The organism is Pseudomonas folii (assembly GCF_014357575.1).
Lineage (GTDB): Bacteria > Pseudomonadota > Gammaproteobacteria > Pseudomonadales > Pseudomonadaceae > Aquipseudomonas > Aquipseudomonas folii.
Window position 1 is genome coordinate 1 of record NZ_JACONW010000002.1, and the last position, 50149, is coordinate 50149.

General features: G+C 56.3%; 78 protein-coding genes and 1 tRNA gene (1 of these 79 cut by a window edge). 46 read left to right on the forward strand and 33 right to left on the reverse strand.

Going from position 1 to position 50149, the window contains the following annotated elements; all coding sequences use genetic code 11:
* Window positions 1–84: 84 nt before the first annotated feature.
* Window positions 85–1122 (reverse strand): FecR family protein, encoded by a 1038-nt coding sequence (locus H8S59_RS00595; protein WP_187520091.1) that lies wholly within the window; start codon window positions 1120–1122, stop codon window positions 85–87.
* A 195-nt stretch (window positions 1123–1317) separates the two neighbouring features.
* On the opposite strand from H8S59_RS00595, the gene H8S59_RS00600 reads away from it, so the two are divergent.
* The 3 genes from H8S59_RS00600 (at window position 1318) to H8S59_RS00610 (ending at window position 3165) form a co-directional block, all read left to right on the forward strand.
* The gene (locus H8S59_RS00600; protein WP_187520092.1) at window positions 1318–1761 is read left to right on the forward strand and encodes a GNAT family N-acetyltransferase; all 444 of its coding nucleotides are present in this window, start codon (window positions 1318–1320) and stop codon (window positions 1759–1761) included.
* Between the two features lie 80 nt (window positions 1762–1841).
* A complete protein-coding gene (locus tag H8S59_RS00605; RefSeq protein WP_187520093.1) occupies window positions 1842–2879 on the forward strand; it encodes an Ldh family oxidoreductase in 1038 nt (345 codons plus the stop codon).
* An 88-nt stretch (window positions 2880–2967) separates the two neighbouring features.
* Window positions 2968–3165: a hypothetical protein gene (locus H8S59_RS00610; RefSeq protein ID WP_095095756.1), complete on the forward strand. Its 198-nt coding sequence runs from the start codon at window positions 2968–2970 to the stop codon at window positions 3163–3165.
* On the opposite strand, the gene H8S59_RS00615 is transcribed toward H8S59_RS00610, so the two are convergent.
* Entirely contained in the window at window positions 3116–3310 is a 195-nt protein-coding gene (locus tag H8S59_RS00615; RefSeq protein ID WP_187520094.1) for a hypothetical protein, read from the reverse strand. The two genes, H8S59_RS00610 and H8S59_RS00615, sit on opposite strands and share 50 nt — an antisense overlap.
* Window positions 3311–3454: 144 nt before the next feature.
* Between H8S59_RS00615 and H8S59_RS00620 the strand changes: the two genes are divergently transcribed.
* Both H8S59_RS00620 and map read left to right on the forward strand, forming a co-directional pair.
* Window positions 3455–3709: a ParD-like family protein gene (locus tag H8S59_RS00620; protein WP_095095762.1), complete on the forward strand. Its 255-nt coding sequence runs from the start codon at window positions 3455–3457 to the stop codon at window positions 3707–3709.
* Window positions 3706–4497, forward strand: a complete 792-nt coding sequence (gene map / locus H8S59_RS00625; RefSeq protein WP_187520095.1) for a type I methionyl aminopeptidase — start codon at window positions 3706–3708, stop codon at window positions 4495–4497. The genes H8S59_RS00620 and map overlap by 4 nt, the downstream gene beginning before the upstream one ends.
* Before the next feature lie 49 nt (window positions 4498–4546).
* Here the strand turns inward: map and H8S59_RS00630 are convergent, their stop codons facing one another.
* From H8S59_RS00630 to H8S59_RS00645, 4 genes are all read right to left on the reverse strand, one after another.
* Window positions 4547–4801 (reverse strand): hypothetical protein, encoded by a 255-nt coding sequence (locus H8S59_RS00630; protein ID WP_095095768.1) that lies wholly within the window; start codon window positions 4799–4801, stop codon window positions 4547–4549.
* A gap of 66 nt (window positions 4802–4867) precedes the next feature.
* Complete coding sequence (locus tag H8S59_RS00635; protein ID WP_095096080.1) at window positions 4868–5110, reverse strand: DUF6555 family protein; 243 nt, start codon at window positions 5108–5110, stop codon at window positions 4868–4870.
* Between the two features lie 354 nt (window positions 5111–5464).
* Complete coding sequence (locus H8S59_RS00640) at window positions 5465–6187, reverse strand: endonuclease (RefSeq protein ID WP_187520096.1); 723 nt, start codon at window positions 6185–6187, stop codon at window positions 5465–5467.
* A gap of 4 nt (window positions 6188–6191) precedes the next feature.
* Entirely contained in the window at window positions 6192–6443 is a 252-nt protein-coding gene (locus H8S59_RS00645) for a DUF1654 domain-containing protein (RefSeq protein WP_027898675.1), read from the reverse strand.
* Window positions 6444–6621: 178 nt separating this feature from the next.
* Here H8S59_RS00645 and H8S59_RS00650 point away from each other — a divergent pair, with 178 nt between their 5' ends.
* From H8S59_RS00650 to H8S59_RS00685, 8 genes are all read left to right on the forward strand, one after another.
* Entirely contained in the window at window positions 6622–7008 is a 387-nt protein-coding gene (locus H8S59_RS00650; RefSeq protein ID WP_095095774.1) for a hypothetical protein, read from the forward strand.
* A gap of 158 nt (window positions 7009–7166) precedes the next feature.
* Entirely contained in the window at window positions 7167–8129 is a 963-nt protein-coding gene (locus H8S59_RS00655) for a sugar ABC transporter substrate-binding protein (RefSeq protein ID WP_095095778.1), read from the forward strand.
* Window positions 8130–8184: 55 nt separating this feature from the next.
* Complete coding sequence (locus tag H8S59_RS00660; RefSeq protein WP_187520097.1) at window positions 8185–9735, forward strand: sugar ABC transporter ATP-binding protein; 1551 nt, start codon at window positions 8185–8187, stop codon at window positions 9733–9735.
* The gene (locus tag H8S59_RS00665) at window positions 9735–10730 is read left to right on the forward strand and encodes an ABC transporter permease (protein ID WP_095095784.1); all 996 of its coding nucleotides are present in this window, start codon (window positions 9735–9737) and stop codon (window positions 10728–10730) included. Before H8S59_RS00660 ends, H8S59_RS00665 begins: the two co-directional genes overlap by 1 nt.
* 1 nt (window position 10731) lies before the next feature.
* The gene (locus H8S59_RS00670; RefSeq protein ID WP_095095788.1) at window positions 10732–11736 is read left to right on the forward strand and encodes a LacI family DNA-binding transcriptional regulator; all 1005 of its coding nucleotides are present in this window, start codon (window positions 10732–10734) and stop codon (window positions 11734–11736) included.
* A 35-nt stretch (window positions 11737–11771) separates the two neighbouring features.
* Window positions 11772–12719 (forward strand): ribokinase, encoded by a 948-nt coding sequence (rbsK, locus tag H8S59_RS00675; RefSeq protein ID WP_187520098.1) that lies wholly within the window; start codon window positions 11772–11774, stop codon window positions 12717–12719.
* Entirely contained in the window at window positions 12716–13120 is a 405-nt protein-coding gene (gene rbsD / locus H8S59_RS00680; protein WP_095095793.1) for a D-ribose pyranase, read from the forward strand. The genes rbsK and rbsD overlap by 4 nt, the downstream gene beginning before the upstream one ends.
* Before the next feature lie 40 nt (window positions 13121–13160).
* A complete protein-coding gene (locus H8S59_RS00685; protein ID WP_095095796.1) occupies window positions 13161–14186 on the forward strand; it encodes a nucleoside hydrolase in 1026 nt (341 codons plus the stop codon).
* Window positions 14187–14217: 31 nt separating this feature from the next.
* On the opposite strand, the gene H8S59_RS00690 is transcribed toward H8S59_RS00685, so the two are convergent.
* The gene (locus H8S59_RS00690) at window positions 14218–14412 is read right to left on the reverse strand and encodes a hypothetical protein (protein ID WP_095095798.1); all 195 of its coding nucleotides are present in this window, start codon (window positions 14410–14412) and stop codon (window positions 14218–14220) included.
* A gap of 311 nt (window positions 14413–14723) precedes the next feature.
* On the opposite strand from H8S59_RS00690, the gene H8S59_RS00695 reads away from it, so the two are divergent.
* Window positions 14724–15038, forward strand: a complete 315-nt coding sequence (locus H8S59_RS00695) for an I78 family peptidase inhibitor (protein WP_027898684.1) — start codon at window positions 14724–14726, stop codon at window positions 15036–15038.
* 65 nt (window positions 15039–15103) lie between these two features.
* Here H8S59_RS00695 and H8S59_RS00700 read toward each other — a convergent pair whose 3' ends face one another.
* Both H8S59_RS00700 and H8S59_RS00705 read right to left on the reverse strand, forming a co-directional pair.
* Window positions 15104–15316: a cold-shock protein gene (locus H8S59_RS00700; protein ID WP_166596873.1), complete on the reverse strand. Its 213-nt coding sequence runs from the start codon at window positions 15314–15316 to the stop codon at window positions 15104–15106.
* Between the two features lie 295 nt (window positions 15317–15611).
* Window positions 15612–15917 carry a hypothetical protein gene (locus H8S59_RS00705; RefSeq protein WP_187520099.1) on the reverse strand — a complete coding sequence of 102 codons (306 nt, stop codon included), beginning with the start codon at window positions 15915–15917 and terminating at the stop codon, window positions 15612–15614.
* A gap of 364 nt (window positions 15918–16281) precedes the next feature.
* Here H8S59_RS00705 and thrS point away from each other — a divergent pair, with 364 nt between their 5' ends.
* From thrS to H8S59_RS00750, 9 genes are all read left to right on the forward strand, one after another.
* Window positions 16282–18204 (forward strand): threonine--tRNA ligase, encoded by a 1923-nt coding sequence (gene thrS / locus H8S59_RS00710; protein WP_187520100.1) that lies wholly within the window; start codon window positions 16282–16284, stop codon window positions 18202–18204.
* Complete coding sequence (gene infC, locus H8S59_RS00715) at window positions 18204–18755, forward strand: translation initiation factor IF-3 (protein ID WP_176469887.1); 552 nt, start codon at window positions 18204–18206, stop codon at window positions 18753–18755. Before thrS ends, infC begins: the two co-directional genes overlap by 1 nt.
* Window positions 18756–18815: 60 nt before the next feature.
* Window positions 18816–19010, forward strand: a complete 195-nt coding sequence (rpmI, locus tag H8S59_RS00720; protein WP_002553160.1) for a 50S ribosomal protein L35 — start codon at window positions 18816–18818, stop codon at window positions 19008–19010.
* 28 nt (window positions 19011–19038) lie between these two features.
* Window positions 19039–19395 (forward strand): 50S ribosomal protein L20, encoded by a 357-nt coding sequence (gene rplT / locus H8S59_RS00725; protein ID WP_007905879.1) that lies wholly within the window; start codon window positions 19039–19041, stop codon window positions 19393–19395.
* A 106-nt stretch (window positions 19396–19501) separates the two neighbouring features.
* Entirely contained in the window at window positions 19502–20518 is a 1017-nt protein-coding gene (gene pheS, locus H8S59_RS00730) for a phenylalanine--tRNA ligase subunit alpha (RefSeq protein ID WP_027898688.1), read from the forward strand.
* 79 nt (window positions 20519–20597) lie between these two features.
* Complete coding sequence (pheT, locus tag H8S59_RS00735; RefSeq protein ID WP_187520101.1) at window positions 20598–22976, forward strand: phenylalanine--tRNA ligase subunit beta; 2379 nt, start codon at window positions 20598–20600, stop codon at window positions 22974–22976.
* A 3-nt stretch (window positions 22977–22979) separates the two neighbouring features.
* Complete coding sequence (ihfA, locus tag H8S59_RS00740; protein WP_002553164.1) at window positions 22980–23282, forward strand: integration host factor subunit alpha; 303 nt, start codon at window positions 22980–22982, stop codon at window positions 23280–23282.
* Window positions 23263–23619: a MerR family transcriptional regulator gene (locus H8S59_RS00745; protein WP_027898690.1), complete on the forward strand. Its 357-nt coding sequence runs from the start codon at window positions 23263–23265 to the stop codon at window positions 23617–23619. Before ihfA ends, H8S59_RS00745 begins: the two co-directional genes overlap by 20 nt.
* Before the next feature lie 86 nt (window positions 23620–23705).
* Window positions 23706–23782 (forward strand) — tRNA-Pro (locus H8S59_RS00750).
* A gap of 79 nt (window positions 23783–23861) precedes the next feature.
* Here the strand turns inward: H8S59_RS00750 and H8S59_RS00755 are convergent.
* From H8S59_RS00755 to H8S59_RS00860, 23 genes are all read right to left on the reverse strand, one after another.
* The gene (locus H8S59_RS00755) at window positions 23862–25025 is read right to left on the reverse strand and encodes a tyrosine-type recombinase/integrase (RefSeq protein ID WP_343073025.1); all 1164 of its coding nucleotides are present in this window, start codon (window positions 25023–25025) and stop codon (window positions 23862–23864) included.
* Window positions 24911–25315, reverse strand: a complete 405-nt coding sequence (locus tag H8S59_RS27125; RefSeq protein WP_343073024.1) for a hypothetical protein — start codon at window positions 25313–25315, stop codon at window positions 24911–24913. Before H8S59_RS27125 ends, H8S59_RS00755 begins: the two co-directional genes overlap by 115 nt.
* A gap of 342 nt (window positions 25316–25657) precedes the next feature.
* Window positions 25658–25876: a hypothetical protein gene (locus H8S59_RS00760; RefSeq protein ID WP_187520103.1), complete on the reverse strand. Its 219-nt coding sequence runs from the start codon at window positions 25874–25876 to the stop codon at window positions 25658–25660.
* Window positions 25873–26025: a hypothetical protein gene (locus H8S59_RS00765; protein ID WP_187520104.1), complete on the reverse strand. Its 153-nt coding sequence runs from the start codon at window positions 26023–26025 to the stop codon at window positions 25873–25875. Before H8S59_RS00765 ends, H8S59_RS00760 begins: the two co-directional genes overlap by 4 nt.
* Entirely contained in the window at window positions 26022–26420 is a 399-nt protein-coding gene (locus H8S59_RS00770; protein WP_187520105.1) for an HNH endonuclease, read from the reverse strand. Before H8S59_RS00770 ends, H8S59_RS00765 begins: the two co-directional genes overlap by 4 nt.
* 44 nt (window positions 26421–26464) lie before the next feature.
* The gene (locus tag H8S59_RS00775; RefSeq protein ID WP_187520106.1) at window positions 26465–26728 is read right to left on the reverse strand and encodes a hypothetical protein; all 264 of its coding nucleotides are present in this window, start codon (window positions 26726–26728) and stop codon (window positions 26465–26467) included.
* Window positions 26725–27519, reverse strand: coding sequence for a hypothetical protein (locus H8S59_RS00780; RefSeq protein WP_187520107.1), 795 nt, complete (start codon window positions 27517–27519; stop codon window positions 26725–26727). The genes H8S59_RS00775 and H8S59_RS00780 overlap by 4 nt, the downstream gene beginning before the upstream one ends.
* Window positions 27516–28226, reverse strand: a complete 711-nt coding sequence (locus H8S59_RS00785) for a hypothetical protein (RefSeq protein WP_187520108.1) — start codon at window positions 28224–28226, stop codon at window positions 27516–27518. The genes H8S59_RS00780 and H8S59_RS00785 overlap by 4 nt, the downstream gene beginning before the upstream one ends.
* 72 nt (window positions 28227–28298) lie before the next feature.
* Window positions 28299–28904, reverse strand: a complete 606-nt coding sequence (locus H8S59_RS00790) for an HNH endonuclease signature motif containing protein (protein ID WP_187520109.1) — start codon at window positions 28902–28904, stop codon at window positions 28299–28301.
* Between the two features lie 87 nt (window positions 28905–28991).
* Window positions 28992–29195, reverse strand: coding sequence for a hypothetical protein (locus tag H8S59_RS00795; RefSeq protein ID WP_187520110.1), 204 nt, complete (start codon window positions 29193–29195; stop codon window positions 28992–28994).
* Window positions 29196–29471: 276 nt separating this feature from the next.
* On the reverse strand, window positions 29472–29813 hold the full coding sequence (locus H8S59_RS00800; protein ID WP_187520111.1) for a hypothetical protein: 342 nt from the start codon (window positions 29811–29813) through the stop codon (window positions 29472–29474).
* An 84-nt stretch (window positions 29814–29897) separates the two neighbouring features.
* A complete protein-coding gene (locus tag H8S59_RS00805; protein ID WP_187520112.1) occupies window positions 29898–30578 on the reverse strand; it encodes a hypothetical protein in 681 nt (226 codons plus the stop codon).
* Window positions 30579–30604: 26 nt separating this feature from the next.
* On the reverse strand, window positions 30605–31099 hold the full coding sequence (locus H8S59_RS00810; RefSeq protein WP_187520113.1) for a single-stranded DNA-binding protein: 495 nt from the start codon (window positions 31097–31099) through the stop codon (window positions 30605–30607).
* Between the two features lie 8 nt (window positions 31100–31107).
* A complete protein-coding gene (locus tag H8S59_RS00815; protein ID WP_187520114.1) occupies window positions 31108–31779 on the reverse strand; it encodes a 3'-5' exonuclease family protein in 672 nt (223 codons plus the stop codon).
* Window positions 31776–32642, reverse strand: a complete 867-nt coding sequence (locus tag H8S59_RS00820) for an ATP-binding protein (RefSeq protein ID WP_187520115.1) — start codon at window positions 32640–32642, stop codon at window positions 31776–31778. Before H8S59_RS00820 ends, H8S59_RS00815 begins: the two co-directional genes overlap by 4 nt.
* A 6-nt stretch (window positions 32643–32648) precedes the next feature.
* Window positions 32649–32792 (reverse strand): hypothetical protein, encoded by a 144-nt coding sequence (locus tag H8S59_RS00825; RefSeq protein WP_187520187.1) that lies wholly within the window; start codon window positions 32790–32792, stop codon window positions 32649–32651.
* 218 nt (window positions 32793–33010) lie between these two features.
* Window positions 33011–33190, reverse strand: coding sequence for a hypothetical protein (locus H8S59_RS00830; RefSeq protein ID WP_187520116.1), 180 nt, complete (start codon window positions 33188–33190; stop codon window positions 33011–33013).
* Window positions 33187–33414, reverse strand: coding sequence for a hypothetical protein (locus tag H8S59_RS00835; protein ID WP_187520117.1), 228 nt, complete (start codon window positions 33412–33414; stop codon window positions 33187–33189). Before H8S59_RS00835 ends, H8S59_RS00830 begins: the two co-directional genes overlap by 4 nt.
* Entirely contained in the window at window positions 33411–33656 is a 246-nt protein-coding gene (locus H8S59_RS00840) for a hypothetical protein (protein ID WP_187520118.1), read from the reverse strand. The genes H8S59_RS00835 and H8S59_RS00840 overlap by 4 nt, the downstream gene beginning before the upstream one ends.
* Window positions 33657–33675: 19 nt before the next feature.
* Entirely contained in the window at window positions 33676–33864 is a 189-nt protein-coding gene (locus H8S59_RS27200; protein WP_187520119.1) for a DUF551 domain-containing protein, read from the reverse strand.
* A gap of 36 nt (window positions 33865–33900) precedes the next feature.
* On the reverse strand, window positions 33901–34323 hold the full coding sequence (locus H8S59_RS00850) for a hypothetical protein (protein ID WP_187520120.1): 423 nt from the start codon (window positions 34321–34323) through the stop codon (window positions 33901–33903).
* 773 nt (window positions 34324–35096) lie between these two features.
* Complete coding sequence (locus H8S59_RS00855; RefSeq protein WP_187520121.1) at window positions 35097–35624, reverse strand: DUF4410 domain-containing protein; 528 nt, start codon at window positions 35622–35624, stop codon at window positions 35097–35099.
* 30 nt (window positions 35625–35654) lie between these two features.
* Complete coding sequence (locus tag H8S59_RS00860; RefSeq protein WP_187520181.1) at window positions 35655–36305, reverse strand: LexA family protein; 651 nt, start codon at window positions 36303–36305, stop codon at window positions 35655–35657.
* 107 nt (window positions 36306–36412) lie between these two features.
* On the opposite strand from H8S59_RS00860, the gene H8S59_RS00865 reads away from it, so the two are divergent.
* The 18 genes from H8S59_RS00865 (at window position 36413) to H8S59_RS00945 (ending at window position 44512) form a co-directional block, all read left to right on the forward strand.
* Window positions 36413–36616: a transcriptional regulator gene (locus H8S59_RS00865; protein WP_187520122.1), complete on the forward strand. Its 204-nt coding sequence runs from the start codon at window positions 36413–36415 to the stop codon at window positions 36614–36616.
* Between the two features lie 33 nt (window positions 36617–36649).
* The gene (locus H8S59_RS00870; protein WP_039012569.1) at window positions 36650–36850 is read left to right on the forward strand and encodes a hypothetical protein; all 201 of its coding nucleotides are present in this window, start codon (window positions 36650–36652) and stop codon (window positions 36848–36850) included.
* A gap of 19 nt (window positions 36851–36869) precedes the next feature.
* The gene (locus tag H8S59_RS00875) at window positions 36870–37076 is read left to right on the forward strand and encodes a hypothetical protein (RefSeq protein WP_187520123.1); all 207 of its coding nucleotides are present in this window, start codon (window positions 36870–36872) and stop codon (window positions 37074–37076) included.
* A gap of 91 nt (window positions 37077–37167) precedes the next feature.
* Entirely contained in the window at window positions 37168–37380 is a 213-nt protein-coding gene (locus H8S59_RS00880; protein ID WP_187520124.1) for a hypothetical protein, read from the forward strand.
* Window positions 37377–38198 carry a replication protein gene (locus tag H8S59_RS00885; protein WP_187520125.1) on the forward strand — a complete coding sequence of 274 codons (822 nt, stop codon included), beginning with the start codon at window positions 37377–37379 and terminating at the stop codon, window positions 38196–38198. Before H8S59_RS00880 ends, H8S59_RS00885 begins: the two co-directional genes overlap by 4 nt.
* Window positions 38191–39570 carry a replicative DNA helicase gene (dnaB, locus tag H8S59_RS00890; protein WP_187520126.1) on the forward strand — a complete coding sequence of 460 codons (1380 nt, stop codon included), beginning with the start codon at window positions 38191–38193 and terminating at the stop codon, window positions 39568–39570. The genes H8S59_RS00885 and dnaB overlap by 8 nt, the downstream gene beginning before the upstream one ends.
* A complete protein-coding gene (locus tag H8S59_RS00895; RefSeq protein ID WP_187520127.1) occupies window positions 39570–39854 on the forward strand; it encodes a hypothetical protein in 285 nt (94 codons plus the stop codon). Before dnaB ends, H8S59_RS00895 begins: the two co-directional genes overlap by 1 nt.
* On the forward strand, window positions 39851–40246 hold the full coding sequence (locus H8S59_RS00900; RefSeq protein WP_187520128.1) for a phage protein NinX family protein: 396 nt from the start codon (window positions 39851–39853) through the stop codon (window positions 40244–40246). Before H8S59_RS00895 ends, H8S59_RS00900 begins: the two co-directional genes overlap by 4 nt.
* On the forward strand, window positions 40239–40637 hold the full coding sequence (locus tag H8S59_RS00905) for an ead/Ea22-like family protein (RefSeq protein ID WP_187520129.1): 399 nt from the start codon (window positions 40239–40241) through the stop codon (window positions 40635–40637). Before H8S59_RS00900 ends, H8S59_RS00905 begins: the two co-directional genes overlap by 8 nt.
* Window positions 40634–41050 (forward strand): recombination protein NinB, encoded by a 417-nt coding sequence (locus H8S59_RS00910; protein ID WP_187520130.1) that lies wholly within the window; start codon window positions 40634–40636, stop codon window positions 41048–41050. The genes H8S59_RS00905 and H8S59_RS00910 overlap by 4 nt, the downstream gene beginning before the upstream one ends.
* Complete coding sequence (locus tag H8S59_RS00915) at window positions 41050–41217, forward strand: hypothetical protein (protein ID WP_187520131.1); 168 nt, start codon at window positions 41050–41052, stop codon at window positions 41215–41217. Before H8S59_RS00910 ends, H8S59_RS00915 begins: the two co-directional genes overlap by 1 nt.
* A complete protein-coding gene (locus tag H8S59_RS00920) occupies window positions 41214–41798 on the forward strand; it encodes a recombination protein NinG (protein ID WP_187520132.1) in 585 nt (194 codons plus the stop codon). The genes H8S59_RS00915 and H8S59_RS00920 overlap by 4 nt, the downstream gene beginning before the upstream one ends.
* Complete coding sequence (locus H8S59_RS00925) at window positions 41795–42376, forward strand: hypothetical protein (RefSeq protein WP_187520133.1); 582 nt, start codon at window positions 41795–41797, stop codon at window positions 42374–42376. Before H8S59_RS00920 ends, H8S59_RS00925 begins: the two co-directional genes overlap by 4 nt.
* Entirely contained in the window at window positions 42376–42897 is a 522-nt protein-coding gene (locus H8S59_RS00930; RefSeq protein ID WP_187520134.1) for an HNH endonuclease, read from the forward strand. Before H8S59_RS00925 ends, H8S59_RS00930 begins: the two co-directional genes overlap by 1 nt.
* Window positions 42898–43211: 314 nt before the next feature.
* The gene (locus tag H8S59_RS00935; protein ID WP_187520135.1) at window positions 43212–43538 is read left to right on the forward strand and encodes an MFS transporter; all 327 of its coding nucleotides are present in this window, start codon (window positions 43212–43214) and stop codon (window positions 43536–43538) included.
* Entirely contained in the window at window positions 43535–43879 is a 345-nt protein-coding gene (locus H8S59_RS00940) for a hypothetical protein (protein WP_187520136.1), read from the forward strand. The genes H8S59_RS00935 and H8S59_RS00940 overlap by 4 nt, the downstream gene beginning before the upstream one ends.
* Before the next feature lie 48 nt (window positions 43880–43927).
* A complete protein-coding gene (locus H8S59_RS27050) occupies window positions 43928–44062 on the forward strand; it encodes a hypothetical protein (protein ID WP_263272025.1) in 135 nt (44 codons plus the stop codon).
* Between the two features lie 3 nt (window positions 44063–44065).
* A complete protein-coding gene (locus tag H8S59_RS00945; RefSeq protein ID WP_187520137.1) occupies window positions 44066–44512 on the forward strand; it encodes an Ntn hydrolase family protein in 447 nt (148 codons plus the stop codon).
* A gap of 15 nt (window positions 44513–44527) precedes the next feature.
* Here the strand turns inward: H8S59_RS00945 and H8S59_RS00950 are convergent, their stop codons facing one another.
* A complete protein-coding gene (locus tag H8S59_RS00950) occupies window positions 44528–44728 on the reverse strand; it encodes a hypothetical protein (protein ID WP_187520138.1) in 201 nt (66 codons plus the stop codon).
* A gap of 86 nt (window positions 44729–44814) precedes the next feature.
* Here H8S59_RS00950 and H8S59_RS00955 point away from each other — a divergent pair, with 86 nt between their 5' ends.
* The 5 genes in view from H8S59_RS00955 to H8S59_RS00975 are tightly spaced (at most 40 nt apart) and all read left to right on the forward strand, a layout consistent with a single transcriptional unit that may run on beyond the window.
* Window positions 44815–45432, forward strand: a complete 618-nt coding sequence (locus H8S59_RS00955) for a hypothetical protein (protein ID WP_187520139.1) — start codon at window positions 44815–44817, stop codon at window positions 45430–45432.
* Between the two features lies 1 nt (window position 45433).
* Complete coding sequence (locus tag H8S59_RS00960) at window positions 45434–46921, forward strand: terminase large subunit (RefSeq protein WP_187520140.1); 1488 nt, start codon at window positions 45434–45436, stop codon at window positions 46919–46921.
* Window positions 46921–48375, forward strand: coding sequence for a DUF4055 domain-containing protein (locus H8S59_RS00965; RefSeq protein WP_187520141.1), 1455 nt, complete (start codon window positions 46921–46923; stop codon window positions 48373–48375). The genes H8S59_RS00960 and H8S59_RS00965 overlap by 1 nt, the downstream gene beginning before the upstream one ends.
* On the forward strand, window positions 48350–49417 hold the full coding sequence (locus H8S59_RS00970) for a minor capsid protein (RefSeq protein WP_187520142.1): 1068 nt from the start codon (window positions 48350–48352) through the stop codon (window positions 49415–49417). Before H8S59_RS00965 ends, H8S59_RS00970 begins: the two co-directional genes overlap by 26 nt.
* Window positions 49418–49457: 40 nt before the next feature.
* On the forward strand, window positions 49458–50149 hold the 5' portion of the coding sequence (locus H8S59_RS00975) for a hypothetical protein (protein WP_187520143.1). 25 nt of this gene lie beyond the right edge of the window; 692 of the gene's 717 nt are visible here — the first part of the coding sequence; it begins with the start codon at window positions 49458–49460; its stop codon lies off the right edge, out of view.

Below are 50149 nucleotides of genomic sequence, written 5' to 3' on the forward strand. Positions count from 1 at the left end.
AGCCGGTCCCACGTCGTCAATCAGCTTGCAGGTCAACATAAAATCTCCCACAGGGAGCGCTCCTGCTTCAGGGGAGGCGTCAACCTACCCCTTCGGCGCGGCAGCAGTCGGTCGTCTATTGATGACCTGATTGCCTTCATTGTTTCGGGTCACCGTCACCGGCAGGACCTTGGGCAGAGACGCTACGAGACTCGCCATGTCCTGAGTGTTGTAACTGCCTCCGATGCGGATTGCGCCAGTGGCGTTGTCGGCCAGCAGGATGGGTTGCGGCAGGTAGCGATTGATCAGCGGTAATGCCTGCGCCAGCGGCAGGTTGTTGATCACCAGCTTGCCATTGCGCCACGCAAGGCTGTTGTCGTTGGCGTAGGTCTCGCTGATTTGCGGTTGGAAGTCGCCTTTTTTGTAACTGGCCTGCATGCCCGGCTCAAGGCGATAACCGCTACCGGGTTGAGACGTGTCACTGACCACTTGGACCGAGCCTTCGAGCAACATCACCCGGACCTGATCCTGATACATCCAGACGTTGAATTTTGTACCGGTGACCTTGACGCTGCCTTGGCCGGCTTTCACCACAAACGGGTGTTGAACATCGTGGCTGACCTCAAAGAAAGCTTCACCTTTGTCCAGCACCACGCTGCGCCGATCCTTGTAGTTGGCGAAGGTCAGGCGGGTTCCCAGATTCAGTTCCACCCGACTGCCGTCAGCCATGGTGACCAACCGGGTGCTACCGTCGGCTTCATAAGAGTCGTAGGCATTGGGCAGCCAACCCTGATTCCAGCCGATATAGCCTGCAACCGGTAACGCGAGGGCGATGACTGCAGCCGCCACGGCATAACTGCGCCAATTTCTGCCAGGCGCTTCAGGTGCAGCGTGAGTGCGAAATTTCGCGACATTCTCGTGATTGGCGGGCGAAGGATTGACCGGTACAACCTGTTCGGAAATTTCCCAGATTTCCAGCATCGCCTGGTATTCCACGGTATGCAGCGGATGAGCATCAAGCCACTGCTCGAATGCCCGGCGTTCTTCAGCGGTGCAATCGCTGGCGTGCATGCGCATGCACCAATGTGCTGTGGCATCGGTGACGGCGTCGTATTCGGTTTCGCTGAGAATTGGGTCGGTCATTGGTACTCCGGCTGTAGGAGCATTCTACATCTGCGCAGGAGTAGGGGAGAACAGCTATGGCTATTGAATATCAATGCAGCAGGCCATTTTTTGGGTAATAGCAGTCAATTCGCGTTAACGCATTTTTTTAACACCCTATTGAGTGCGGAGCAGTATTAGACTGCCATTCATCCAAACAAACCCGCGGAGCCATGGATGAATGTGCGTATCGAACAAACCTCAAATCCCACCGAAGAACAAGTATCGGCAATCCTTACGCCATTGCGTGCCTATAACGTCGCTCAGGCGGGTGAGTCCGGAGCGGAGAAATTAGCATTGCTCGTCCGGGATGAAAAAAGTGATGAAGTGTTGGGCGGATTGAGCGGCAGCATCTTTTATCGATGGATGTTCATCGAGTTGCTAGCCGTGCCTGAACAGGCTCGTGGTCAAGGGCTTGGCTCGCGCTTGATGACCATGGCGGAAGATCTTGCACGGGAAAAAAACTGCGTTGGCATATGGCTCGATACATTCGATTTTCAGGCACCGGATTTCTATCGCGGCCTTGGTTATAGCGAGTGCGGGCAGATCAACGATTATCCGCCGGGCCATACCCGTTACTTTTTCCAGAAGCGCCTCGATGCGGTCGATTTACCCGCGTGATGTTGCGCAGTAGTCTGCGAAGGCCGTGACGCAACACTCAATCGCTGCATAACGTGTTCAACCTGACGCCGGAGTTTCAAGTGTCTGCACCCCGAGATATCGAGACGCATACCCTCAGTTTCACTGAGCTGGCCCAGGTACTGCGGCAGATATTTATACGCCACGGAACGTCGGAGGAAGTCGCCGAAGTCCTCTCGCAAAACTGTGCGAGCGCCCAACGCGACGGTTCGCACAGTCATGGGATTTTTCGTATTCCCGGCTATTTGTCGTCGTTGGCCAGCGGCTGGGTCAACGGGCAAGCCGTGCCGGTAGTCGAGGATGTAAGCGCGGCGTTTATTCGGGTCGATGCGGCTAATGGCTTCGCGCAGCCTGCGTTGGCCGCGGCAACGCCTTTGCTGATAGAGAAAGTAAAAAGTGCGGGTATCGCGATTCTTGCAATTCGCAGTTCCCATCACTTTGCAGCCTTGTGGCCAGATGTCGAGCCATTCGCCGAACAGGGCCTTGTGGCGTTGAGCGTGGTCAATAGCATGACGTGCGTGGTGCCCCACGGCGCGCAAAAGCCTCTATTTGGTACCAATCCCATTGCGTTCGCCGCGCCTCGCTCTGGTGGACAGCCGATTGTGTTTGACCTCGCCACCAGTGCCATTGCCAATGGTGACGTGCAAATCGCCGCCCGTGCCGGACGCACCTTGCCCGCGGGCATGGGCGTTGATAGCGGCGGGCAGCCGACGCAGGACCCCAAAGCCATTCTCGATGGAGGGGCGCTGCTGCCGTTTGGCGGCTACAAGGGGTCTGCGCTGTCGATGATGGTCGAGCTGCTGGCTGCCGGTCTCACCGGGGGCAATTTCTCGTTTGAATTCGACTGGTCCAGGCACCCTGGCGCCCAGACGCCCTGGACCGGGCAATTGCTGATTGTCATTGATCCGGACAAAGGCAGCGGTCAGCACTTCGCAGAGCGCAGCGAAGAGTTGGTCAGGCAGATGCACGGCGTAGGGCAGGAGCGCATGCCGGGTGATCGTCGTTATCAGGAACGGGCGAAATCACTCGTGAAGGGGATCGAAATTTCCCAGGTTGAATGGGCCAACCTGCAAGCACTTGCGGCTGCAGCTGATCACTGACAGAGCCGTTCGTCGTTCGCTGGCTTGCGTTATCCGTCTTATACAAATACTGTATGTTTAAACAGTAAATTGAAAAGAGGCGGTCGCCATGTCCCTTGAACACGTTGCAAACACTTCCACTGATCACGCATCCATCATCGCTGGCATGAATGAAATGCAGCGCGAAGATTTTCTGGCGCTGGCGGCAGCGCTTCGTCAGTTCAATGCCTACGAACCTCTGGTGTCGATGGCCATCGTCAATGCCCGGCACGCGGGTGAATACCAGGGTCGTCCGGCGGCAGAATGACGTTGTTGCCAGGGTCTGCATTGACCACGGTTTCAGTCTTGGTAGTTTTGCGTGCAGGACGGTGTCTGCCATTGCGTATCAAACGAAGCGCCAGCAGTGTGCCGAACACCGAGACCACCAACCAGCCCAGCAGAAAATTTACCACGCTTGATTCTCCAGATGCGGCTGCCGGGATTTATACCACTGACAGCCACTGATAATCATGTACCCACATCGAATCGGTTCATGCCTGGCTTGATAGGTAGTATATGAAACGTATATGCTTCGTATATTCTATACGAGGTGAACCATGGGTCTGGTCAAGATTTCTGAACATATGCACGCCAATATCCGTGCAGCGAGTGCGGCCCTCAGTCGCTCTATAAATGCGCAAGCAGAGCACTGGATGCGTGTCGGCATGCTCAGCGAGTTGCACCCTGCGCTCAATTACAGCGATATCTGCCAGATGCTGATTCGTACGGAAAACGCCGATGGTGTGGTGCTGAGTGCTCAGAACTATGACATCTCGCCTGTCGAGCCTCAGGCGAAGGTGGCTTCTCGATGAGCGGCCCAGTCAGCATCAAAAGTGAAGCGGATCTGGTTCAACTGCGGATTGCCGGCAGGTTGGCTGCTGATGTGCTGGCCATGATCACACCCCATGTGAAGGCGGGCATCAGTACCGAGGCGCTGGACGACATCTGCAATGAGTACATCGTCAAAGAGCTGAAAGTAACACCGGCCAATGTCGGTTATCATGGTTTTACCAAGACCACCTGCATTTCACCCAATGCGGTGGTGTGTCATGGCATACCGTCAGCGTCCGACATCCTGAAGGATGGCGACATCATCAATATCGACGTGGCCGTCATCAAGGATGGATGGTACGGAGATACCAGTCGCATGTACTTCGTCGGTGAAGTCAGTCCGTTGGCGAAGCGTCTGGTGTACACGACCTACGAAGCGACTCGTGCCGGTATTCACGCAGTACGTCCTGGCGCGACGCTGGGGGACATTGGCCATGCGATCCAGACGGTGGCGCATCGCGAAGGGTTCAGCGTTGTTCGTGAATATTGTGGCCACGGGATCGGTCGTAACTATCATGAAGATCCGCAGGTGCTGCATTACGGGGCGCAAGGGAAGGGTATGCGTCTCAAGCCAGGCATGGTGTTTACCATTGAACCGATGATCAATGCGGGCAAGCCGGGCACTAAAGTTTTGCCTGATGGCTGGACAGTTCTGACCAGAGACTTGTCGTTGTCTGCCCAGTGGGAGCACATGGTCGCGGTCACCGAGACGGGCTTTGAGCTACTCACCCCATGGCCGGATGGCACAGGGGAATACCCGGCGATCTGACATGAAAAAGCCCGACCTGAAAACAGATCGGGCTTTTTACGCTGCAGCCCTAAACTTCGTAGGCTTTTGCAGCGACAACGCCAGCAGAACTAAGCTTGATCGGATAGTTGAGCGAACGACCCGGTTCGCCTGGTGACTCGACGCTGCCGTGGTGGATCAGCCCGCCTTGCTGCAAGTACTCCAGGGTATCCGCGACTGCGTTCTCCCCCCGATAGTTGTCGAGTACTTCTTTACCCAATCCTGCCGGATGAGCTTTCAGGAGTCGGGTGAGGACTTCTTTTTCAAGGTCTTTATCGATGGTCATGCTTACCTCGCGTTGCTGGTTGATGAGCGCTGCTTGGTAATTGGGACCGCCTCAAAACGGGTTCGTTTAGAGTTTCTCTTTCCTGGGTGTCTTTTTCCAGTGCACCTGAGTGACGCCCCGTCCCTCTGCCTGCTGAAGTGCCATGCGGATCGGCCCTGTTGCAATACTGTCGCCTACCTGCCAGACCCCCGCGTGCAGTGTGGCAATGTGCAGCGCGTCGCTTTCGCACAGTTGCAATGCCTGATGGCAGAATTGCCGAGGTTCGCCGCGAAACTGATAATGAATTTCAAAATCCGTCTGATCGCTCATCATTCCCCTGCCTGTAGTGTGTCGGGATGCATCTCTGAAAATGTCTACTTCCTTGGTACCCGAGAGCTTGAGTAGGGAAAGTATCCGGCGTACTACCAGTTCATTTAGAGATCGATACAGGCTTGCAAAAGACTTCAAGCGGCCGTGAATCGTACTGCTGCTCCAGCGGTGGTTTTGCTGATGTTCTGCCTTGAAAAGGAATCAGGAGATTTACACTGAATTGAACATATTTGTACACAACTCCGATGAGTGGCGCTGTGCTTTTTTGGAGGGAGTACAAAGAAGCGGAATCTGGCAGAAAAAGCGTTGCGAGCCGGGCAGCCTTTTCGAAGGTTGCCCGGTTTAAGGAAGCTGCTAACGATTGCTTGAAACGGTTTTTTCGCAGCTTTTCAGGTCTACCGGGCCGACGAACTCATTGGCTCGTCCCATCACGCAGGCAATCTTCTGATTACGCTGGCGTTCCCAGCTTTCCACGGGGTACGTCTTGCTCCATGCCTGATAAAGCTGCTGGTCCTGGCGCGACAGGCGCAAGTTGTACTGCTTGCTCATATAGAAATACGTGCGTGCAATCATGCCTCGGATGGAAGGCCGGGGCATGACCTTTTTGGCCTTGAAATCAACCTGAGTCAGGCACGACCCGTATTGGCCCGTCTGGGGCGGAAGCCAACCAAAACTGAAGTTGTTTCGATCGCCGTTGACCTCGCCAATGCTGGGTACAAGGTTGTGAAGGTCGGCTTCGGCCTGCTGGAAAATCTTGTCGTTCTTTGTACAGTTTTTGCGCCCCCCGTTTTGCCAGCACTGACGCAGATGGCCGATTTGCCATGCCGGGACGATGTGTTCCCATTCAATGCGCTTGGCACGCGTGGCGTTCTTGCGTGGGACATAGCCGCAGCCAGCGATATCGACCTTGTTGCCACTGTATTTACAGCCGCAATAAAACTCCGTTGACTGGGCGGAGTACAGGCCCCAGGCAATTTTTTTCGCCTGGCTGAAGGTATGGGGCGCTTCTGCGTGAACATTGACTGGAGCGGTGAGGAACAGGGTTGTACAAAACAGGGTAAGAATTCGCACCATCATGCCGTCAATCTTCCTTCGGCACTGTCCAGAAAATGTGTATGCCGCCATCGTCTCGATAGGCGAGGGTTACATTGTCATTTTCAGCAATCTCTTCAAGCAATTGGTTCCACTCGTCTTCGATTTCATCTGGCAGACGGAATATCAGCGCAGCCTTGGCTTTCTGTGCCGTAGGTGAATTGATGATCTTTTGTACCCTTACGCCTAAACGTTCGTAGGAGCTGGGTAGGGACTGAGTTGCTGCGCTTGATTTCGCCACGGAGAGGGTTCCTGGATTGCTGTACGGGCATACAGTATTTCACTGTGGGCCTTTTCGCAACTTCTCTGTAGGAAAACAAAACAGACCTGTAGGCATCACCGTCGGGCATTCAGCGTTAAAGAAAAAAACGGCGTAGCCGATTGCTGGTTCAGGACTCCATTATTTCAGGATGACAGTAATGACGATTTCTACAGTCGGTTTTTCAGCGCCTGCATTCAGTATCAATGCGGCCGCGACCGCCAGCGCGGACGCCGTTGATGGAGAGGAGAAGAAGCTCGACACCGCCTCGGAAGAGAAAAAGATCAGCGGCGACATCTCCGATCATCTGAGTGTTTCGGCCAAACGGTTGCTCAAGCGTCTGGCCGAATTGCAGGAGCAGTTGCGTGACCTGCGAGCGAGGATGCAATCTGCTGAAAACGCTGCCTATTCAAACCTTGCTGCCAAAAACTCAGTCGTGGCCAGCTTTCAAAGTCAGATCACCGCCGTTACAGGGTCGATCATGTTGATGTCTGCATCCTTGTTCAAAGAGCTCGACAGAAGCGGCGGCATGGATATCACGGTTTAGAGGTCACTCGACTTTTTTAGCTCACCACTCCGTTCCAGGCGTTGACAATCGTCGCGCCGTTTCTCATAGTTCGTTTCTCGCAAACGTTTGCGCCATGATCATCGATCAGGGTTACGATGCTTTGCCCGACACAATAATCATAAGATCGGAGTGTACCCATGAAGCTGCCATTTGCTGGACGCGTTCTTGCCGTCGCTATGCTCGCTGCTGTTGCCGCAACAACCTCTCTTCCTGCTTTATCCGCTGAGTCTTCTGAAAAGCCCAAAGTCGCGCTGGTGATGAAATCCCTCGCCAACGAATTCTTCCGAACCATGGAAGACGGTGCCAAGGTTTACCAGAAAGAAAACGCTGACAAGTTCGATCTGATCTCCAACGGCATCAAGGACGAATCAGACACCTCCAGCCAAATCCGCATTGTTGAGCAGATGATCGTTTCCAAAGTCAACGCGCTGGTTATCGCACCTGCAGATTCCAAGGCGTTGGTACCGGTGATCAAGAAGGCTATGGATGCCGGGATCACAGTCGTGAACATCGACAATCAACTGGATCCCGAAGTGCTGAAAAGCAAAGGCATCAGCGTGCCTTTCGTAGGGCCTGACAACCGTAAGGGAGCCAGGCTGGTGGGTGAGTACCTGGCTCGCGACCTGAATCCGGGAGATGAAGTCGGCATTATCGAAGGCGTTTCCACGACCACCAACGCTCAACAGCGTACGGCGGGGTTCAAGGACGCCATGGAAGCCAAGCAGATGAAGATTGTCTCGGTTCAGTCCGGTAACTGGGAAATCGACAAAGGTAATGCCGTTGCTTCACAAATGCTCAATGCTCACCCGAACCTGAAAGCGCTGCTAGCCGGTAACGACAGCATGGCGCTGGGCGCTGTTTCCGCGGTACGCGCGGCAGGCAAAAAGGATCAGGTCAAAGTAGTAGGCTACGACAACATCAAGGCTATTCAGCCGATGATCAATGACGGTCGAGTGCTGGCGACGGCTGATCAGTTCGCCGCCAGGCAAGCCATGTTCGGTATCGACGCGGCCTTGAAGATTCTCAAGGGCGAAAAAGTCGAGACAGTGAATGGCATCATCGAAACACCGGTCACTCTGATCACTCAATCCAAACTGTAACTCCTTTGTCGAATGACTGCATCTGCCCGTCCTGGGCAGGTGCACGGAGATTCTTATGTCGGCTTCAGCTCAAACTGCTGTGCTTTCTGTCAGCGGTATAGGCAAAACCTACGCGCAACCCGTACTTGGCGATATCGACCTGACGTTGATACGCGGCGAAGTGTTGGCCCTTACGGGGGAAAACGGCGCAGGAAAAAGCACTCTTTCGAAAATTATCGGCGGTCTGGAAGCGCCCACCACCGGGCAGATGCAGTTCCAGGGCGAAAGCTATCAGCCGGCCAACCGAACCCAGGCAGAAAAAATGGGGGTGCGTATGGTGATGCAGGAACTGAACCTGCTGCCCACGCTGTCCGTTGCCGAAAACCTGTTTCTCGACAACTTGCCGCGACGTGCCGGCTGGATCAACCGCAAGCGTCTGCGTGAAGATGCGACTCAGGCCATGGCCCAAGTAGGGCTGGATGCTATCGACCCGGATACATTGGTCGGTGAGTTGGGCATTGGCCATCAGCAGATGGTTGAGATCGCTCGCAACCTGATCGGTGATTGCCGCGTGTTGATTCTCGATGAGCCGACTGCCATGTTGACGGCGCGGGAAGTCGAGATGTTGTTCGAGCAGATCACCCGCCTGCAGGCACGCGGCGTGTCGATCATCTACATCTCTCACCGCCTTGAGGAGTTGCAGCGTGTCGCGCAGCGTATTGCTGTGCTGCGCGACGGCAAGCTGGTGTGCGTCGACGCCATTGCCAATTACAGCAGCGAGCAGTTAGTGACGTTGATGGTCGGTCGCGAACTGGGTGACAAGATCGATCTGGGGACGCGCCAGATTGGCGAAGTAGCACTGAACGTCAAAGGCCTGAGTCGTGGTGACAAGGTCAGGGATGTCTCATTTCAGGTGCGTAAAGGCGAAATTTTCGGTATCTCCGGATTGATCGGAGCGGGTCGTACCGAGCTGATGCGTCTGATCTATGGGGCTGATCTGGCCGACAGTGGCACCATCGAGTTGGGCAGCCCGCTGCGCAGCGTTTCGATTCGTTCACCCTCCGATGCCGTTCGCCAGGGTATCGCGTTGATTACTGAAGACCGCAAGGGTGAGGGGCTTTTGCTGACTCAGTCCATCAGCGCCAATATCGCCTTGGGCAACATGGATGCGGTGTCGGCTGGCGGAATGGTCAAGGCTCAAGATGAAATGAGCCTGGCGCAGCGGCAGATCGATGCCATGCGCATCCGCAGTTCCGGTCCGGCGCAGCTGGTTTCCGAACTTTCCGGTGGCAATCAGCAGAAGGTGGTGATCGGTCGTTGGCTGGAGCGTGACTGCCCGATCATGCTGTTCGATGAGCCAACCCGGGGCATCGATGTCGGTGCCAAATTCGATATCTATGGGTTGTTCGGTGAGCTGACCCGTCAGGGCAGGGCGTTGGTCGTGGTCTCCAGTGATCTGCGTGAGCTGATGCTGATCTGTGATCGCATCGGCGTGCTGTCTGCCGGACGCCTGATCGATACCTTCGAGCGCGACAGCTGGACCCAGGATGAATTGCTTGCCGCCGCATTTGCCGGCTATCAAAAACGCGACGCGCTGCTCAGTGAAGCCGCGCCGAGGACTGCTTGATGAAAACCTCAACCCCTTCAACGGCTTTGCCTTCAACCGCCAAACGTAGCGGCACCTATTTCGGCCTGGGGACTTATCTGGGGCTGGCGGGTGCTTTGCTGGCGATGATCGTGCTGTTCTCGCTGCTCAGTGACCACTTCCTTTCTTACAACACCTTCAGCACCATCGCCAACCAGATCCCTGACTTGATGGTATTGGCGGTGGGCATGACCTTTGTGCTGATCATCGGCGGCATTGACCTGTCGGTAGGCTCGGTGCTGGCGCTGGCGGCCTCAGCCGTCAGCGTGGCGATTCTCGGCTGGGGCTGGAGCATTTTCCCGGCTGCATTGTTTGGCATGGCATGCGCCGCACTCGCCGGGACCATCACCGGATCGATCACGGTTGCCTGGCGGATTCCGTCATTCATCGTGTCGCTGGGCGTGCTGGAAATGGCTCGCGGTGTCGCGTACCAGATGACCGACTCGCGCACGGCCTACATTGGCGACTCGTATGCCTGGTTATCGAACCCGTTTGCCTTCGGCATCTCACCTTCATTTGTGATTGCCCTGTTGGTCATTATCGCTGCTCAGGCGTTGCTTACCCGCACCGTGTTCGGACGCTACCTGATTGGCATTGGCACTAACGAAGAGGCCGTGCGGCTGGCAGGTATCAATCCCAAGCCTTACAAGATTCTGGTGTTCTCGTTGATGGGCCTGTTGGCGGGCGTGGCTGCGCTGTTCCAGATTTCCCGTCTGGAGGCCGCTGACCCCAACGCAGGCTCGGGCCTGGAGTTGCAAGTCATCGCTGCAGTGGTCATCGGCGGGACCAGTCTGATGGGCGGACGTGGTTCTATCGTCAGTACCTTCTTTGGCGTCCTGATCATCTCCGTGCTGGCGGCCGGGCTGGCGCAAATTGGTGCCACAGAGCCGACCAAACGGATTATCACCGGCGCAGTGATTGTCATCGCGGTAGTGCTCGACACCTATCGCAGCCATCGCGCGAAGCGCCAGGTCTGATATGGCAACGATTAAGGATGTAGCGGCGTTGGCCGGGATTTCCTACACCACGGTTTCTCATGTCCTGAACAAATCCAGGCCCGTGAGCGATCAGGTCAGGATCAAGGTCGAAGCTGCCATTCAGCAGCTGGATTATGTGCCCAGTGCGGTGGCGCGTTCTCTTAAAGCCAAGTCCACATCGACAATCGGGCTGCTGATTCCCAATGGCGTGAATCCCTATTTCGCTGAGTTGGCTCGAGGCATTGAAGACTACTGCGAGCGCAACGGTTTTTGCGTGATCCTGTGTAATTGCGATGACAATGCGGATAAGCAGCGGGGCTATTTGCGGGTGCTGCTGGAGAAGCGTGTCGATGGGCTGATCGTGTCCTCGGTGGGCGGCGATCCCGGTCTGGATGGTGGCCTCGCAGGGGTGCGTACGCCCATGGTGGTGGTCGACAGAGAGCTGGAAGGTATAGACGCCGATCTGGTGCGTATCGATCATGAACTCGGCGGCTATCTGGCAACCCGGCACTTGCTGGAATTGGGGCATCGGCATATCGCCTGCATTCATGGCCCGGCGCTGACCAGTGTGGCGCGATTACGGCTGAATGGTTACGAACGAGCCATGGCGCAAGCTGGTATCAAGGTTGAGCCACATTGGGTGATCGAAAGCGACTACACCAGTCCGGGCGGTTACCAGGCGGCTGTCAGCCTGTTGTCAGGCAAGCCGCCAACCGCCATTTTTGCGGGCAATGACATGATCGGCATCGGCGTATTGCGCGCGGCTGCCGAACGCAATATTCGTGTGCCAAAGGACTTGTCCGTGGTGGGTTTCGATGACATCGAAATGAGCCGCTATGTCTATCCTGCGCTGACGACCGTCGGCCAGTCGATTGTCGAACTGGGCGAGCATGCCGCGCAGATGCTGTTACGACGCATCACCGGGCCATTCGACGGCGTGACCGAACAGCGTGTCGTGCCCCCAAGCATTGTGTTGCGTGAGTCCACGGCGCCTCCAGTCACATGAATGACGTTGAGCAAAAACTACCTCGAGTAAGAACGATGAATGTGAAAAAGAATGCAGAGACGTCGCACGCCCAGGTAGTGGTGGTCGGCAGTTTGAATATGGATCTGGTGACGCGCGCCCAGCGCTTGCCGGGGCCGGGGGAAACCTTGAGCGGGGATTCGTTTGCCACGGTATCCGGCGGCAAAGGTGCTAATCAGGCGGTCGCCGCGGCGCGGCTGGGGGCGCGGGTGGCGATGATCGGTTGCGTGGGTGATGACGCCTATGGTGAGCAACTGCGTGCCGCGTTACTGGCCGAGGATATCGATTGTCAGGGCCTGACTACCGTGGCGGGGGTATCCACGGGAATCGCTTCGATTGTGGTGGATGCCAATGGCCAGAATTCGATCATCATCGTCGCCGGGGGCAACGGCCAGCTGACGCCGGATGTCATCGACCGCTTTGACGCGCTGCTCGATGCTGCGCAGGTGGTCATTTGTCAGCTTGAGGTGCCGGTGCCAACCGTTGCTCACGTATTGCGTCGAGCGCGGGAACTGGGCAAGACGGTCATTCTCAACCCGGCTCCGGCATCGGCTGCATTGCCCGAGCATTGGTATTCGTTGATCGATTATCTGATCCCCAATGAAACCGAAGCGGCAATCCTGAGCGGTATAGCAGTGGACTCTCCGGCGTCTGCAGAGCACGCGGCCCGGTCCCTGCTGGCTGCGGGCGCAGGCAAAGTGATCATTACGTTAGGTGAGCACGGCGCGTTATTGGCATCGGGGCAGGGCGTCGAGCAGTTTCCCGCGCCGCGCGTCACTGCGGTCGACAGCACGGCTGCGGGTGATACATTTGTCGGCGGTTTCGCTGCGGCGCTGGCTGAAGGTCGCACTGAAGCCGAGGCGATTCGTTTCGCACAAAAGGCTGCGGCATTGTCGGTAACCCGAGAGGGTGCGCAGCCTTCCATCCCTGATCGTGCTGAAGTACAAAGGTTTGACCCTACATGAAAAAAACACCGTTGCTCAATATCGCCCTTTCCCGCGTCATTGCTTCCCTGGGGCACGGCGATATCGTCATGATCGTTGATGCTGGCATGCCGATTCCGGCAGGCGTGGAGTTGATTGATCTGGCGTTGACCCGTGGTATGGCCGACTTCGCCAGTGTGCTGGATACCGTGCTGAGTGAAATGCAGGTTGAAAGCCATGTGCTGGCCGAAGAAATCATGTTCAAGAAGCCGCCGGCCCTGAGCGTGATTGAAGGGTTGAATCTGGACGGCGATCTGGGAGAGCAACGGCTGCTCAGTCACGAGGCTCTCAAAGTGCTGAGCAAAAGTGCCAAAGCAATCGTGCGTACCGGTGAGTGCGAGCCATACAGCAACATTGCGCTGGTCGCCGGTGTGGTTTTCTGATTCCTCGCAACAGTCATTTAATCTGAACAGGGAGTTCGCTATGCAAGCGTTGCCTATCTTCAAACAGCTATTCCGGAGCCTGCTGCTTTTGTCCATTCTCAGTGCAAGCGTGACCCAGGCCGCGGAAAAACGCGACTTGATCATCGATACCGATCCGGGGGCTGATGACGTGGTGGCTTTGCTGCTCGCGCTGGCATCGCCTGAGGAGTTGAATGTCCTGGCGATTACGACTGTGGCGGGCAACGTGCGTCTGGACAAAACCTCTCGCAATGCAAGACTGGCCCGAGAGTGGGCCGGGCGCGAAGAAGTGCCGGTATATGCCGGTGCGTCCAAGCCTTTGGTGCGTACACCGATCTATGCGGAAAACGTTCATGGTCAGGAAGGGTTGCCCGGTGTACCCGTGCATGAGCCTAAACAGGGGCTGGCTCAGGGCAATGCGGTGCAGTACTTGATTGACACCTTGCGCAAGGCCAAACCGCACAGCATCACCCTCGCCATGCTGGGGCCGCAAACCAACCTGGCTCTGGCACTGGTACAGGATCCGGAAATCACTCAGGGCATCAAGGAAGTCGTCGTGATGGGCGGGGCGCACTTCAACGGCGGAAATATCACGCCGGTCGCCGAGTTCAACCTCTTCGCTGACCCTCATGCCGCTCAAGTGGTTCTGGCCAGTGGCGTCAAGCTGACCTACCTGCCACTGGACGTAACCCACAAAATACTCACCAGCGAGCAGCGTCTGGCGCAGATCGCCGCGTTGAATAATCAGGCGGGCAAACTGGTCGGCAGTATTCTCAATGAATACGTGAAGCTGGACATGGCTCACTATGGCTTGCCCGGCGGGCCGGTACATGACGCCAGTGTCATTGCCTGGCTGCTCAAGCCCGAGCTGTTTAGTGGCAGGCAAATCAACGTTGCCGTTGATAGTCGTGAAGGAATAGGTTTCGGTCAGACCGTTGCTGACTGGTATGACACGCTTGGTCGCGACAAGAACGTGTTCTGGGTCGAGAGTGGTGACGCACAAGGCTTCTTCGATCTGCTGACCAGTCGCCTGGCACGCCTGAAATAAACTCCTGCCAGCGAAACCGGTTTGGCGTTCGTCAAGCCTTGCCGGTTTCGTTCGGGTAACGAGCGAGCACTTGCGTGATGAATGCCAGCGCGCCCTCGGTGCCCAACTCTTTTACCAGCAAGTCCACAGCAATGATCGCCAGCTCCTCCGGGTTGCCCGGGCTGTGTGATGAATGCCCCTGGGGCCATTTCGCCTTGATGTCTGCATCGATGGATACGACTGCCATTGCTGCCTCGTCTCGTCGTCTGAAAGGGAGATCCTTTACAGGGTGCGGCCTGGGCGGCCGAACGCTTGCTCCAGTAAAGCATTTCAGCCGCTGTTTGACACTGCGACCTAAGACGGTAACGCAGCGACAAGTCAAAATCCGGCGCATGCGTACTCATGTTTTGTGACGATTTGCTGAGACGTGGCGCATTAAGCTCGGGCAGACTGCGCAGCGGTCTGTACTGATGGCCTGGAACTGGCCATATGTTGCAACGAATGGGTTGCGGTGCTGTCGCAAAGGTTCAGCTTATGTTTATCGGTCAAGGAGTCTGTATGCCGTGGAAAATCTCTTCAGTCGGGTTTGCTGTTGCGTTGTCGTTGCTGGCAGGGTGCAGCAGCACGTCTGAGTCAACAGCTCAAGAGCCGAATGCTCCGGTTGCCAGTGGACGCTGCGACGCAGCAGGTGCTCAGTTCGCCGTAGGTCAGCAAGCATCGGCTGCGTTGCTTGCCCAGGCCCGAGCCAAAGCCGGGGCGCAAGATGCCCGCTTCATCGGTGCCAACGATATGGTCACCCTGGAATACCGTTCCAACCGCGTCAATCTCAATACCGACGCCAATGGCAAGGTCGTGCGGGTCAACTGCGGTTGAGTCGAGCCGTTTCTGCACCCATAAAAAAACCCCGTCAGTGACGGGGTTTTTTTAGATCGCCTGGATTACTCCGCGCGAACCTGAGCAGCTTGCATGCCCTTTTGGCCTTTCTCAGCCACGAAGGAAACGGTCTGGCCTTCTTTCAGGCTTTTGAAACCTTCGCTTTCGATAGCTTTGAAGTGTACGAACAGGTCGTCACCGCCACCCTGTGGGGTGATAAAGCCGAAGCCTTTTTCGTCGTTAAACCATTTTACGGTGCCGGTTTGGCGATTAGACATGGTGAATCTCCAAGAACATAATTTTTTCAGTGTACGTGTTGCTCAGGCCAACTGGGCACACCGGCCTATCATAGTCGAAATGTGGGAATGTAGAACTTTTTCAGTAAGAACTTTGAGCAGTAACCGTAGGTAAACCCGGAATAACTCCTCTAAGCCACCTTGTTTCTGAAGCTCGAAGTTACATTGAAAGGTTGGTTGGCGGGGCTGAAAGGCTCGTATTTCGTGGCTTTCAGGGATTGCCCACAGTCATCCTGAAAATATGCCCCGCCTGGCTTTATGAGGTCATGTAGATGAATTATTTTTTTGGCTGAGTGCAGTTGGCTTCGACCAGCTTACGCATTTTTTCAGTCTGCTCATGGGTTGGTGGCTGACCGCCATTACTCATTTTTTCAATTTCTGCGCTGCTGAAGTTTTTGCTCACTTGCTCGGCGCCACATTCGCAGTGGGATTTTGCTGAGGCTGCATCAAGCTTTTGCCCCGCGGTGGACACGCAATCCTGAATGAACTTGGCTTTGGTTGGAGCACTCATGGCCGCATGAGCGGTGAGTGGCATTGCCAGGGCAATTGGGGCGAGCAGGGCGAGTAAACGTGGAAGCTTCATGGCGTTTTCCTTTATAGGGTTCAACGTATTTGCAGCAGGTTGCACAGCTATCTGACGATGAGTGCCCACGCCAGTTCAGTTTGATGAACGCGAGATGGATGTGGGCGGTGCAATTGATTGATCCAGCGTGCATGTGAATGGGTTGAGCTGTGATAGGATGCGCGTCCTTTATATCTGTCCGCGTCTGGCTGGTGTTCTTTTCGCCGTCGTTGTGCAGTTTTATTTCAAACCAGTCATCTGGTTCGGTTCAAGGTTGGCCGCAAGGCTCCTGCCACTGTGAGGCAGGCATACCACCGGATCACGTACTGGCTCATCCCAACCCACGTGACCTTTGGTAGGGGTCACCACTAGGAGAGGAGGCGCCATGCCCACCATTACTCTTCCCGACGGCAGTCAACGTTCATTCGATCATCCGGTTTCCGTAGCCGAGGTCGCGCTTTCCATTGGTGCAGGTCTGGCCAAGGCCACCGTCGCCGGTAAGGTCGACGGTCAACTGGTCGACGCCAGCGATCTGATCGAGAAAGATGCCAGCCTGCAGATCATTACCCCCAAGGATCAGGAAGGGCTGGAGATCATCCGCCACTCGTGCGCCCACCTGGTAGGTCATGCGGTCAAGCAACTGTACCCGACTGCAAAGATGGTCATCGGGCCAGTCATCGATGACGGTTTTTATTACGATATAGCTTATGAGCGTCCGTTCACGCCTGACGATATGGCGGCGATCGAGCAGCGCATGCAGCAGCTGATCGAAAAAGATTACGACGTCATCAAGAAGGTCACTCCGCGCGCCGAAGTGATCGACGTGTTCACTGCGCGTCACGAAGATTACAAACTGCGTCTGGTTGAAGACATGCCAGAGCAGCAGACCATGGGTCTGTACTACCACGAAGAATACGTCGACATGTGCCGCGGCCCCCACGTGCCGAACACTCGCTTCCTCAAGTCCTTCAAGCTGACCAAGCTGTCCGGTGCTTACTGGCGCGGCGATGCCAAAAACGAGCAGCTGCAACGCGTTTATGGCACCGCATGGGCCGACAAGAAGCAACTGGCTGCTTACATCCAGCGTATCGAAGAAGCTGAAAAGCGCGATCACCGCAAGATCGGCAAGCGTCTTGGGCTGTTCCACACCCAGGAAGAAGCGCCGGGCATGGTGTTCTGGCATCCGCAGGGCTGGACTCTGTACCAGGTGCTTGAGCAGTACATGCGCAAAGTGCAGCGCGAGAACGGTTATCTGGAGATCAAGACGCCGCAGGTGGTTGATCGCTCCCTGTGGGAAAAGTCAGGTCACTGGGCGAACTACGCCGATAACATGTTCACCACCGAGTCCGAGAGCCGCGACTACGCAATCAAGCCGATGAACTGCCCATGCCACGTGCAGGTGTTCAATCAGGGGCTGAAAAGCTACCGTGAGCTGCCGATGCGTCTGGCCGAGTTCGGTGCTTGCCACCGTAACGAGCCGTCCGGTGCGCTGCACGGGATCATGCGTGTTCGTGGCTTTACCCAGGATGACGCACACATCTTCTGCACTGAGGATCAGATGCAGGCCGAGTCTGCAGCGTTCATCAAGCTGACTCTGGATGTGTATGCCGACTTCGGCTTCAAGGACATCGAGCTGAAGCTTTCGACCCGTCCTGAAAAGCGTGTGGGTTCCGATGAGCTGTGGGATCGCGCCGAAAGCGCACTGGCATCGGCACTGGATAGCGCGGGTCTGCCTTACGATCTGCAGCCGGGCGAAGGTGCTTTCTACGGTCCGAAGATCGAGTTCTCGTTGAAAGACTGTCTGGGTCGTGTCTGGCAGTGTGGTACCCTGCAGCTCGACTTTAACTTGCCGATCCGTTTGAGCGCCGAATATGTGTCTGAGGACAACAGCCGTAAACATCCGGTGATGTTGCACCGGGCGATTCTTGGCTCTTTCGAACGTTTCATCGGGATTCTGATCGAGCACTACGAAGGTGCATTCCCGGCCTGGCTGGCGCCCACTCAGGCAGTGATTATGAATATCACTGATAAACAGGCAGATTTTTCCCTTGAAGTGGAAAAAATTCTCGCTGAAAGCGGGTTTCGTGCCAAGTCCGACTTGAGAAATGAAAAGATCGGCTTTAAAATCCGTGAGCATACTTTGCTCAAGGTCCCTTATCTCCTCGTGATTGGAGATCGGGAAGTTGAAATGCAAACTGTCGCTGTGCGTACACGCGAAGGTGCAGACCTCGGCTCGATGCCGGTCGCCCAGTTCGCTGAATTCCTCGCACAAGCGGTTTCCCGGCGTGGTCGCCAAGATTCGGAGTAATTACTATTAAGCGTGAAATGAGACAAGATAAACGAGCTGCACCGAAAGCCCCGATCAACGAGAATATCTCGGCACGCGAGGTTCGGTTAATTGGAGCTGAAGGCGAGCAGCTTGGGATTGTGTCAATTGAAGACGCGCTGCTTAAGGCTGAAGAGGCCAAGCTGGATCTGGTGGAAATTTCCGCCGATGCAGTACCCCCTGTCTGCAAGCTGATGGACTACGGCAAATCGATCTTCGAAAAGAAGAAACAGGTTGCCGCTGCCAAGAAAAATCAGAAGCAGATCCAGGTTAAAGAAATCAAGTTTCGTCCAGGGACGGAGGAAGGGGATTACCAGGTAAAACTACGCAACCTGGTACGTTTCCTGAGTGACGGGGACAGGGCCAAGGTATCGTTAAGATTCCGCGGTCGTGAGATGGCCCACCAGGAGCTGGGCATGGAACTGTTGAAGCGGGTTGAAGGTGACCTTCTCGAATACGGTTCCGTTGAGCAGCATCCTAAGATGGAAGGACGCCAGCTGATTATGGTCATCGCCCCGAAAAAGAAGAAATAACCACCAGGGCACGGCAGGCCTTGCGGTTATGTTTATCAACTGAATGCGGAGTATCCGAACATGCCAAAGATGAAGACTAAAAGTGGTGCAGCTAAGCGGTTTTTGAAAACTGCTAACGGCATCAAGCACAAACACGCTTTCAAGAGCCACATTCTGACCAAAATGTCGACCAAGCGTAAGCGTCAACTGCGCGGTAGCAGCTTGCTGCATCCGTCTGACGTGGCAAAAGTCGAGCGCATGCTGCGCCTTCGTTAATTTTGATCAAGAATAGAGGAAGTAACTCATGGCTCGTGTAAAGCGTGGCGTCATTGCCCGTAAGCGTCACAAAAAAATTCTGAAACTTGCTAAAGGCTACTACGGCGCGCGTTCACGCGTATTCCGTGTTGCCAAGCAAGCGGTAATCAAGGCAGGCCAATACGCCTACCGTGACCGTCGTCAGAAAAAACGTCAGTTCCGCGCTCTGTGGATCGCTCGTATCAACGCTGGTGCTCGTATCAACGGTCTGTCCTACAGCCGTTTCATCGCCGGCCTGAAAAAAGCGTCCATCGAGATCGACCGTAAGGTTCTGGCTGATCTGGCAGTGAACGAAAAAGCGGCGTTTGCTGCGATTGTCGAGAAAGCTAAAGCCACCTTGGCCTAAGTCCCCGACAATCACCGGGCCTCAGTTTCTGGGGTTCGGTGTTAAACGTCATAAATAGGGGAAGAGCCTACAAGCTCTTCCCCTATTTCGTATCTGGAGTCTGTACATGGAAAACCTGGACGCGCTGGTCTCGCAAGCTCTTGAGGCTGTGCAGAGCGCTGAAGATATCAATGCCCTGGAGCAAATCCGGGTTCAATACCTTGGCAAGAAAGGTGAGTTGACTCAGGTGATGAAGACCCTGGGGAATTTGCCTGCAGAAGAGCGTCCGCAAGTCGGCGCTCTGATCAACGTCGCCAAGGAGCGTGTCACAGAGGTTCTCAATGCCCGCAAGGCGCAGTTCGAGGAAGCGGATCTTGCCGCCAAACTCGCCGCCGAGTCCATTGACGTGACCCTGCCTGGCCGCGGCCAGACCTCAGGCGGTCTGCATCCCGTTACTCGTACTCTGGAACGCATCGAACAATTCTTCACCCACATTGGCTACGGCATCGCCGAAGGCCCTGAGGTGGAAGACGATTACCACAACTTCGAAGCGCTCAACATCCCAGGCCATCACCCGGCCCGGTCGATGCATGACACCTTTTATTTCAATGCGAACATGCTGTTGCGCACCCATACCTCCCCGGTACAGGTCCGCACCATGGAATCGCAGCGTCCGCCGATCCGCATTGTCTGCCCAGGCCGTGTGTACCGCAGCGACTCCGATATTACCCACTCGCCGATGTTCCATCAGGTCGAAGGCCTGCTGGTTGATCGCGACATCAATTTTGCCGACCTCAAAGGCACCATCGAAGAGTTCCTGCGGGTGTTCTTCGAAAAAGAACTGGCCGTGCGTTTCCGCCCGTCTTACTTCCCGTTTACCGAGCCGTCCGCCGAAGTCGACATGGAGTGCGTGATGTGCAGCGGCAAAGGCTGCCGTGTCTGCAAGCAGACTGGCTGGCTGGAAGTCATGGGCTGCGGCATGGTTCACCCGAATGTGCTGCGCATGTCCGGCATCGACCCCGAAGAATTCTCGGGCTTCGCCTTCGGCATGGGTGTGGAGCGTCTGGCCATGCTGCGTTACGGCGTCAACGACTTGCGTCTGTTCTTCGACAACGACTTGCGGTTCCTCGCGCAATTTCGCTGAGGCGCTTCGCGGCAGCCCGCCAGTGGCCGCTGTCGCAGAGCACCGGAGTCGCCCGTAACGCATTTTTTTGGAGAGCAGGATGAAATTCAGTGAACAATGGTTGCGCGGCTGGGTAAGCCCGCAAGTATCCCGCGACGAGTTGGTTGCCCGCTTGTCGATGGCCGGCCTTGAAGTCGATAGCGTCACTCCGGCTGCTGGTGTATTCAGCGGTGTGATCGTCGGCGAAGTGCTGAGCACGGAGCAACACCCGGATGCTGACAAACTGCGCGTATGCCAGGTCAGTAACGGCTCGGAAACCTTTCAGGTTGTGTGCGGCGCGCCAAATGTGCGCCCGGGTCTGAAGATTCCATTCGCCATGATCGGTGCCGAGCTGCCGGGCAATTTCAAGATCAAGAAAGCCAAGCTGCGTGGCGTTGAATCCAACGGCATGCTGTGCTCCCAGTCCGAATTGCAAGTGGGCGAGGGCAATGACGGTTTGATGGAGCTGCCAGCCGATGCGCCGGTGGGTGAAGACTTCCGTGTCTACCTTGAGCTGGATGATGCCAGCATCGAAGTGGACCTGACGCCAAACCGTGGCGACTGCCTTTCGCTGGCCGGCCTGGCTCGTGAAGTTGGCGCGCTTTACGCCGTGCCTGTGACGGTGCCTGCCGTCGCCGCTGTTCCCGTGACACACGATGAAGTCCGTCCGGTTGAAGTGTTGGCTACCAGCGCTTGCCCTCGTTATCTCGGTCGTGTGATTCGCAATGTCGACCTGTCACGTCCAACGCCGTTGTGGATGGTTGAGCGTCTGCGTCGTTCCGACATTCGCAGCATCGACGCCGTGGTCGACATCACCAACTACGTGATGATCGAACTGGGTCAGCCATTGCACGCGTTTGATCTGGCTGAAATCAACGGTGGCATTCGTGTGCGTATGGCAGAAGAGGGCGAGAAGCTCGTTCTGCTGGACGGCCAGGAAGTCAGCCTGCGTGCAGACACTCTGGTTATCGCTGACCACCAGCGCGCTCTGGCCATCGCCGGCGTGATGGGCGGGGAACACAGCGGTGTTTCCACCACGACTCGTGACGTATTCCTCGAAAGTGCGTTCTTCGACCAGATCGCTGTCGCGGGCAAGGCCCGTTCGTATGGTCTGCACACTGACGCTTCGCACCGCTATGAGCGCGGTGTTGACTGGCAACTGGCGCGCAAGGCCATGGAGCGAGCCACCGGCCTGCTGCTGGAAATCACCGGGGGTGAAGCTGGCCCCGTGATTGAAGCTGTCAGCGAAAAAGATCTGCCGTCAATCGCGCCGGTCACTTTGCGTGCCGAGCGTATCGAGCAAATGTTGGGCCTGAAGATGGACCCTGCGGAAATCGAAGGCTTGTTGACCGGCCTTGGGTTGACCGTTTCTGCTGAAACAGCAGGGCAGTGGCGCGTAGAAGTGCCAAGTCATCGCTTCGATATCAGCCTTGAAGTCGACTTAATCGAAGAACTGGCTCGCCTATACGGCTACAACCGTCTGCCGGTTCGTTACCCGCAGGCGCGTCTGGCACCGCAAGCCAAAGCCGAAGCTCGTAGTGATCTGCCTGAGCTGCGTCGCCTGTTGGTCGCTCGCGGTTATCAGGAAGCGATCACCTACAGCTTCATCGATCCCAAGCAGTTCGAGCTGTTCAGCCCTGGCGCTGAACCGTTGCTGCTGGCAAACCCGATCTCCAATGACATGGCCGCCATGCGCGCTTCGTTGTGGCCAGGTCTGGTCAAGTCTTTGCAGCACAACCTCAATCGTCAGCAGGATCGTGTACGTCTGTTCGAAAGCGGCCTGCGCTTCGTCGGGCAGCTGGACGGTCTGAAGCAAGAGCCGATGCTGGCGGGTGTAGTCTGTGGCAGCCGTCTGCCGGAAGGCTGGGCGCAAGGCCGTGATGTGATCGACTTCTTCGACGTCAAGGCTGATGTTGAAGCCGTTCTCGGCTTCGCCGGTGCGCTGGATGCTTTCAAATTCGTGCCTGGTAAACATCCAGCCCTGCACCCGGGCCAAACGGCGCGCATCGAACGTGATGGTCGTGAAGTGGGCTACCTTGGCGCCATTCACCCTGAACTGTCGAAAACCCTGGGGCTGGATCGTCCGGTCTTCGTTTTCGAGCTGGTTCTGGCCGAAGTTGCACTGGGTAAAATGCCGAAATTCCAGGAGTTATCACGCTTTCCTGAAGTACGACGTGACCTGGCGCTGCTGGCTGATGAAGGCGTTGCAGCCACTGCCGTTCTTGACGTTATTCGAGAAAATGCAGGCGAATGGCTCACAGACCTCAGGCTATTTGATGTTTATCAGGGTAAAGGCATTGATCCGCATAGAAAAAGCCTTGCAGTTGGCTTGACCTGGCAGCATCCATCGCGCACTCTTAACGACGATGAGGTCAATGCGGCAACGCATAAAATCCTCACCTCACTCGAGGAAAGGTTAAACGCCACGTTAAGGAAGTAGCGTATGGGGGCTCTGACGAAAGCTGAGATGGCCGAACGTCTGTACGAAGAGCTGGGCCTGAATAAACGAGAAGCCAAGGAATTGGTTGAGCTGTTCTTCGAGGAAATCAGGCACGCTCTGGAAGATAACGAACAGGTCAAATTGTCCGGTTTCGGCAATTTTGACCTGCGAGATAAACGCCAGCGGCCTGGTAGAAACCCGAAGACCGGGGAAGAAATTCCTATCACGGCTCGCCGTGTTGTCACGTTCCGTCCAGGGCAGAAGTTGAAGGCCCGAGTTGAGGCTTATGCTGGAACCAAGTCATAACGACGAGTTACCGCCGATACCAGGCAAACGTTACTTCACCATTGGTGAGGTCAGCGAGCTCTGCGCGGTGAAACCGCACGTTTTGCGCTATTGGGAACAGGAATTTCCTCAGCTCAACCCCGTCAAACGACGCGGCAACCGCCGGTATTATCAGCGCGAAGACGTGCTGATGATCCGGCAGATCCGCGGCTTGCTCTACGAGCAAGGCTTCACCATTGGTGGTGCGCGGCTGCGTATGACCGCTGGCGAACCCAAGGATGAGACTCAGGATTACAAGAAACTGCTCCGGCAGATGATCGTCGAGCTGGAAGACGTTCTGGTGGTATTGGGCAAGTAGAAATCGCCCGGATACTTCCATAATTCAAAAGCTTAGGTTATATTCCTCGAAGTTTTCGCAGCATGGGAAACTGATACACGCCTAGTCGGGGCGTAGCGCAGCCCGGTAGCGCACTTGCATGGGGTGCAAGGGGTCGAGTGTTCGAATCACTCCGTCCCGACCATATTTTTCAATGAGTTAGCCCGGTATTCACAGTATCGGGCTTTTTCATGTGCGTGACTTTTGCGTGACTTGTCTGTATTTCACGCCTGCCTCCTCTTCAGAATTGTCAGCACCGGACCGCGCGAGTCGGTTGCCGAAACCATGTTTGCTGCCTCAATCAGATGTCCAAGCTCAGCGCCTGAGTAATGACTGGTGATGCTGCCGTTCTTGTGACCTAGCAGAGCCTTCCGATCTTCCTCTGTCACCCCGGCTGCACGCAGCCGCCGACCGAAGGTATGCTTTAGGTCGTGAATCCTGATCGACAGATATCCAGGGTGAGCGGGGCGTAAGTTTTCCTCCTGCCAGAGTTTAGCCGCGCGCACCCGCGCCTTTTTCCAGGCTGAGTCGTTCATTCGGTGCATTGCGCTGCCGTTGTAAGGGAAAACCCAGTCCTTACTCAGCCCGCGCTGCTGATCAATGATCGACTTGGCCACGTTGTTCAGCACGACCAGTCGCTCGTCGCCATTCTTCACGCCCGACTTTGAATGTCTCCCACCGAAGTCCGCAGGTATCAGGAAAACGCTCGTTCCGAGTTCCGGTACCAATATCTCCCAATCCCACCTCAATTTGCAGACCTCCTGCTCACGACACCCAGTGTTCACCTTGAACAAGGCCATCGTTTGCAGGTGGGCGGGCAACTCTCCGAAAAGAATCGACTGCTCATTCCAAGACATTGGATAGGGCTTCCTGCTCGATTTCCTCTCTTCCAGCTTTGTCAGCATCGGTACGCCGTCCAACCATGGTCGCCGCTCATCATCTCTCCACTTGCGAGCACACAGGGACAAAACCCTGACTACCCGCTCGATGGCGATATTGACCGTTCGGTTGCTGACTCCCTTCTTTACCTTTCCATCATCCAGCGTATTAGATTCAAGCCGATGCTTGATGAATGGCTCTAGGGCCTGATCATCAATATGATTCAGCGGTATATCCCCAATGAAAGGATCGAGCTGGGTCATGATCAGCGCCGAAAGCCTGAATGACGGCTGATCCTTGATCTCGACAAGAAACTTCATTGCCGCATCTCGCCACGTCCTGACCTGCCTGACCCCGTACACCTTCTGCTGTCGGATCTGCTCAAGCCGGTGAATCAGGTACCGCTCTGCTTCTTGTCTGTCAGTTGTGCCAGTAGATTCGTAAAGTCTTTCGCCGTTGATTTTCTTGTCGATATGCCAGAGACCTTTCCTTTGGGAGAGGCCGGTGATCGTTTTTCGCGCCATTTTGTATCTCCTTCCTGGCGCTCGCTGCGGGGCAATTGTTGCTCCCGTGCGCCTTTTTTATCAATTGCCTTGGCGGCCACGTAGGATGAGGCCCACTCATCAAGCTCCTGCCGGTCGAATCCGACGCCACGCTCACCGATGGGGAATTCGTTCACGTAAGGTCTGACGATTTCGTTGAAGAGTGCCAGGCACATGCTCAGGTATGCCGGAGCCTCGCCAGCCCTTACGAATCTCGGGGCGAGCGGTAGCTTCCTGGCCGATGCGTTTTTGGTCATTGGCTTACTGCTCCACGCCGCCCTATGGCGGCAGAAGGGGTTATTCGTTTTCTTTAGCGACTGCGCCTTGGAGAGCTATATAGGTAGATCGCTGAATTGATTTCTCGGGCCCGCTGCATCTTCACGACATCAGCGCCCGTGCAGCTGTATCGCCGCCAGTGACTACGCGCCTCGCACCAGTTGACCAGTATCAAAGGGAACTGGAGCCGGTGAGCCGCGCCCATAACGCCAGACAGGAAGGTGTCCCAGTCGCAGCATCGCCGGTCTATCCATGCTTTCTTTCGGGCCATAGAGAATCCTCGCCCGCCGATCACCGGCAGGCTATATATAGAAGGGAGGGGTTTAGGCTCGGTGTCCGCGCTTGCAGAACCAGTCGAGGGCGTCACAGATCAGCGGGCTGTCGTACCAATCCTGAATCTCGCGCCGCTCATCACGATCCCGAAAGAACATCGGCCCGAGATAGTTGTGCCAGCTCATGAACACCCGCGTACCGTCGGCCAGCGGCAGCCTGAAGAAGGGTGAGCCACATAAAAATCCGTGTTCGATTCGAATGCACGTCACGCAGCCTCCTTAGCCCGCTGCCACCAGTGCCAGGCTCTCGCCATGTACCGGTCCAGATAGCTGCCGTTCGCGAGACGCTGGCTTTGGCACCAATCGAGGTCGCAGTTGTTGTCTTCGGCGTAGGCCTGTTCGAATGCTTCGCGGTTCATGGCTTCACCTTTTCGAAGTAGAACACCACCGGTTCGCCTGTCTCGGCTATTAGTCCGTAGGACTTGGCCAGACGGTAAATGGGGTGGTAGCTGTTGAGGGAGTTGATGTGCCCGGCGATCCAGCAGCGCCAGCCTTCAAGCGTTTGGCCGCCCTTGCTGATATTGCAGGGCGCGCAGGCGGGCATCATGTTGCCGATGTGGTCATTCTCCGGCTTGAGCGGCTTTCCTGATTCCAGTCGCCATGTGCCGTTGAGGTTTCGCTTCGAGATCAATTCGCGAGTCACAGGCTCCAAATGATCCGCATGCCAACGCTCACCCAGAACAACGCCGCAGTAGGCGCAATGCCCGCCGTATTTCATGCGCACTTGCTCGCGCTCAGCTTTCTTAAGGCGCATAGATATCCTCGCCGCTACGGCGGCTGACATTGAATTGATTGGATTTACTGAAAGGTGGTGTTGATCGCCGATCCGTTCTCGCGCTGGTTCATCGCCAGCAGCAGGCCGCTCAGCTTCGATCCCTTGGCGAATACAGTGCCGGGCGGCAACCTCACATCGCACGGCAGGACCTGATCAGCGAAAGCGACTGGGCGCTCTACGCATTCCTCGATGACAGCCCAGGTTCCAGAGGTGAGCCTTAAGTCAGCGCGGATCTGATCAATCACCCACATTGGGAGTTGGACCTGAACCATTTCTGCCTCGGTCATGGCTGGTTCAGCCTGGCTACTTCGTCGAGGCAGGCGTTCCACTCGCAATCAAGGTCACTCAGGTACGGCGTTGACTGGCTGATTTCTCTACGCTCCGGCAGCACCACCTTTGCCGTGGTGGGCTGGGCTTGGCGATATAGCTTAGTAATTGAGTACCCCATTTTTTCTGCGCTAAGGATGTCCTGATTGGATTCCTCTCTCCATGCGAGAAACATGCCCTGAAGCGGCGTGTCAGGATGAACTCGCCAGTATCCGAACGCCTCACCCTGAGCGGCTTCGAGCTGTGCGATGCGGGCACGCATGGCCTGAACGTCGCGCACCATGTGCATGGTTACGTTGGCGAGATAGGCCGCGTCGGGGCGCATAAAGAACGATTTAGTTGGAAGGTCACCATCGCCTACAAAGTCGGAAATTTCCTTCAGGTCAGCGTCGGTAACTTTCTGGAAGAATCCGTTGCGCAGCCGCTCAATCTCAGCCAGCAGCGGGGCGACGTGGGCGCGGTCGATTAGCTCAGTGACCCGTCCGCTGCAAGGTGCAGGGTCTTTAATTTGAACTGAACGCTGTCCAGTGATGCCCGGAAGTACGCTCCCATACTGAATGATCCACGCCAACACTTCCGGCTCCCCGCCAACCGCTGGCGGCTGCTCGGCGTCTAGGATCGCTCGCAACTGAAAGAACTCTGGAAGATCCTCATCGCCGTTCTGATTGGCGCGCTCTACCCAGTACATTACAGTTTTAGCCAGCTCACGCGGAAGCAGCACCATCGCGCCGGGTTTGGTTTGGTTGGTCATGACATCACCCGCGAATAAGGCGTCATGTTAGGGCAAGGAAGGCCGTCCATACCTTCGTGGTGTTCGCCGCACGCCATGCAGCACTTAACGCGGGCTGGCGTGACGCGTTGGTTTTCAGGTTGTAATGTCTCTCGCACTACGTCAGCCCCCTGTTCGTCTGTGGCTGGCGATTTGGTACCCTCATCAGTGAGGGAACCATCAGGTAAGTTGCTGGTGGTGCTGGGCTTTGTGGCTGGCACGGACTGGGCGAGGAATGCGCGGATATCCTTTGCAACGGTTGCGTAAGAAAAGCCGCCGCTGTCTACAACAAACGAAAGCAGCTCCCGCGCCTTGGCATTCCGCGCCTCGCTGGCATTGAGGCGGAGCTTCAAGTCGTTGATGCTGATCTTTAGCCAATCCACCGCTTCAATGCTCGCATCGGTGGATTGGTCGTCTTCATCAACGCCAAGCGCTTCACCGATCGCACACAGGGCTCCGACAGCTGAGTCATACATGCGACTAAATCGGTCCCGCTCTGCCGATACGTCGGCCAGTTGTTGGCGGAGGTCGTCCATGAGACTGAAGTTCGCCTTTTCGCCGATTGGCGGCTTCCACAGCTGTCCGCCATGAAACGTATACCCTTGGCCTAGAAGGGTTTGCACTGCGGCATTGCGAGCTGCAGCATCCTCTGCGATCACAGCCTCTACCTGACTATCAATAGTGCTCATCTACATCTCCTTCGCGCGCTGCGCATAAATGGCCTGGCGCCTATTCGAGCAGGCTCTGTGGTTGCCGATGGTTCATTGGGAAGACTTCTTTTTGCGCTTCTGCCGAAGTTCATTCGGCACTGGAAAGGGCAGGTCCATAGCCTGTTCGACGGTGAGTTTCTTTAGGCGGGAGGCCATTCCGGGGATAGTCATGCCCTTTATGGTGGCAAGCTCAGAGAGGGTCATTTGACGGCCCCTGTATACCTTCTTCGAGTTGAGGCGCTTCGTCTCAATCATCCTGTTTCGAGATCTTCGGGTATTGCACCCGGAGCATGCGGGCCGAAGATTGGAAGGGTCGTTGTTGCTTTTCACCTCGTCGATATGATCTATCTGCATGACGCTCCAGATAAGAACCTGAGAACAGCCGAAACAGTTGAATGGTCCTTCGCCGAACAAATCAAAGAAGATTCGCCTGTGCTGATAAATCTCACCGGCACTATTTGAAAGGGGATGATCGGGGGCGTGCTCGACCACATAGCCTTGGGTGTGGATGTAGCTCGGCGTGCGCTTCCTGGTTCTCTCTAACGTGCCGTATCGCGCTTGCCTGGTGTAATGCATAGAGCAGAGCCCCAAACCCTTAGCTGGCTTTTCGCAGCCATCACAGGAGCAGACCTTCTTGAGTAACAACGTCTCGTTCATGTTTTGCTCTCCATGGTGGGTGTAGGCGCGCGAAGGCCTCGCCAGTGGCGTGATGATCTGGGTTGTTGATTAGGTGATGTGGGGGTGTTAGCGAGACATATCCTTGGCCCGCTTCTTCGACCAAGCCAGCACATCACCGATGACGTTCTTCTTGAACATGCTGCGCTGCCGGTAATAGTCGACCGATTCACGGGAGACGCTGAAGCAGATGCCCTCGGCAAACTTCAGCTTCCGCAGTTCGTCGTGGACGTTCTTCTCGATGAATTCATGGGGAGTCATAGGGCCACCCATTCGTTCTTTCCGTCGTAATAGCCGTGCCATTCGCCGAGTCGAAAAACCAAAGTTCCAGGCACGCAAAGCCAGGCTCTGTCGATTGGTCCGCCAGTCAGCCTAAAGCTCGACTTGAGTGCGATCAGTACACGGCGACGAATGCGCCGACGGGATAGGTCAGTCCGCTTGATGCGTAGGGGGGGGTAGACATTGCGTTATCTCCGAAGCAGGCGCACTTCTCCGATACCGGATGAGGTGGCGCAGATGAGTTAAGTGGGGTATTACGGGATGAGCGCGTTACGCGGCGGGCCTTTCGATCTCGTCGTCTTCGCACTGATCTGGATTGTTCAGGATGCTTCTGACGCCATGATCGTAAATTTCTCGCGCCACATCATCACTAACCATGATTGTGTGGCGCGGATAAATCAGGAAGGCAGCGAGCTCATCATCACTCATAAGGTCCATTTTCATGACGGCGATCTGCAGCATTTCGCTGGTTGCAATCTTCGCCGCGCGATCACTGATTCGCTTTATTGCCTGCTCGATGCCAGGCCGAACCCGGTGGCGCAATTCCTTCTCTGCGAACTTGGCTCGCTTGATGGCGAGCTTCAGGTTCCGCTCCTTCTGATCCATCGCCATAAACTGGCTCCTTCAAGCCGCTTGGCGGCAAATGCAATTGTTCGGCCCGCCTGTTTCTGCGGATCTTTGCGGATAGGCGTTTCATCACGGACGCACCGGATAGCTGATGCCGTAGGTCTCGATGATGCGCACCAGAGACTTCTGATTGATCCCGAGCTTGTTGGCACAGGTCGTGCGAGCGATGCGTAGATCGCGGAACGCCTCAATGCGCGGAATCAGCTTTCGGTCAGCCTCTTCGTTAACCGCTCCTGGAAGCGCGATGGAGTAGCTCTTTGCGATCCTGCGTAGCCGGTCAGCCGTCAAGCCGAACTCCCGAATAACGTCCTGCTGCGTGGCTCCCTCGGCAAATCGTTGCGCGATGTCTGGGGCAATCAAGGCCTCGGCAGCCCGCTTTGCTGCCAGCGGTGATTCCGGATTTGCAGGGGCAAAGACAATCCCGTAATCCGCCGCGATATGACCCAGACGCTTGGCGCTGATGCCCAGATCGGCCGACGCCTGCTTCAAGCCAATGTCTACATAGGCCCTCAACTTTTCCGCCGTGCTGCGCTCCAGCTCCATCGCCTCACGCGCCTTGGTTTCGCTCACGGACGAACTGGCTTTGTACCCGTAGGCGATCGTCTCGGTGTTGAAGGGAAGGGACACGCTGCGGGTGATGCTCAGCTCGTGAATAACGCCACCGCTGCGCATATACGCCTCGGTAGCATCAGCCAGCCGGGCAGAGGCGGCGCTGTTGTGCCGTACCATGCTTAATTCGAGTGAAATCATGTTCGAATCCTCAAACCTTATGTAGGTTAGAACGGAATATCGTCATCAAAGCTGTCGAAGTCCGCAGCCGATGGCGTCTGCTGCTGGGCCGGGCGTGATTGCTGCTGAGGCCTGGACTGCGAGCGAGACTGCTGCGGCTGCTGCTGACTCCGCTGGCCCTGCGGCGCGCCCTCCTGAGGCTTACCGCCCAGAAGCTGCATCGTGCCCTGCATGTCCACGATGATTTCCGTGGTGTAACGCTTGATGCCGTCCTTCTCCCATTCGCGGGTGGAGAGCTTGCCCTCGATGTACACCTGAGAACCTTTGCGCAGGTACTCCCCGGCGATTTCGGCGACCTTCCCGAACAGAGAAACCCGGTGCCATTCGGTCTTTTCGACTTTCTGGCCGGTCTGCTTGTCCGTCCATTGCTCACTGGTAGCCAGGCTCAGGTTAGTGACTGCGTTTCCGTTTGGCAGGTAGCGCACTTCAGGATCTTGGCCGCAGGTTCCGACCAATATGACTTTGTTAATTCCGCGGGCCATAGGGCCTCCTATCGAGAAAGCGCCTTGCGCACAAATGGATCAAGCTCAGTTTGATTCAGCAGCCAGCGCTTGTAGTCGCTTGGAAGGTCGGCAATAGCCATGCCCTTGTGCTTGCCGAAGCCAATCACGGTAGGAATGCGAGCATCTTCAGAGATGGTCCAGAGCTCTTCCCAGTCGATCAGAGGCCGCCCCAGCTTCTCAGCCAGCGCATCAATGATTTTGATCAGCAGCAAGCGGCAGTTCTTAACGTCATCCAGGGCGGCGTGCGCATTGCGCAGCAACGATGAAGCTTGATCGCGATAGTGCAGGTAGATCATCGCCGACTGAGTGTGCGTATCAGCGTCCGGCCACAGCTTTGAGCTCAGCGCCTTGGTGCAGATCCGCTTGACGTCTGGCTGTCGAACTACCTTCCAGTCGTAGTCGACGTTGTGGCCGATGATGTACTCCATATCATCTGGCATGAAGAACGTGTCGTGCGCAGGGCAATCGGAAAGCTCTTCATCCAGGATGTGGCTGGTAGCCAGAGCGCCGAGCTCAATTGGCTTGCCGGGCTTGAAGCGAGCCAGGTATTGGTCAATGACCGGAAGCCCGCTGATTGAGCCCAGCTTCAGCCAAGCAGCCTCAACCAAATGAGGGTCGGTAAGGCCTGTCGTCTCGCTGTCGAAAATATATGCTGTCACGCTGATTGCTCCTGAGGAGTGAGTTCTGATTTGCGTTTATCTTTGGCTGCAACCACCTGCGAAACCAGATCGTCAAAGCCATATGCGATGGCCTTTGCTGCGTTGAATGCTGATTGCAGTGCGACTATGTCTTTAGCGCTGGCGATGTCTGCGATCGCGTCGATGAGAAGTTCTTTGGCACGAGCCTCGGGACTGATACCCGAGTTCAGCCAGGCCAATAGCTTCTGCCCGGTAGCCTCAGTGATCAATTCAGGCTGGTTAAACAGCTTGGTTCGATCCTTGCTGGCCATGGCTGTGTGCACGTCATGCGTGAGGTCCAGGACAACCGTAAATTCATAGTCGGTGCCGTCGCGCTGCTCGGACTTCATGCCCAGCTTCACGATCTTCTTGCCTTCACCCTGGACGGTTTCCGTCTTGCTTCGCATCGTGCAGATCACGTGCAGGCCACTGGTGAGGATTTTGTTGGTTATCTGGCGATGACGCGGCGTCGTTTCGTTCCATGCTGCCCATGTGTTGCCCCGAAATTTCTGGTGAGCGAGGGCCTCGTTTGACTCCAAACAACCACCCGGGCCGGTCCACTCGTGCGAGTAGCTATCAATGATTAGCACGCTGTACCCGGCAGCCTCAGCCGCGGTGATCGCCTCAACGTATCGCTCAGGCGAGAAGGGCGGCTGCAGCTCCAGAACATCGAAGTCGGCAATGTCGGAGTAGAGCGATGCGCTGCCTTGCTCAGTGTCGATCACCGCGATTCGACCACCCAGACCCTTGGCCATGAGCAGCGCTGAATAAGTCTTTCCAGATCCTGATGGCCCAGCAAGTGCCAGCCGTAGCTTGGCCTGCTTGCGTTCGGCTTTCTTGAACATGACGCGTTACCTCGGTTGGTTGTCCCATTCCCGCTCAATGCGGGCCTGCTCTGCTTCGTACTCTTTGCGCTCGTCACCCTGAAACCGCTCAGGCGAGAAGCTCCCGACCGTCATCCAGTCAAGCTGGGCGGCCATGCGTGGACTGCTCACAAGGGCAAAATCCTTGCCGCGCTATACGCAGCCTGTTTGATTGAAAAAGGGGCTTGAAACTGAGCGCCGCGAACTGCGCGGTCTGCGTATTTGACGGCTGTTTGATCAGCCTGTGATGTGCCCGGCGTAAGCACTGGCGAGCATCCAGATGGTTGAGCCCGTGATGGCGATGGCTGAGCCGCGCCAGATATAGATGCGACGGGCGCGCTGCAGGCGGGTCATCCCCAGCCCTTCATTGGCCGACGCTTCAGCCAGTCCGCTTTGATCGGGTATGGCAGATCGACGACACGCATGCCACGAGGTGGGGAGAAGGTGCCGCGCACTTGAGCGGGCTGGGTGCGAGCATCCAGCGCTTCAACTTCCTCGTCGATCAGCGACTTCACAATTGGCTGGCTCATGCGCACCTCCGCATCCTGGCGAGCAACTCTTCATTCGAACGCGAGCGGATGTAAATTAGGCACTGGGTATACCGCATGTGCTCTTTGCAATCGATGGCGCTGAGTGCATACGCCATTTCAATCGCCATCTGCGTTTCGCAGTGCAGGCTGTAGTCTTCGGCGTTTTCGATCAGCTTCTGGATACGCGAGTCGATCATGCCGACCGCAATTTCGTGCTTGGTCACGCGGCACCTCCTTTTGGTGGGCAGATCAGCTCCATCTGAGCGATGCATGCCTGGATGTTTGCTTTCAGCTTCAGCCGCCGATCCTGCTCGCGTTCGCGGCGGGCTTTGCGGTCGATAGGGTTGTCGTAGTCGTGGGCGAACTCGTCGAAGCGAGGCTTTTCGTTGCCCCAGCGATCACGGCTGCGGACAGACGCCCGGCCTTGGGCGCTGTCCTGATAACGCTCAAGGTCGAAGTCGGGCATGGTCGCCTCCAGGGCTGGGTTATGCGGTAGGTGGTTGCGGAAGTGGCATCCAATAGGTCGGCTGAGACCAGGCGCTCCAGTAGCCGCCCACGTACAGGAATGAAGTTCGAACAACCATTTCTTCGGACATTGGGGCATTACTTCGGTAGACGAGGACTATCTGCCCAGGCTCAGGAAGTTGCTCAGTTACCGGAATCCATTCGCTCATCACTCAATCCTCATCGCTCAAATGCAATCGGCTGGGTTAATCCGTGTATGCGATGTACTTGAAGTGACCATCGCCAAATCGCTCGAATCGCCCGCCGAAGGTGCCGAGCACTTCTTTCTCAACATCAGCGCGACTCAGATGCAGCGGATAGACGCCTTCCTTAATCATTGAGCTGCTGCTGTGCAGCTTCGCCACCCAGTCGATCTTGGTAGGGTCGAGCACGCGCGGCCTTGTTTGGACGTAGGGCATGTCGCACATGCTGATGGAGGCGATTTCTCGAACGCACAACGGGTCGTCGGCGGCGCGCCACCCACAATCCGGGCAGCACATGTCGGCGCTTTCGTGCTGCCAGCACGGGGCGGCAATGTGACAGCTACAGTCCTTTACCTTTTCCAATTCGATAGAGCCTTCGCAGCCATCACGGGCACAGGTGTCGCCCTCGCAATATCCAAGTTCCATATCCGCCTCCATGGGCGTTGTTCAAATGCAATCGGCTGGAAACATCACTCGGCTGTATTCCGCAAAGGAGCCGGCTGTTTCCATGCGATTAAATTCGGGGCAATAAAAACCCGGCGTTAACCGGCTCCGCAGATACAGGGCTCACTCACATTTAGGTGGCTGCCGGGGGAATGATTTACATGGTCGTATCTCCTGTCGCTCGCTCACTGGGCAGGCAGTGGCCACTTTCTGCGCGACCGTTATCAGTGGCTGGCCTGATTACGAGTCAGGTGCCTTGTATTGCTGAATCACTTCCCGATGCGCTCTCGGTAGAGAGGATCGGTACTCTTGCCCATAGGGCGGTTATGCGGTGGCTTTGTCCGGCGTAACCGCAATCTCCCATTTGGTAGGGAATTTCCCGCCAATACATCTGGCCCGCCCCCAGCTATTTGCCTCAAGCTGGCTTGGAAATCTTTCTCTCTGGCCGCGATTCACTCCGCCAGAACACTTTTTTCGATCGCTTTACGCTGCGCGCCTTGGGTAGTGGCCACCCATCTGAATCGTTGAGGCCGATTCATCGCTGCCTTTGAAGCTGGCCGGTAGTTATCCGGCAGGGTCGTTGCGGTCCATCTAAAGAGCGGTATCGATCCGTAGGGCCTTGTGAGGGGCTGATTCGTTTCGATGGGTGAACATTACAACTGTAAATTGTAGTCTGCAAGTCAAAGTTGTAATTATTTTCGAGCGGACACAAAAAAGCCCGCACGCGGCGGGCTTAGATTTAGTTCTTCAGTTGGCTATTTTGCGGCTTTCACGTCCGCGATGATGCGCTTCGAAATCGCCTCGAGCTGCTTTTCAGTCATTGCCGAGAAAACTCCCTCCCATGCAGTTGACTTGGTGTCATAGGACCGCGCCCCAATCTGCTTGCCGGTTTGCATGTCGATGAACGAAACCTTGGAGTTTACCCATGCGTTTCCGGTCATCGAGCCCACGCTATAGCGAGCCCCAGAGGTTATGTATCTGAAGGTCGATACGCTCACCTTAAGCAAAATCCCAGGCCGGGCAGGGGGAGCCTCTTTTACTACCAGCAGGTTATAGCCTTCGGATGCCGCTTCTGATTTAAGGTATTGCGACCAGGTTGATTGCAGCAGTGGCCAGTCTTTGTGGGCGAGCACCTTGCCGTCCCCATCAAACTCCACGGCCAGGTTTTGTTTTGCCTGCGGGCTGGCGCTCAAAGTTCCGAGACCTCCGCGCTCCACCGTGGCTGCACAGCCGGTCAGCAGGGCCGTAATAATAAGTCCTGCCAGCGTTATTGCTTTCTTCATTTGCTACATCCCTGCGGTTGGTAATCCTTTCTACAGCGTGCCCGTCATGCGCACGGCAACGCCAATAATCCTGCAGTCGTCCGAGCATTCAATCATTGAGTATGCGGGATTCAAAGGCTTTAGATAGCGGCGACCAGCGTCTTCAACCAGCTTCTTGAATGTGGCTTCCTCACTGTTCGGCAGCTTGGCAATGACGAACTTACCCGGACGCACGTCAGCTTCCGTATCAACCAATATAAGCATGCCCTCTGGAATGCTCGTGCCTGATAGCGAGGTCATTGAATCGCCGCGGACTTCAAGCCAGAAGGCAGCGCCCTTAGAGTTGTAGTCAGAAGGCTCATACCGATCCGAGAAACCGTCAGGGAATGGCTGAACAGCTTCCGTCCATGCGCCCGCAGTTACCCAGCTTACAACGGGGTAATGATAGAGAAGCTTGGGCTGCCTAACCGGGCCCACGTTTGAGGTCTCCTGAGGCTCAGGGTCTGACTCACCCATAAGGTAAGAGACGCTGACGCCTAGAGCCTCAGAGATTGCTTTAAGGCGCTGAGGCCGTGGCACGTTCTTGTCCGATTCCCATGCCTGGACGGACTGAGGCGAGACGCCAAGTGCCCGTCCCAGCTCAGACTGGTTCATCCCTTTTTTCTCGCGGGATGCGGCGATTCTTGAGCCGGTCGTATTCATGCGCGCAAGCGTACAACCACCAGTTGTAATCATCATTGCAATTATGCCTTGTAGCATTTCGCTGTTTATTGTAACTTTGAGTTGTAATTCCAATTTTCGAGGCAAACATGAACCAGAACGCAGCCGTGCGTGCAGCTGAAGCAGCAGGAAGCCAGTCCGCCCTTGCTCGCGTTCTTGGCTGCACGCCTCAAAACGTCCAGCGGTGGTGCGCAACCGGCCGCATTCCAGCGGAGCGCGTGCTCACTATCGAACGGGCTACCGGCATTTCTCGCCACGAGCTTCGCCCGGACCTTTACCCAGTAGCTGCATAACCCACTCAACCAGCCTTAAAGGAAAGACCCAGCATGTACATGGACCCCAATCAAAAGCGCGCCATTCCGGTGAAGGTTCGTTTCGAACCAGTGCTTGATCGGATTCTCCGTAAAGCAGCAACCAAGACCCGAATGCAGCACGCCACGTACCTGTACGAAATCATTGAGTGGGCCGTAGCCAACGGCGTGATCGAGGAACTCATGCAGGACAAACAAGAAGATATCGCGGGCTAGAGGCCTTTTGGAGGCCCGAATGAGCATTGAGCTTGAAAAGCTGCCGCCTAAGACGCGGCAGAAAGTAGAGGGGTTGATGAGCGCTAACGGCTGGAGCTTCAGCCAGGCCATCAACGAAATGACAGAAACCGCCATTGCCAGTGGCGCGCTTTCAGAGGTTGGAAGGAAGAAGGCGAAGGTTCTTCATTTGGTTACCCCAATGAGGGCCTCAGGCAGGGACTCTTAAGGGTAATCCAGAGGTCCTCTGCCAAATCCGAGACGAAAAAAAGCCGGGGTAGTGACCCGGCTCTCTTAAACGATTACATGCGGGGCGAATCATGAACGATTTAACGCAAACGAGCAACACCCATCCCGCGCCACGATTTAAGCGTGATGAAAACGTGGCGCACGACAAAAGCTTTCACCAGTCGGCAGCTATGCACGCCGCCCGAATGATCCGCTTCCAGTACACCCGTGAAGCCAAGAACGAATTCCGCCGCGAATGCATCGATCACCTCAAGGCTTCTTTGGCTGGGGGCGCTCGCGCATGAGCAATGTCATTCAGATCAATTCACGCACTACCGGGGGATTTACCCGGATGGACAATGACCTTTACGAAGCGTTGATAGGGGCTGACCTGTCTGGCCGTGAACTGCGTGTCGCTATGGCTATCCACAGGCTCACCAGCGGCTACAACAAGGATTCGGTCAAGGTAGCTGCTCTGTACGTCGCAAAGATGATGTACGGCGATTCAGCGAAGGCTGAGGCAGAGCGTGCCAACGTATCCAGGGCAATCAATTCACTGATCCGTCAGCGGGTAATTTTCCGTGATGGTGGAAGCCGTGACCCTATCGAATTTCTGCCTGTTTCCGAGTGGAAAATAGACTCGAATCAGAGCGTGTTGAAATCTACACACTGTGTAGAAAAAGTACATGCCACTGTGTCGAAATCTACACACATAAAAGAAAGAAATACAAATACTACTTCTAACGAAGTAGTCGTCGACGCCGAGCGTCAACCTGATCTGATCAACCCGGCTCCTGAGAAAGTCATCCGTCATACACCAGTGGTGGATGCTTGTCCGTATCAGGAAATCGTCGCCCTGTATCACATGGCACTTCCTGAGCTTCCAGCCGTTGCACTGCTCAACGCCGGGCGCAAGAAGACCTTGCAAGCCCGGTGGCGTGAAAGCGCTGTTCACCGTGACCTTGGGTTCTGGGCTGAATACTTCGCGATGGTGAAGGCCTCTCACTTCCTAACCGGCAAAGCTGAAGGCCGCAACGGTAGCAAGCCGTTCCGCGCCTCGTTTGACTGGCTGATCGCCCCGAGCAACTTCGTGAAGGTTGTGGAGGGTAATTACAATGCGTGATCCCTACAGCATCGAAGCCGAACACGGTTTGCTGGGTGCAATGCTCCAGCGCCCAGAGCTGATCGAAACCCTGAGCGACGACCTGTCAGCCGAATCGTTTTACTTTCCTGAGAACGCTGAGGTTTACCGCGGGATCATGGCGGTACGATCTGCCAACAAGTCGGTGGATTTCCTCACCGTAGCTGACCACATCAATCGTTTGCCAAATGGCGACAGCGCTCTCGCGTACTGCAGCGAAATCATCCAGAACACGCCCAGCGTAGCGAATGCTGGAACCTATGCGGTGATCGTTCGTGAGCGCGCCATTGATCGCGCCTTGTACAAACTGGGCAGTCAGGCCATGGACATTTCCCAGGGCGATCTGGACACCCAGTCGAAGATCAGCGCAATTCAGGCTGCAGCAATGGCCATCGACAGCGGTTCGGATTCGGATGAGGTCGTCAAAGCCTCTGACGTGCTGATCGATCAGGTTGAAGTATGGCAGGACCGCCACGACCGGCACTCTACCGGTCAGACCCTCATGGGCCTTTCCACTGGCCTTGCAGACCTTGACGAGAAGCTGGGCGGTTTGCTGCCAGAGCAATTGATCATAGTCGCCGGACGTCCAGCCATGGGCAAGACCACCCTGGCAATGGGCTTTGCATCTCACGCGTCAATCCATGAGGGCAAGTCCTCACTTGTCGTGAGTCTGGAGATGAGCAAGGGTCAGTTGCTTGACCGGGTTATCGCCTCCGAAGGCAAGATACCTCTGAACCTCCTGAAAAACGGTACTGCTTGCCAAACCCATGGCGCCGAGCAAACCGCCGCCGCCCAGGCAGTGCGCACTGCAAAACTTTTCTTTGCTGACCGGTCCGGCGCAACTGTCGGCCGCATTCGCTCGCTTGCCCGTCGCCACAAGATGCGCTACGGCCTCGACCTGTTGGTTATCGACTATCTCCAACTGATGGATGGCGAGGGCGGAAACCGCACCGAACAGATCAGCAGCATCAGTCGTGGCTGCAAGTTGCTCGCCCGCGAGCTGCAAATCCCTGTCGTCCTGCTCAGCCAGCTTTCCCGCAAATGCGAAGAGCGCCCGAACAAGCGGCCAATCCCCTCAGATTTGAGGGAGTCAGGTGCCATCGAACAAGACGCCGACGTGATCCTCTTCGTGTACCGCGACGAGATTTACAACGAGAGCACCGAAGCCAAGGGCATCGCCGAAATCATCGTGGGTAAAGGCCGTGACGTTGAGACAGGCACAGTCAAAACGGCATTCCTTGGTCAGTACAACCGGTTCGAGAGCCTTGCTGCTGGATGGATCGAGATGAAGACAGAGCAGCCGTCGAAAGTCACCCCTCTATCCAGCCGATACGGCAACAAGGAGCGCTTCTGATGAGAGACAACACCGATAGAGCGGGTATCCGCTGCGGGATCACAGTTATCTCGCTCCTCCTGTTCCTGCTCATCATCTGGGGGCCGGTCAACACCATGTGGATTGGCCCGTGGATCTATGAAGGCACCGTAATCGGCTCGTTTGATTGGCGCAAAGCATGGGTTCTGAACGGCTGGATCTTGTTCTCCCCGATAGCACTTGCGTTCGGATATTGCGTTTTCACGATGACACGCGCCATGCGCAAGGACGAAATCGATCGCGAGTCGAAGAGGGCTGCCCAATGACCAACCTCGTCGAAATGAAAACCGCCGACCTAACCGGCGAAGCGCTGAACTGTTCTGTCGCCAAGGCTCTGGGGCTGCATGTGTACCTGGCTGAGCCGCATTACATGAATGCGCACCGGGTGATGGTCCGCTACACGCCTGAGGGCTGCCACTTTGAGCAGGAGAAGCGGTTCCAGCCTTCGACTGACTGGGCGCAGGGCGGGGAGCTGATCGATAAGTACGAGATCGTGTTTGCCTTCTTTCCTGATGACGCTGAGCGTTACTGGGCCTCTTGCTGCTCCATGTCCGGCGAGGAATACGGCCCAACCCACCTCATAGCCGCCTGCCGCGCCATCGTCGCCTCTGTACTTGGCGACACCGTAAGCGTGCCAAAGGAGCTTTGCCATGAATAACTACAGCGAACTGAAGCAAGTGGCCGAGGCTGCACCAAGCGGTCCATGGATCGCCGAAAACGATACCCTTTACTTCAAGGATGACGGCTACACCAGGCATCTTCTGGATGCTGACGCAGGCCATGATGTAAGCGACGAGGCTTATTACGCGGCTCTGAAGTTTATCGCCGCTGCTCATCCTGCCTCAGTGCTGGCCCTGATCGCCGAGAACGAGGCGCTGCGCCAGGATGCTGAGCGGTATCGGTGGCTACGTGAGGGTGCGCAGCAGGACGTTGATGGGTGGCGCAACGATGTACCGGTCCTTGTTCACGCCTTGAGCCACGTTCCAGAGTGGAAGGAACGTCTCGATAAGTACATCGACGCTGCCATGAGCAAGGGGTCGGGCCAATGACCGAATTCCTAATGCGCGGCATGGAAGACGCCAGTCGCCTGCTGGGCCATCTCCAAGCCCAAGACTTCACCCGGCCCAAGAAGATCGTCATCAAGGATCAGGATCGCAGCGGGGAGCAGAACAAAAAGCTCCACGCCTCGCTGACCGACATCGCCAATCAGGTCGAGCACGCCGGTCGCAAGTGGGACGTGCTGATCTGGAAGCGACTGCTGACGGCCGCGTGGCTGCGTGAGGCGGGCGATCAGCCTCAGCTGATACCAGCGGTAGACGGACACGGCTTTGACGTCGTGTACGAGCGCACATCCAAGCTGACCGTGAAGCAGTGCGCAAGTTTGCTGGAGTGGATTGCCGCCTTTGGTGCTGAACATCAGGTGCGGTGGAGCCAGAAGGATCTGTGGGAGGGTCGTTACTGATGATTACATCCGAACAGTTCTGGGTAGTTGTGTTCGTTGCCATCGTCATTGCCGCGATCGTCGGGCATTTCGTTGAGCGTCGCCGAAACCGATCAATTCAAGACTTTGAGCGCAGACGCCGCGAGCGCAAAGCAGAAGTTGAGCGCGCCGCAAGGAAGTCGTTATGAGACTCGCCATCAAAGAGCGCAAGAAAAAGACCTGCGCAAACACCGCATGCGCCATCCAGTTCGTACCGGCGCAGCTCGGCCAGAAGGTTTGCGGCTGGGCATGTGGTCTGGCCATCGCTCCGGCGAATCAGGATCGGGCGCGCAAGGCCATCGCTCAGCGCGACCGACAGGAGATCAAGGTCCGCAAGGAGAAGCTGAAAACACGCAGCGACCACATGCGCGACACGCAGCAGGCCTTCAACGAGTGGGTTCGTGCCCGTGACGCAGATCTGCCATGCATCAGCTGCGGTCGTCATCACGAAGGGCAATACCACTCCGGCCACTATCGGACTGTAGGAGCGAATCCGGAATTGCGGTTTGAGCCCCTTAATGCCTGGAAACAATGCGCCCCATGCAATAACCATCTCTCCGGAAACCTGATCAATTACCGAATCGCACTCCTACAGAGAATCGGCGAGGAAAAGGTTCTGTGGCTCGAGGGTCCGCATGAGCCGAAGAAATACACGATCGATGAGTTGAAGGCGCTGACCGCGCATTACCGGGCACTGACCAAAGAATTGAAACGGGGAGAGGCAGCATGAACATCAACTCAGCACGCCAGGCGTGGCATGACTGCACCTACAACCCTGCGCCCGGACAATCCTCGGACGTCGTTCAGTTGGGCGTGGTTGTGCAGGCAACGGAACGCGGGCCTACAGCAAATCATGCGATGCACAGCGCGCTGGCTGGTCACATCCAGTCGGCGATCGCCAAGCTTCACCCGCAGGTCAGGCTGTTCGGCGAGTACATGTACGCCGCAAGCCGGGACGAGGACATCCGTGAAGCAGCGGAGGAACTGGTGTTCGGCATGGTCGTGTCGAAGTCCAAGCGGATGACGGCAGCCAAGCGGGAAAAGCTGGATTACGTGGTCAAGGGTGTGATGCGCCGATACCGGTACATGCACCAGGGCGGGCAGTCAGCCAATGACGATCCGTTGATCAAGCCAGAGGCGTTCCGTTCATGGCTGATGGGGGAGTTTGGAGTGCGCATCGAGTCCTGTGCATGGGCGCGAGACTGGGAGCCGTTCACCACTCTTGCATTCGAATGTTGCGAGGATTTGGATCGTATGGCACTGAGTCCGATCGGTGCCGTTATTTATCAAATGAAAGAGGCCGCCTGATGGTTACTGCAGAGACCGTTAAGGAGGCTCTACGGTATAGCCCTGTAGTTGGGGTTTTTGAATGGCGGAAGGCTGGCAGGCGTGTGAGGGTCGGAGGACTGGCCGGAGCAGTTGTAAAAAGCACCGGCTACGTCCGAATTGTTTTGGCGGGGAAGCCATATCCGGCGCATCGGTTGGCATGGCTCTACATGACCGGTGAGTGGCCAGCCCAAGACATCGACCATATCGATGGCGATCGATCCAACAATGCCTGGAACAACTTGAGAGAGGCGAATGCCAATACCAACGGCTGGAACAAAAAAGTCCTCAAGACAAACAAAGCCGGGATCAAAGGGCTTACCCAGCACAAAGAAACCGGTCGGTGGCAGGCTCGATTCGAGGCAAATAGCGTTGTATGGAGTGCGATGTTTGCTACCAAATCAGAGGCGGAAAAGGAAATGAGAGCTAAGCGGGAAGAGATTCATGGAGAGTTTGCCAACCATGGGCAGCACCGTTTTGAGCAGGAGGAAAATAAAGACTGATGGCCTATTGATCTTCCCGCACGGCTAGCATAGAGTGATCGCCACATTGAGTATTTTGCCTACGGCAACTTGCTCCAGAAAACCCAGCCATTGCGCTGGGTTTTTTCGTTTTCGGCTCCGCCACACCCATTGCTCCGAGCTGGGAGTGCTGCCGGAGCTGACTTACACAAAACCCTCCATGCCTCTTGCCTCGGCAACGCACAAATTTGTGAGGGCCTCTTTCGACCCTGTTCACCCTCGTGCTGCTCCTCAGCCGCCTTTGCCCGTGACACTGCGGTCCTTTTCTTCAGCATGCCCACCCATTGGAGTCGCGCATGGATTTTCTTCATCGCCTTGCCGACAAGACTGAGTGGATCATTGCCGGTCTTCTTGGCGTAATCGTCGCAAGCTGGTGGCACAAAGATGACCTGACAGACTGGAAAGCCTGGATGGTGTTCTTGGTCACTGGTGTGGCCTGCGCCCTGTATTTGACCGGTATCGTGAGTTCTTACCTCGGGATCATCGACCCCAGCAATGTTGCTGGCGTTGGCTTCCTGCTCGGGGCGTTCGGCGGATCATTGATGACCGCCATCAATCGCGCCATCAAAGCCGCTGACCTCTGGGCTCTCATCCGCCAGAAGTTCGGGGGAGGCACCCCATGACTACTCAATTTCTGAGCACCTTCTTCATCGCGATCATTTCGAGCTGGGCCACCTGGTCTGTACTGAGTGACAAGGTGCGTGACGGGATCGTAGGCAAGTTGATCTACGCCGTCATCGCGCTGGCCGGATACGCAATCGTCACCCGCGCCGAGTCCATGTACATCACTCCGACGGTGGCCGGTGTCACCTTTCACGGATCGCTGGCCCTTGCAGGGATGAGGCACATCTTCATGGTTACGTGGTGGAAGACGGTGAAGGCGTGGCTGTGTCGCTGGATGAACTGCGAGCACTGCCTGCATCACGACGGCCGACGCGTAAAGGTCGAGCGGCGCAAGTCGTAGCGCGCCACGTTTTTAGATAGCTCAATTTCGTGGCGCGAGGAATCGATCATGACCAAACGCAACTGGTACGTATCAACCCCGGGCCACGGCACCTTCCCGATGATCCTGCTCAGTCAGGCCATGGATCACGCATCGGCTCTGGCCTTTGCCCGGTCTATCTGGCCGCAATGCACTGTGGAGTGATTGATGACGACCATTGCCTACAAAGACGGCGTGATCGCCTATGACTCTCGCTGCACGCGCGGCTCGACCATTACGGATGACGATTGCGAGAAGCTGGAAACAGTGAAAGGCGTTCACTTCCTTTGCACTGGTTGCACTTGCGACTTCGATGCGTTAATCGCGGCCTACTTTGGCGCTGCTGCCTCGGCACCAGTTGAGGCATCCGGCTATGCGGTAGATGGCGGAACACTCTGGCTGATCGGACATGACGACAAGACAGGGTTCTGGAAGAACAGAATCAGGCTGGATACGGGTGATGCTATCGGTAGTGGTTCTGCATTCGCCTTGGCCGCAATGGACATGGGCGCAACTTCTGCCGAAGCCATTGAGGCTGCGAAAAGGCGGGACACTTCTACTGGTGGGCGGGTGAGAGAGTTGCGCATTCGAGCTGAGGGTGTGCCGCAGGGTTAGTGCGGCACGGGTGTGTTACTTGACCTTCAGCGCTTCCTGGATCTGGTCGGCGTAAGTCGAGAGCATCTTCATGTGAGCACTCAGGCTGAACTTCTGATTGCCGCTCCCTGCATATGCATGGATCAAATCTAGTGCCGCAGCAACCGCCGCAGTGCGCTTTGCGTCACCTTTCAAGGCTGAGTTGTTTGCAATAATTGGGGCGAATGTTTCAGACATAACTACTTCCTTGCATTGATTGATCCTAACCAATACCGGCATCCAGCCGCTATTTCAATACCACCTTCGTTTCCTGAGATTTACCCATGACAACCAAGCAACCCGACTGGGAGGCAATCGAACGTGCCTACCGGGCCGGATTGCTTTCTGTACGAGAGATCGCTGCATCCTGTGGTGTCTCTCACACCGCTATCCAGAAGCGGGCAAAGGCCAATAGCTGGGAGCGCGACCTCAAGGCAAAGATCAAGGCCAAGGCTGATTCACTGGTTGCCAAACGAGAGGTTGCCACTCAGGTTGCCAGCAAAGCAGTGGAAACCGAGCGAGAGATAATCGAGCTGAATGCCGAGGTCATTGCGAACATCCGCATGGCTCATCGGGGGGATATCTCCCGCGGTCGGAGAATGACCAACAAGCTGCTGGATGAGCTTGAGGCGCTGACCGATGAGCAAGGCACCATCAAAGAGTTGATCGCTCAGCTCAAAGATGGTGACCACGACGATGGTGAGGCGATGTCCGACATGCTGGCCTTGGCCAACAAGATGGGCGCGCTTCCTTCTCGGACCAAGACGATGAAGGAGCTGGCTGAGACGCTGAAGACGCTGGTCATGCTTGAGCGCCAGGCTTACGGGCTGGATGAGAAGGCTGGCGGCAACGATGCCGACGAATTATCGAAACTGATGGACGATCTATCGAAGGACGCCTGATATGAAGCCCGAGCACTTGAAGCTGCTCCGGGACAAGCACTGGCGCTTGAACAATCTGTATTTGATCACGGACAAGCAGGGCAAGAAGGTCCGCTTCCGCATGACGGATGAGCAGATTGAATACTTCGAGGGCATGCACACCCGAAACATTATCCTTAAGGCTCGGCAGCTAGGGTTCACCACTGAGTGCTGCATTATCCAGTTGGACGCAGCCTTGTTTGAGGCGGCCAAGTGCGCGCTGATCGCCCACACCCTGAATGATGCCAAGCGCCTGTTCCGCGAGAAGATCAAATATGCGTATGACAACCTTCCCGCTGAGATACGCGCTGCCAACCTTGCTTCTAACGATGCTGCTGGTGAGCTTGTGTTCAGCAAGGGCGGATCGCTCTACGTGTCCACATCCTTCCGGGGCGGGACTCTACGGTATCTGCACGTATCCGAGTTCGGGAAGATCTGCGCCAAGTTTCCCCACAAAGCCAGAGAGATCGTCACCGGGGCATTCGAGGCGGTCGCCACCGATTGCTTCGTTACCATCGAATCGACGGCGGAGGGCAGGGCTGGCTACTTCTTCGATTACTCGCAGAGCGCTGAGAAGCAGCAATTGTCCGGCGTGCCGCTGGGCAAGCTCGACTGGAAGTTCTTTTTCTTCAGTTGGTGGAAGAACAAGGCCTACTGGCTCGACCCTTCAACCGCGATCATCCCTGAACGCCTGACTGATTACTTTAATGAGTTGGCTGCAAAGCTTGGCATTGTCACCAACCCAGGCCAGCGCGCCTGGTATGCAGCCAAAGAGAAGACCCTCGGCGACGACATGAAGCGGGAATACCCGTCGATACCAGCCGAGGCCTTCCAGCAATCAATCGAAGGTGCGTACTACGCGCGCCAGTTCACAAAGCTTTATGCGGCTCAGCGCATCGGCGTGCTGCCGGACAACAGCCATCTGCCGGTGATGACCTTCTGGGACATCGGTGTTGGCGACTCCACGGCCATCTGGTTCGTGCGTAAGGTAGGTACTGAGTTCCACGTCATCGACTTCTACCAGAACAGCGGTGAAGGCCTGCGTCACTACATGAAGGTCCTCAAGGACAAGGGTTACACCTACTCCGAACACTGGGGCCCACACGATATCGATAACCGCGAGTTCAGCAGTGATGCGAAGACTCGGCGTGAGATGGCGCGCGAAGGCTACGAAATCGACGGCCACCACTACCGCATGACGTTTCAGGTCGTGCCGAAGATCGGCGTAGATGACGGCATTGATCAGTCCCGAGAGATCCTCGCCAGTTGCGCCTTTGACGAGGCCAAGTGCGAGGAAGGTATTTCGTGCCTGGAAAACTACCGCAAGGAGTGGGACGACAAGAAGGGCTGCTGGAAAGACCGCCCGCTGCATGACTGGTCATCCCACGCCGCAGATGCATTCCGGTACTTCGCTGTCGCCAAGAGCGCAAGGAAGCCGGTCAAATCAATCAAGATGGGATTCGCACGCTAATGGCAGACGTCACCTACACCCGCCCGGAATACGACGCGGCACAGTCCCGTTGGCGGCTGGTGCGCGACGTGTGCAAGGGCTCCGAGACGATCAAGGCCCGCGGCGATGTGTATCTGCCTCGGCCTAATCCGCACGACGACGGCAAAGAGAACAGGGCTCGCTTCGATACCTACCTGATGCGCGCGGTGTTCTATAACGCAACCGGGCGCACCAAGAACAGTTTGGTGGGTGCAGTGTTCCGCACCTGGCCAACCCTTACCGTTCCAACGGCACTGGATTACGTGGCAAAGGACGTCGACGGGCAAGGGATCAGCATCTACCAGCAGTCGCAGTCGGTCATCGGGCACATCCTCGAAGTCGGCCGTCATGGCTTGTTAGTGGACTATCCGAGCGTTGAGCCTGGATCTACCAGCAAGGCTGACAGCGCCTCGATGGGCATTCGTCCAACCATCGCCAGCTACAACGCTGAGTGCATCATCAACTGGAAGACACGCAAGGTTGGTGGTCAGTACCTGCTGAGTCTTGTGGTGCTGAAAGAGTTGGTCGACGAAGACACCGAGGATGGTTTCGGCGTTGAGAGCAAAGATCGGTACCGCGTACTGCGCCTGAATGACTCCGGTTTGTACGAGCAGGAGCTATGGGCGAAGGATGGCGGTGGCTGGTCGGTGACTGACGCGCGCACGCCTCTGGACGGCTCAGGCAGGCCTTGGCGCTTGATCCCCTTCATGTTCATCGGCAGCGAGAACAACGATTCGTCGATTGATGACTCTCCGCTGTACGACATGGCCGAGATCAACATCGGCCATTACCACAACAGTGCGGACTATGAGGATTCGGTCTGGTTCTCGGGTCAGCCCCAGTTCTGGATTGCTGGCCTCGACGAAGCATGGCGCGATCACCTGGAAGAGAACGGCATCTACGTCGGCTCGCGTGCGCCTCTGACGCTTCCCGCGCAAGGATCATGCGGGTTTGCCCAGCCTGAGCCCAACACGCTCGTGAAAGAGGCTATGGACGGCAAGAAAGAAGACATGGTGTCACTCGGTGCCCGGCTGATTGAGCGTGGCAGCGCGGTGAAGACTGCGACCCAGGCCGACAACGACAGCGCGGCAGAGCACAGCATTCTGTCCCTGGCCGTGAGCAACGTAAGCGAAGGTTACAGCCAATGCCTGATGTGGATGGGCATGTTCGAGAATGTGGCTGGCGAAGCGCTGTTGAAGCTCAACCAGGACTTCACGCAGGTCAGCCTTGACGCGGCAATCATGGCCAGCCTGTTCAATGCAGTGCAGGCCGGGCAACTTCCAGCGTCGGACTTCTGGCAGTACCTGCGTGATCGAGGGGTGATCGACCCAGAGAAGACTGACGACGATATCCGTGGCGAGCTTGAAGCCAATCCAGTGGGCTTAGGCCTCGATGATGAGGACAAACCAGATGGCGGCCAACCAAGCGATCCTTGATGCCACTATCCGGCACGCAGTGTTCCTCGAAAGACTGAAAGCAGGGGAGGTGAAGAAGTTCGCCCCCTTTCTGAAGGAGATAGACCGCTCGTTGCGTGAGCGCCTGACCAAGTCCGACTTGACTGGGTTTACACGAAAACGCCTGGAGAAGCTGCTCGACGAAGTGGATAGTCTGCTTTTGGGCATATTCAACCGGTTTGGCGATCAGCTCACGCTGGACCTGATCGACCTGGCTAACTACGAGGCTCAGTTCGAGGCGACGAGCCTGACCCGGGCAGTACCGGTCGGGATCAGCTTTGAGGCTGCCGTTCCTTCGCTTGCGGCGATCAGATCCGCAGTGCTGAGCAACCCGCTGAGCATCAGAGACGGCGGCAAGCTACTCAAGCCATTCATCAAGGACTGGACGACGGCAGAGCGTGCGCGTGTCACCGGCGCAATTCGGCAAGGCTTCTTCGAAGGGCAGACGAACTACCAAATCCTGCAGAACATTCGCGGCACCAAGGCGGCTGGGTACGGCGACGGCATTTTGTCTGTGACCGATCGCAACGCAGCAACGGTGGTGCGCACTGCCATCCAGCACGTTGCCAGTCAGGCGCGGATGGAAACGGCCAAGGCCAACACCGACATCGTTACCGAGATTCAGCTGGTCGCCACGCTCGACAGCAAGACCAGCCAGGTATGTCGCACCCTGGACAAGCGGCGCTTCCCGGTCGATTCAGGGCCGCGGCCGCCGTTTCACCCAAATTGCCGAACCACCTTTGTCTTGCTGACGCGCCTGAGCGAGATGTTTGCCCAGGGCGCTACTCGGGCCTCACAGAACGGCCAGGTCAGCGCGGACCTCGACTATTACCACTGGCTCCAGCAGCAGCCTGCAGCCTTCCAAGACAAGGCGATCGGCAAAGTCCGCGGCGCTCTGTTCCGTAATGGCGGCCTGAGCGTTAAGCGATTCTCCGAGCTACAGCTCGACCGCAACTTCGAACCACTGACACTCTTAGAGATGAAGGCCCTTGAGCCTTTGGCCTTCGAGCGCGCAGGCATCTGATCCGCAGGCCGAGCCTGCACACCAGTCCCAGGGGGACAGCATGAAATACCTGATCGACAAAGCAGCATACGACGCGCTCGAACCCTCGTTACAGGCCTTCTACAAGGCGCAGGGCGAGGACTACGTGCTGGCTATTGAAGGATTGCCCGCTCCAGAAGACACCGCAGGCCTTAAAGCCAAGAATGATGAGCTTTTGGCTGAGCTGAAAGCCAATAAGACCAAGGCGCGTGAGGCCGAAGAAGCCGCTCGCCGTGCCGCTGAGGAGAACGCCCGCAAGTCAGGGGACACTGAGGCGCTTGATCGTAGCTGGTCAGAAAAGCACTCAGCAGCCTTGGCCGAGAAGGAAGGCACGCTAACTGCGCTACAGGCTCAAGTCCACGCGCTGACTGTCGGTGCTACTGCGGCTCGACTGGCCGGTGAACTGGCAGTTCAAGGCTCGGCAATGGTGCTGCAGCAAATCATCGAGCCGCGCCTCTCCATGCAGATTCGCGAAGGAAAGCCCGCCGTCGTGGTGCTCGACGACCAGCTTCGGCCTACCGCCTTGACGGTTGATGAGTTCAAAACCCAATTGTTCAACGATGCCGCTCTGGCACCGCTGATTGCTTCAAGCAGGGCTTCTGGTGGCGGGGCTACCGGTGGCAAAGGCGGCGGGGCCGCAAAAACGTGGGACCAACTTACCGGGATGGAGCGAGTAGAGCTCCGCCGAACCAACCCCGCCGAACATGCGCGCCT

What these genes read in the sequence shown, in the direction of transcription:
- H8S59_RS00595 (WP_187520091.1), bottom strand. Translation starts at nt 1,122, where the DNA reads ATGACCGACCCAATTCTCAGCGAAACCGAATACGACGCCGTCACCGAT.
- H8S59_RS00600 (WP_187520092.1), top strand. Translation starts at nt 1,318, where the DNA reads ATGAATGTGCGTATCGAACAAACCTCAAATCCCACCGAAGAACAAGTA.
- H8S59_RS00610 (WP_095095756.1), top strand. Translation starts at nt 2,968, where the DNA reads ATGTCCCTTGAACACGTTGCAAACACTTCCACTGATCACGCATCCATC.
- H8S59_RS00620 (WP_095095762.1), top strand. Translation starts at nt 3,455, where the DNA reads ATGGGTCTGGTCAAGATTTCTGAACATATGCACGCCAATATCCGTGCA.
- map (WP_187520095.1), top strand. Translation starts at nt 3,706, where the DNA reads ATGAGCGGCCCAGTCAGCATCAAAAGTGAAGCGGATCTGGTTCAACTG.
- H8S59_RS00630 (WP_095095768.1), bottom strand. Translation starts at nt 4,801, where the DNA reads ATGACCATCGATAAAGACCTTGAAAAAGAAGTCCTCACCCGACTCCTG.
- H8S59_RS00635 (WP_095096080.1), bottom strand. Translation starts at nt 5,110, where the DNA reads ATGAGCGATCAGACGGATTTTGAAATTCATTATCAGTTTCGCGGCGAA.
- H8S59_RS00640 (WP_187520096.1), bottom strand. Translation starts at nt 6,187, where the DNA reads ATGATGGTGCGAATTCTTACCCTGTTTTGTACAACCCTGTTCCTCACC.
- H8S59_RS00650 (WP_095095774.1), top strand. Translation starts at nt 6,622, where the DNA reads ATGACGATTTCTACAGTCGGTTTTTCAGCGCCTGCATTCAGTATCAAT.
- H8S59_RS00655 (WP_095095778.1), top strand. Translation starts at nt 7,167, where the DNA reads ATGAAGCTGCCATTTGCTGGACGCGTTCTTGCCGTCGCTATGCTCGCT.
- H8S59_RS00660 (WP_187520097.1), top strand. Translation starts at nt 8,185, where the DNA reads ATGTCGGCTTCAGCTCAAACTGCTGTGCTTTCTGTCAGCGGTATAGGC.
- H8S59_RS00665 (WP_095095784.1), top strand. Translation starts at nt 9,735, where the DNA reads ATGAAAACCTCAACCCCTTCAACGGCTTTGCCTTCAACCGCCAAACGT.
- H8S59_RS00670 (WP_095095788.1), top strand. Translation starts at nt 10,732, where the DNA reads ATGGCAACGATTAAGGATGTAGCGGCGTTGGCCGGGATTTCCTACACC.
- rbsK (WP_187520098.1), top strand. Translation starts at nt 11,772, where the DNA reads ATGAATGTGAAAAAGAATGCAGAGACGTCGCACGCCCAGGTAGTGGTG.
- rbsD (WP_095095793.1), top strand. Translation starts at nt 12,716, where the DNA reads ATGAAAAAAACACCGTTGCTCAATATCGCCCTTTCCCGCGTCATTGCT.
- H8S59_RS00685 (WP_095095796.1), top strand. Translation starts at nt 13,161, where the DNA reads ATGCAAGCGTTGCCTATCTTCAAACAGCTATTCCGGAGCCTGCTGCTT.
- H8S59_RS00690 (WP_095095798.1), bottom strand. Translation starts at nt 14,412, where the DNA reads ATGGCAGTCGTATCCATCGATGCAGACATCAAGGCGAAATGGCCCCAG.
- H8S59_RS00695 (WP_027898684.1), top strand. Translation starts at nt 14,724, where the DNA reads ATGCCGTGGAAAATCTCTTCAGTCGGGTTTGCTGTTGCGTTGTCGTTG.
- H8S59_RS00700 (WP_166596873.1), bottom strand. Translation starts at nt 15,316, where the DNA reads ATGTCTAATCGCCAAACCGGCACCGTAAAATGGTTTAACGACGAAAAA.
- H8S59_RS00705 (WP_187520099.1), bottom strand. Translation starts at nt 15,917, where the DNA reads ATGAAGCTTCCACGTTTACTCGCCCTGCTCGCCCCAATTGCCCTGGCA.
- thrS (WP_187520100.1), top strand. Translation starts at nt 16,282, where the DNA reads ATGCCCACCATTACTCTTCCCGACGGCAGTCAACGTTCATTCGATCAT.
- rpmI (WP_002553160.1), top strand. Translation starts at nt 18,816, where the DNA reads ATGCCAAAGATGAAGACTAAAAGTGGTGCAGCTAAGCGGTTTTTGAAA.
- rplT (WP_007905879.1), top strand. Translation starts at nt 19,039, where the DNA reads ATGGCTCGTGTAAAGCGTGGCGTCATTGCCCGTAAGCGTCACAAAAAA.
- pheS (WP_027898688.1), top strand. Translation starts at nt 19,502, where the DNA reads ATGGAAAACCTGGACGCGCTGGTCTCGCAAGCTCTTGAGGCTGTGCAG.
- pheT (WP_187520101.1), top strand. Translation starts at nt 20,598, where the DNA reads ATGAAATTCAGTGAACAATGGTTGCGCGGCTGGGTAAGCCCGCAAGTA.
- ihfA (WP_002553164.1), top strand. Translation starts at nt 22,980, where the DNA reads ATGGGGGCTCTGACGAAAGCTGAGATGGCCGAACGTCTGTACGAAGAG.
- H8S59_RS00745 (WP_027898690.1), top strand. Translation starts at nt 23,263, where the DNA reads ATGCTGGAACCAAGTCATAACGACGAGTTACCGCCGATACCAGGCAAA.
- H8S59_RS27125 (WP_343073024.1), bottom strand. Translation starts at nt 25,315, where the DNA reads ATGACCAAAAACGCATCGGCCAGGAAGCTACCGCTCGCCCCGAGATTC.
- H8S59_RS00765 (WP_187520104.1), bottom strand. Translation starts at nt 26,025, where the DNA reads ATGAACCGCGAAGCATTCGAACAGGCCTACGCCGAAGACAACAACTGC.
- H8S59_RS00770 (WP_187520105.1), bottom strand. Translation starts at nt 26,420, where the DNA reads ATGCGCCTTAAGAAAGCTGAGCGCGAGCAAGTGCGCATGAAATACGGC.
- H8S59_RS00775 (WP_187520106.1), bottom strand. Translation starts at nt 26,728, where the DNA reads ATGACCGAGGCAGAAATGGTTCAGGTCCAACTCCCAATGTGGGTGATT.
- H8S59_RS00780 (WP_187520107.1), bottom strand. Translation starts at nt 27,519, where the DNA reads ATGACCAACCAAACCAAACCCGGCGCGATGGTGCTGCTTCCGCGTGAG.
- H8S59_RS00785 (WP_187520108.1), bottom strand. Translation starts at nt 28,226, where the DNA reads ATGAGCACTATTGATAGTCAGGTAGAGGCTGTGATCGCAGAGGATGCT.
- H8S59_RS00790 (WP_187520109.1), bottom strand. Translation starts at nt 28,904, where the DNA reads ATGAACGAGACGTTGTTACTCAAGAAGGTCTGCTCCTGTGATGGCTGC.
- H8S59_RS00795 (WP_187520110.1), bottom strand. Translation starts at nt 29,195, where the DNA reads ATGGGTGGCCCTATGACTCCCCATGAATTCATCGAGAAGAACGTCCAC.
- H8S59_RS00800 (WP_187520111.1), bottom strand. Translation starts at nt 29,813, where the DNA reads ATGGCGATGGATCAGAAGGAGCGGAACCTGAAGCTCGCCATCAAGCGA.
- H8S59_RS00805 (WP_187520112.1), bottom strand. Translation starts at nt 30,578, where the DNA reads ATGATTTCACTCGAATTAAGCATGGTACGGCACAACAGCGCCGCCTCT.
- H8S59_RS00810 (WP_187520113.1), bottom strand. Translation starts at nt 31,099, where the DNA reads ATGGCCCGCGGAATTAACAAAGTCATATTGGTCGGAACCTGCGGCCAA.
- H8S59_RS00820 (WP_187520115.1), bottom strand. Translation starts at nt 32,642, where the DNA reads ATGTTCAAGAAAGCCGAACGCAAGCAGGCCAAGCTACGGCTGGCACTT.
- H8S59_RS00830 (WP_187520116.1), bottom strand. Translation starts at nt 33,190, where the DNA reads ATGAGCCAGCCAATTGTGAAGTCGCTGATCGACGAGGAAGTTGAAGCG.
- H8S59_RS00840 (WP_187520118.1), bottom strand. Translation starts at nt 33,656, where the DNA reads ATGCCCGACTTCGACCTTGAGCGTTATCAGGACAGCGCCCAAGGCCGG.
- H8S59_RS27200 (WP_187520119.1), bottom strand. Translation starts at nt 33,864, where the DNA reads ATGAGCGAATGGATTCCGGTAACTGAGCAACTTCCTGAGCCTGGGCAG.
- H8S59_RS00850 (WP_187520120.1), bottom strand. Translation starts at nt 34,323, where the DNA reads ATGGAACTTGGATATTGCGAGGGCGACACCTGTGCCCGTGATGGCTGC.
- H8S59_RS00855 (WP_187520121.1), bottom strand. Translation starts at nt 35,624, where the DNA reads ATGAAGAAAGCAATAACGCTGGCAGGACTTATTATTACGGCCCTGCTG.
- H8S59_RS00860 (WP_187520181.1), bottom strand. Translation starts at nt 36,305, where the DNA reads ATGAATACGACCGGCTCAAGAATCGCCGCATCCCGCGAGAAAAAAGGG.
- H8S59_RS00865 (WP_187520122.1), top strand. Translation starts at nt 36,413, where the DNA reads ATGAACCAGAACGCAGCCGTGCGTGCAGCTGAAGCAGCAGGAAGCCAG.
- H8S59_RS00870 (WP_039012569.1), top strand. Translation starts at nt 36,650, where the DNA reads ATGTACATGGACCCCAATCAAAAGCGCGCCATTCCGGTGAAGGTTCGT.
- H8S59_RS00875 (WP_187520123.1), top strand. Translation starts at nt 36,870, where the DNA reads ATGAGCATTGAGCTTGAAAAGCTGCCGCCTAAGACGCGGCAGAAAGTA.
- H8S59_RS00880 (WP_187520124.1), top strand. Translation starts at nt 37,168, where the DNA reads ATGAACGATTTAACGCAAACGAGCAACACCCATCCCGCGCCACGATTT.
- H8S59_RS00885 (WP_187520125.1), top strand. Translation starts at nt 37,377, where the DNA reads ATGAGCAATGTCATTCAGATCAATTCACGCACTACCGGGGGATTTACC.
- dnaB (WP_187520126.1), top strand. Translation starts at nt 38,191, where the DNA reads ATGCGTGATCCCTACAGCATCGAAGCCGAACACGGTTTGCTGGGTGCA.
- H8S59_RS00895 (WP_187520127.1), top strand. Translation starts at nt 39,570, where the DNA reads ATGAGAGACAACACCGATAGAGCGGGTATCCGCTGCGGGATCACAGTT.
- H8S59_RS00900 (WP_187520128.1), top strand. Translation starts at nt 39,851, where the DNA reads ATGACCAACCTCGTCGAAATGAAAACCGCCGACCTAACCGGCGAAGCG.
- H8S59_RS00905 (WP_187520129.1), top strand. Translation starts at nt 40,239, where the DNA reads ATGAATAACTACAGCGAACTGAAGCAAGTGGCCGAGGCTGCACCAAGC.
- H8S59_RS00910 (WP_187520130.1), top strand. Translation starts at nt 40,634, where the DNA reads ATGACCGAATTCCTAATGCGCGGCATGGAAGACGCCAGTCGCCTGCTG.
- H8S59_RS00915 (WP_187520131.1), top strand. Translation starts at nt 41,050, where the DNA reads ATGATTACATCCGAACAGTTCTGGGTAGTTGTGTTCGTTGCCATCGTC.
- H8S59_RS00920 (WP_187520132.1), top strand. Translation starts at nt 41,214, where the DNA reads ATGAGACTCGCCATCAAAGAGCGCAAGAAAAAGACCTGCGCAAACACC.
- H8S59_RS00925 (WP_187520133.1), top strand. Translation starts at nt 41,795, where the DNA reads ATGAACATCAACTCAGCACGCCAGGCGTGGCATGACTGCACCTACAAC.
- H8S59_RS00930 (WP_187520134.1), top strand. Translation starts at nt 42,376, where the DNA reads ATGGTTACTGCAGAGACCGTTAAGGAGGCTCTACGGTATAGCCCTGTA.
- H8S59_RS00935 (WP_187520135.1), top strand. Translation starts at nt 43,212, where the DNA reads ATGGATTTTCTTCATCGCCTTGCCGACAAGACTGAGTGGATCATTGCC.
- H8S59_RS00940 (WP_187520136.1), top strand. Translation starts at nt 43,535, where the DNA reads ATGACTACTCAATTTCTGAGCACCTTCTTCATCGCGATCATTTCGAGC.
- H8S59_RS27050 (WP_263272025.1), top strand. Translation starts at nt 43,928, where the DNA reads ATGACCAAACGCAACTGGTACGTATCAACCCCGGGCCACGGCACCTTC.
- H8S59_RS00945 (WP_187520137.1), top strand. Translation starts at nt 44,066, where the DNA reads ATGACGACCATTGCCTACAAAGACGGCGTGATCGCCTATGACTCTCGC.
- H8S59_RS00950 (WP_187520138.1), bottom strand. Translation starts at nt 44,728, where the DNA reads ATGTCTGAAACATTCGCCCCAATTATTGCAAACAACTCAGCCTTGAAA.
- H8S59_RS00955 (WP_187520139.1), top strand. Translation starts at nt 44,815, where the DNA reads ATGACAACCAAGCAACCCGACTGGGAGGCAATCGAACGTGCCTACCGG.
- H8S59_RS00960 (WP_187520140.1), top strand. Translation starts at nt 45,434, where the DNA reads ATGAAGCCCGAGCACTTGAAGCTGCTCCGGGACAAGCACTGGCGCTTG.
- H8S59_RS00965 (WP_187520141.1), top strand. Translation starts at nt 46,921, where the DNA reads ATGGCAGACGTCACCTACACCCGCCCGGAATACGACGCGGCACAGTCC.
- H8S59_RS00970 (WP_187520142.1), top strand. Translation starts at nt 48,350, where the DNA reads ATGGCGGCCAACCAAGCGATCCTTGATGCCACTATCCGGCACGCAGTG.